Below are 51,599 nucleotides of genomic sequence, written 5' to 3'. Positions count from 1 at the left end.
TTTCAATTGGTGTATATTTGCAAACATAAGCTATCATAAAAGTAAGCCCCCTACTTGATGCTTTCGAAAAATGCTTCAAGACGAGTTTTTATCTGACCATGATTGTTATTTTTCTTATTGACACAATCAACGTCTATAAAGGTAAACGGAATATCAAGCTTTTTAAACTCCTCTTTAAACAGCATGCTGCATCCTATCGACTGCTTGCAACCCATCTGACAGACCTGAATTACAGCATCGGGTGAGGTTAAAGAAATTAGCTTCTTTATGTGTTCAATTCTTTTCTCAAAATCACTATTGTACGGATTTTTCAAAAGCTTTATAGAAAGCGCTTCAATTGGGTCGCCTGTCGGCAACTTTTCTAAAAAATCATAGTTCAAATCCATACCAATGATAGTCAAATCCTTGTTAAAATTAAAAAGATTTTTAAAATTCTCCTCAAACATAGGAAGAGTATGTATAAAAAACACTCCCTTTTTATCTCTCGCTTTTGCATTTCTCAAGTCCTCTACAAGCATCTTGTAAAACTTCAGCGTTTCTTCCTTGCCAATAAATGTATGAGATGTATAAAGCATAAACATCTCAAATGTTAGGGTGGTAGGTATCTGCTTTTTCCCAAGAAGTTCTAAACACTCTTTCATTTGGCTTCTTACTTGGTTTTCTATTTGGATTATCCTCGACAATCTATGTAAATCAAGCTTGGACCCTGTTTCTTTTTCAACAAAGCTAACCAACTCTTTTAGCTGCAGTTTCAAATAATCTTTTGCCTCTTTAGAGTATTCTCTTGGAACGTCTAAAAAGAAAAATGGAATTTTTAAGTTTTCCGAAATTAATCTAAACGTGTTTAAATTTGCATCACAAATACTTGATGTTGCAACCAAGAATTTTGGCTTTTTTAAAAGGTTTGAAAGTACAGCACCAATAAACACCTTGTGAAAGCTACAAAAGCTCTCGCTTATACCAAAACTCTCTGCCCTTAAAATTAGCTCATCTTCAAGTCCAAGCCCAGACATAAAAGCAGATATTGCTTCAACAAAGATTGGATCCAGATTAAATGCAAGCAAAATTTCAGCTGGTGCAAATAGGTTAACCCAAACACATCTTTTACTTGTCATTCCTTTATATGTCCAGTCAAATGTAATTTGATGTAAATATCTTAGCGATTTTGGCAACCTTTTATCAGGAAAAAACTTTACATAGTTTTTGCCAATGAAGATGCCAAGTTTAATAAGATTATAAGCATTTTTGTTTTTCTTAAGAAAGTTGTTAATAACGGTGCTGTAGATATTTAAATAATTCATTTTGATCATCCTATTCTTCAAAAATCACTTTCATTTATCTTCTTGTCAACTCTAAAGTTTGTTTATGTGATAAAACTACTTCTTTGAAAGATGCCAAAAGTAAGAATAGCAATTGCAGTATACTTCGAAAGTTTATCTTGCCTTGCAGGATGCTTAAGATGATGATGAAAAAGGCTGTATTTAATCTATTTCAAGAACCAAAATCTCTTTTCCTGTCTCTAAGTCTATTATCTGAACTTTCTCATCATCAATAATTCCTATTGAATTAATCTTGTCCTCTCGTTTGCTAAGTGATGTGGAACCCGGATTAATAAGCACACAGTTGCCAATTCTTTTTAACAGCGGAATGTGGGTATGCCCTATTATGAAAAAGTCTAACTTATATTTCTGAGCCAATTTACTAATCTCCTCATCCGAAATATCATGCCCATGTTGGACCATAAATCTCTTACCATTTACTACAGAAAAAACATACGGAGTTAGTATAGGTATATCAAGCATCATTTGATCCACAAAAGCATCGCAGTTACCCTGTGCAACAACTAAAGGAATAGGACAAGTATTTAACGCATTAGAAAGCTCCTTTAGATTATACCCTTCAGGAATTGGATTGCGCGGACCATGGTACAACACATCACCTGCATGAAATATAACCTCGGTATCTTTTAAAAACCTCCAGGCCTTTTCCCAGGATTTATAATCGCCATGAGTATCACTTATAACACCAATTTTCAATTTCATTTTTCCTCCTTTGTTAAAAAATTAACGTTGCATTTTTTAGATTACCTTTCTAAAGCCTCTTGCTACTTATTCCTTACTATTGGCAATAACCTGTTTGCGCCCACTCTTTTTAAGTCTAAGATTTTTAGAGACCCTATAATTTTTATTATACACCACTGCAATAGTTTTGAACTGACTATTTTTTGTCTTGTACCTGTTTCAACTGTCTTCTCAAAGCAACCTGCTTTTTGAAAATTTGTCTAAATAACTTATCTCTTGTTGCCTCTCCAATATTAGCAAATGTATATCTATAGTACGAATATTCATGAGAAGCAGGGTAACTATAAGTAATCCTTCCATTTAAAATCAGTATTTCTCCATCTTCAAATTGTAGTACTAATTTGTAGTAATTCTTCGCGTCAAAAGCATACGCATTTTCGCATACAAATAACACATAATCACCAGAAAGTCTTTTGACCTTAACTGTGATACTTTTCTCATCCTGTGTAATTAAATGTGCTTCTAAGTCCCATAATATTGATACAAAACGTTTTCTCTCAAGAAGTCTAATATTGGAAACAAGATAAGTATTTTCATCCACTGGAAATACATCAACTTCATACTCATATATTGAATTTAGTACTTCCACCACCAAAGAAGCTGAAAGCAAGTTCCACAAATCCTTTGTGTCTTTGACAGCATTAGTAGATTTAAAATAACTTTGATCTTCTTTAAAGTAAAAATATCCATCAAAATTGAATACATCTTCGTAAGTACGTAATGAAAGATTTGCAGGCAAAATTTTTTCACCAGTTGCTTTTAATATGTCCATAGGCAATACAATCCTTTCGTCAATTACTTGCAGTGCTGCTTCTACAACTTCTGGATCAAAGTCTTTTCTGCTACATCTTTTGAGTTCTGCAATTATTTTGTCAACAGAAACATTTTGTTTATAGCTCCTTGGAGAATACAAAACATCTATTACGTCTGCAACTTTAATAATTCTACTTGGAAAAGGAATATCATTACCTTTCAAGCCAGAAGGGTAACCGCTTCCGTCATACATTTCATGATGATGTTTCACCCATAAAGGAATATCAGGGTAAACATCACCAAATAGTTCCTTTGTAATTATATATCCATACTCAGCGTGTTTTTTAATTTCTTTATACTCATCTTCTGTCAACGGTCCTTTTTTATTTACTATACTACTTCTTACCCTTATCTTTCCAATATCATGCAACAAGGCTGCATAATGAAGTTTTTCAAACTCATCTTGTGGAAAATTCAGTTTTTTGGCTATTTCAATAGTCCAGAACGCTACATTGAAACCGTGTAACCTGATAGATGGTTGATTAAATTTTACACTATCTTCAAGCACCATAAGAAGTTTTGAAATTCTTTCAATATCTGTTAATTGACAATATTTTAGAAGTGCATAAGAGTATACCTCAAATAGATTGAATGTAGTAAAAAATGAAGAGAGTATATTAGAAACTTCTTCAGTTTTATTTGCAAACCCAAAGTATACATAAACAATAACATCTTTTGGACTCTCTACTTTTATTGGAATACATATTTCTTCCACAAAACTTTTATTTATTGGAACAATAGGGTCATCACTTTCAACAACATGATATACAGGTTTTAAGTTGTTGTAGGCAACATGAATAACATTGTTCTCCTGCAAATATGAAAGCTGAAAGTCACCAGTTTTACAAAATTTGTAAGCTTCGTATATTTTTTTATTAGCATCAATCACACCAATATTCAGATAATCTATATTAAATTTTGTTTGGAAATCTGAAAGAGCTTTTAGTAATCCTAAATTTACCGGAGTATCGTTCAAAAATGTAAACATTGTAGCCTCTCACCCAGTGTTATCATAAATTTATCATTGAAAGAGTTTTTTAGTTTTGGATAAAAACTATTTGTTTTAAAATAATTAAAGTAACACAACAGCTTTCTATACAGCTAAACAGCAGCGGTTTTTCCCTTTCTTTTTTGCCTGATATAGTGTTTGATCTGCCCTTTCCAATAAGGACTCGACTGAGTCACCGCTTTTTGCTAATGTTATTCCCAAGCTTGCAGTCACTTTCCTATGAGGAAAAGGATATTTTAAATAGCCCTTCGAATTCTCTCTGCAACTGCAATTGCACCTTCTTCATCTGTCCCAGGAAGAATAATCACAAACTCCTCACCACCAAAGCGCCCCGCAATATCTACAGTCCTTATAGAATTCTTTATTATCTCTGCTGTTTTTTGTACCATAACATCGCAAGCCACATGACCAAAGGTGTCGTTGTACGCTTTAAAGTCATCAATGTCAAGGAAAATAACTGCCAAAGGAAGTCTGTATCTAACTGCCCTTTCAAGTTCACTAATCTATATGTTTCGAATGGTCCGTTTATTAAAGAAACCTGTCAAAAAATCTGTTTCAGCTTCTTTCTCTAAGCGGCTTACAATCTTTGCATTAGCCAAGGCTATTGCAGCAAAGTTTATATATATCTGGAGATTTCTGTTGTCATTTTCATCTATTGAGTCAGGTGAAAACATTATGCCCAAGAAGCCTACAGCACCAATAGAGGTCCACAGAGGATAAATCATAATTTTGTTTTCAATATTAATTTCTAATTCAGTAAAACCATCTAAGGCTTTTAATTCATCAATGTGTAAAAGTGATGGTTCTACCGTTGAAAAAATTTTCTCAATCACTGGATGAACCATCGACCACTCCTTCCAACCAAAAGTTGTCCATACTCGCCTTTAGCTTGTGCTATCTTGACTTTGTCGCCCTCTCGTAGACCAATAAACCCCAGTTCAATCTTGTATATTATTATTAAGGAGTTTATTATGAGTTCTTAAACCTTGTCGAGCTCTACAGTGGAAATCATCAGCCGACTAATCTCATAAATACAATTTAGTTCAAGCCTACGCAGCCCTAAAAGGTTCTTTTCAAGAACAGCCTTTAAAACTTCATTTATCGTTTGGTAAATACTATTGGCTTTGGCAACAAAAGCGTTCTCTTCTTCCATATTCGCTCCAGCCAGGTTCCCATTTGGTGTAACAATAAGGAAACCTATCTTTTGAGCATATGTTTCCAATCGATAGGCACAGAGTCTAACTCCATAAGCACAGGTAAATATGCCTTCGTCTTCTATGGAATTCAGTACATCTTTGTAAAAATGAATACACTTTTCGTTACAGACCTTATTCCCTTCGTTTACATCTTTGCATACTTCAACTTGTTGGCTGAATTTAGAAAAAGGATTGGCATTTGCATCAAATATATAAATGTTGGTGTTTGTTGCTTTAGCAAGAGTATCCTGAAAATCCTGCCAATATTTTAATGAAACACTTAGTAAAAGATTTGTTGGCATATATCAGCACCTCATTTCAACATATTTGCCTTATCTAATTTTTCAAGAATGCTTATTCAGTTTGGTGTAATTTCATATTCTCTGAGGTCGCGGCTGTGATTAATTCCACGTGCTTTGAGGATTCCAAGAGCTTTTTTGATATTTGACTCACTTTCGACGTATCTTAGCCCAATTATGTTATCTGCGATAAATGATATTTGAGCTTTAGTAATTACTAATGGCGAAAACAGGTCCTCGTTAAGTACAGTAAATATTGTAGTAATATGCCTCCTTTTGAGTTCCTGTGCTATTGCCCAAAGGTAATCTTTATACTTCTGGATATCAGATACACTGCTTTCAAAAGAAGATATGCTATCAATCACAAACCTCTCAACTCTATCTTTTTCTATCATATCCATTATTTTAAAAGCATGCTTATCTACACCAAGTTCAATTGGAGAAATGAACCTGATATCCAAAAGACCATCTTTCAAATATCTATCCATTTCCCATCCCGAGAAAATGGGCATTACTCTTAAGCTAAGCAAGAGGTTCCTCAAAAGAAAGCAATAATCCCTTCTCGCCTATCTCAGCCCCCTCAAGTAAGAATTTAAGAGCAAGCGTGGTCTTGCCTGTATCAGTCCCACCTGAGATGATAGTAATAGTTCCTTCTGGTAGGCCACCATTTAGCATCTCGTCCAAATCTCTGATTCCAAATCCTTTTTTCTCCGCTTTGACTTCATACTGAAGCTCTTCTCCAGCCGGTTTTATTCTGGGATACACTTTTATCCCTGCAGGAGTAATCTCAAACAAATGCTCGCCCTGTTCAAAAGAAGTCCCCCTCATCTTTAAGATACGCAAATATCTTTTCTGGAACTTCTTTTCCTCCTGTCCATAAAGATGAAAAATCTCATCCGCAATTGCAAATTCACTCAAGACAGTTAATTCTTTTTCTTCATACTCACCTATAAGAAACACAGTAACTTCCCATATTGACAATGCAGCAGCCAGATCAAAAACAAAAGCCTTAAAAGTCTTTTCGTCAGGGAATATGTCCCTTATAGCTTTAAAGCTGTCAATCACAATTATGTTAGGCTTGTACTTTTTTACCATGTCAGTCAAGTACCCTAAAATCTTACTAGGTCCTTGTTTGCGCACAACTTCTCCAAGGTCTGCATAAATAAACTTGTCGCCAAGTAAATTGTCAGAAAAAACTCAAATTCTTGTAAATGTCTTACCATCTTAAATTGTGATTCTGAAATAGTTGTCAAGTATAAACTCTTAAGTCCATTTCTTGCACTGTTAAACACTATATTTTGAACAAATATTGTTTTTCCACTGCCTGGCGCACCAGAAACAATGTTAAACGAATACAACGGTATGCCTCCATCAAGAATACGGTCAAGATTTTTAATACCCCGTTTTCAATCTTTCCATCTTCTTTGCCCTTCCTTGAATCAAAACACACCTCATTCATTTCCTGGCGTAGTATTTCCATGAGCTTACCTGCATTTTCACTACCGATCAACCTACTCAGAATCTCAACGTAACTTGTGATAAACTGCCTAAACATTCCGTCTACAGGATATTCTGGGTTTTTCTTTAAAACTGTTAATATCTCTTTACATGATATTTCATTTTCATCAAAGTAAAGTAATTCTATTTCCTTGTATTCTGCTGAAAGTTCCCATACAACTCTTTCTAATAAAAACTGGACAGAAGTTCTGCCAAGATACTTCTCAGATGCAGTCCACATTTCAATTAACAATTTTTCATATTGTTTGATTTTCTCTTCGACCACATCATACATAACTGCTCCTCCCACCTTAACAAAAGCTTAATAAATCATGACTCCATTGAGCCTTAGAATATATATAGGATACTAATCTACCTGGTAATCCCCAATACAAAGTAGAACCAATAATTAAAGACAATTCTAAAATTGAAGTAAAAACTTTAGGTTAAATCTTTATAAAAAACAATAAAGCTATTGTGAAAAAAACAAATAAAATAAATGAAATCTAACATAAAAAAATTAGCCTTCCACATTGATGGTTAAACGATATTAAAAATTTTTTGTATAAAACAAAAAGCACCTGGCATTAATCTTTACCAGCTGCCTTTTTTTCAAGTCAAATATTGCCTTGAATAGCTTGCATTTGTGCATTTAAGGCTAACAACAAAGCACATAATTATTACTTTTCAAATGTTTGCAGCATGTAGAAAACAAAAACCTCCTTGCCTTCTTTTTCTGCCCTTCACATTTGCCAGAAGGTTAGTTTTTCCATTAAATTCCATATAATGTTTTTTTTTTTTGCCAGGTTTTATTATATGATTATATAATTTCTTTCACCAAACTTCAGGGACCTTTTAAAACAATCTTCAATTTGTAACCCGACTAACAATAAACTCCAAGAAACCAAAAGTACAAAAACAGGATGTGATAAATACTTTTTGCAGAGATATTTTGAAAAGTCGTTTGGGGAAAGGAAATTTATTTTCTAAGCGTCATGCCATATTTTGGAATAATCAAAGCAGATAGTAAGACTGATTTTTATCTACTGAGGATATGCAGAAACATGAGGAGCAATCATAAATAATAGCAATATTCATGTATGTAGAACAGGTGAGAAGAACTTTTTTAAATCATAGCCCTTCCCTTTTTGTATTTTTCTATTTTTATTTACTTTTCAATCTTAGCGTACATAAGGTAGTTAAAACCAAGTGGAGACATGTAGTAATTTTTTACATAATCTCTTAGTAAATACGCCTTTGAATAGAAATAAATTGGTATAATAACACTTTCGTCCATCAAAATTTTCTCTGCTTGCATTAAATATTTCATTCTTTCTTTTGGATTTACCGTTTTTTTGGCTTTATCAATCAATGCATCGTATTTCTTATGACTCCAGTTTGTATCGTTAATATCACTATAGGATATTTGCTGCATCTTAGGCAGTATTTTTTGCAGGATCCAAATATCTTGGCTCAGCACTATTGATATAGGTTAAAACCTGCTTTGCTCCAGCTACTGTTGATTTGTAATAAGAACTAATTAGTAAGCCTGCTACTAAGAATATAATAAGAATAAGTACAGCAACTAAACGCTTCTTCATAAAAATTTCTCTTTTGGTAAAATTTTTATATATTTTTACGTAGCAGTACCACTTTCACTTACTCATCAAGTGGCAAGCTACGCAATGGCAGGCTCTAAAATCTCCCATTTTTGAATCAACTGCATCTTATATGTGCATTTCAAAGCATTTTATCTCACTCCACTTGCGTAATTTGCCAATATTCTGTGTAAATTACAAATTACGCTTTTCAACCAATTTTAGTGGCTGTAAATATCGTCACTTACAGTTTGTTCATTAGATTGAGGAAACGAGTTTTGTATATCATTGGTTTGTGTTCCTGCTGCTGAATTATTCTTTATCGTCTGTGGTTCAGTAATTTCATTTGAAGCTTTACTATTCAACTTGGCTTGTTGAGAAGGTGCAGTGTTGGACTGTTTTATAGCCTCTCCGTTTTTAAATTGCTGGAGAATTGACTGAGTGCCATTCTGTCCTGATGAATTTTGAACTTTTGCTTGGGAAGGTTCTTGCTGGGTTATCTTACTATTCAGGTCCTCCTTTGAATTTGAGTTTATACTGCCAGCAGAAGGTGCAGTAACATTTAAAATTTGTGTACCAGAATTTGAAGGAGAGGTATTAACATTTTGTTTATATGTTCTGGAACTACTTTTATACACATACCCTTTATACCCCACATATGGCTTTGTAAAGTAATGTTTTATTCCTCTTTCACTCACAATCTTATCCATAATTCCTTTAAAAATCTTCACCGCAGGATTTGTTCCATCAAGATAGTCCAAAGGCCTTGGCTCATCTTCTCCTACCCACACACCTAAAACATAATCTGGTGTATAGCCTACAAACCATCTGTCTTTGTTATCATCAGTTGTACCTGTCTTGCCAGCAACTGGATAATTAAAACTTGTACCAATTGTTATACCCGTTTTTACTACACTTTGCAACATATCAGTCAAAAGTTGTGCATTTTTTTCTTCCATCACTCTTTTGCGCTCATAACTATACTCATTAATAGTATTGCCGTATCTATCTTCTATTTTTGTTATAAAATGTGGTTTTATATACACTCCTCCATTTGCAACTGCTGCAAACGCAGCTGTCAGCTCAATTGGTTTTACTCCATAGGTAAAACCACCAATTGCAATGGACAAGTTATTTTTGTCTTCCTCTGTCAAAGTAGTAAATCCAAATTTTTGGAGATTTTCATAAACATTTTGAACACCCAACTTGTATGCAAGCTTTACTGCTGGTACATTGGCCGACCATACAAGAGCCTGTCTTAGGGTCATATAACCTTTGTAGCTACTATAGCCAGTTTTATTTGCATACCAGTTTTTAGGTGCATATCCTCCAATAGAAAAAGGTGCATCTAATATAACACTCCATGGACCATAGCCCCTTTCTAAAGCTAAGGCATAAACAGCAATAGGTTTTATTGCAGAGCCTGGCTGGCGTACAGACATGGTAGCTCTGTTAAAAAGTCGAACCGCATTCATATTCCCTCTTCCGCCCATTATACCTTTTACAGCCCCTGTTCTAAAATCAATCAGCACAGCTGCTGCTTGCGGTTGTGGAACCCCATTTTTGTCATAATACCTCACTGTTGGCATATAATTTGAATCTGAAAAAACCTCTTCCATCACACTTTGAATACTACTGTCCAATGTTGTGTAAATTTTAAGTCCTCCGCCATAGACCAAGTCCTCTGCCTCTTCTTGTGTAATTCCCCTTTGCATTTGAAGTATTCTAATCGCCTCATCTATAACCGAATCCACAAAATAAGGATGTTTGTACGGCAGCAAGTTTCTGTTGCTATTTTTTGCATATACAAGCTTTTGGTTAATTGCTTGATAATACTCTTCTTCGGTGATATACCCCAGCTCTAACATCTTCTTTAGTACAAGCTGTTGTCTTTTTTTCGCATGATCAGGGAACTTAAATGGATTGTAGTAAGAAGGATTTTTCGTTATCCCTGCAATTAGCGCACATTCAGCCAAGGACAGTTTTGAGACATCTTTGCCAAAGTAAGTGTATGCAGCAGCTTGAACCCCATAAGCACCATTTCCAAGGTTTATTGTATTTAAATACTCTTCCAAAATCTGCTGTTTTGTAAGTCTCTTTTCCAGCTGAATTGCTAAATATTGCTCTTGTATCTTTCTCTTAAATGACTTTTCAAACATCAAAAGCTTGTTTCTCACAAGTTGTTGTGTTATTGTGCTTGCACCTTCAGATAAGCTTCTTCTTTGAAGATTATGAATAAAAGCTCCGATAATTCTTTTTATATCAATTCCATTGTGATACCAAAATCTTTCATCCTCAATTGCAATAAAAGCATTTATGAGGTCTTTAGGAATTTGATTATATGAAACTCTAATACCACTTTGTCCCCTGTTTAAAGTAGCTACCTCTCTGCCCATTTCATCAAATATTATTGTAGTGTTATTTATTGTATCTTGTACAATCTCATCCAAAGTTCCAGGGGGAATGGCTTTAATATAAGCTGCAATTGTTCCACCCAAAGCTCCTATAGAGAATACTGTGAGTGCTGCTAAGGTAAGCGCCAAAGATTTGAAAAAAGTTTGTAGAGGTCTTTTTTGCCCTTTCACCCTGCCTTCCCCCTCTCAGTGCAAAGCCACAAGTTGTTATCAATTTTTCTATTGAAAAATTTTAAGATGAGTATCTCAAAATTTCAATCCATAGTTTGAAACAATATAGATTTTATAACTAATTCTGGCATCTAAGTCTTTTACATAAATTTTAAAAACGGCTTGAAAATTTCACTTTCTTAAGGTAGAATATAATACACAATTAAATACTGCTACCTCCTTTTGGTTATGTTAAAAGGGAGTAGCACCGCAAAAGCCTTATCCTCAACATTCGCGAGAAGGTTTTTTCGCCTTCTCTGGGGATAAGGGCCCAAAAAAGGGCGTGCGAGACTTTTAACATGTGATAATTTGCATCACATGTTAAAAGTCTTTTTTATTTGCCTTCTAAAAAGATGATTTTAAAACCAAAATAGTTTTTGATGGGGAACTTCTAAAAACTAAAGACTCTATAAAATACTCATGAGGAGGGGGAATTCAAACTTGAACCAAAACATCTCTAATTTTCACTCAAAGGACATAGAAACAATTTTGGAAAACCTCAAAACCACTCTAAATGGACTTTCATCCGAAGAAGCTGAACAAAGGCTTAAAGTGTACGGAAAAAATATAATTGAAGAAGGAAAAAAGAAATCATTATTTGTTCTTTTCTTGGAGCAATTCAAAAACGTGATGGTACTTGTACTCATTGCTGCTGCAGTCATATCAATCCTTCTTGGCGAGGCAGCAGATGCTGTAATTATTGTAGCCGTCCTGCTTATCAACGCAGTCTTTGGAGTCGCGCAAGAGCTGAAAGCTGAAAAAGCAATAGATGCGCTAAAAAAACTTAATATGCCTTATGCCAAAGTCTACAGAGATGGACATTTGATGCAAATCAGAACCGATGAAATAGTAGTTGGAGATATAATTGAGATTGAAGCGGGGGATATTGTCCCTGCAGATTTAAGACTCATCGAAGGTGTTAATCTTAAAATTGATGAGTCAGCTTTAACTGGAGAATCTGTTCCTGTTGAAAAAGAGGCAAACAATGTTCTTGACGAGTCAACTCCTCTTGCAGAAAGGACTAATATGGCTTTCATGGGAACTATTGTAACATATGGTCGAGGAAAAGGTGTGGTTGTTGCAACAGGAATGAAAACAGAGATAGGCAAAATTGCAAACTTTGTGAATATCCAGTCTACAATTGACACCAAAACTCCTCTTCATGAGAAGTTAGAAGAAATTGGCAAATATCTCACATTTGGAATACTCGCAATTGCCTTTATTGTTTTTGTGACAGGACTTCTTTACGGTCGAGAGACGTTTGAAATGTTTTTAACAGCTGTGTCATTGGCTGTTGCTGCAATTCCTGAAGGTCTTCCTGCTGTGGTAACAATTGTCCTTGCAATTGGTGTTCAAAAAATGGCAAAACGAAATGCTATCATAAGAAGACTGTCTTCGATTGAAACCTTAGGAAGAGTAGAAGTTATTTGTTCTGATAAAACAGGGACACTTACTCAAAATAAGATGAATGTTGTAAAAATTTATTGCAATGATAACCTTGTTGAGAACTTTGAACATGAAGATAATACAACAAAGACTTTGCTTCACATAATGGCACTTTGCAATGATGTAAAGGTAGACTTGATTAATAAACATCCTCATTTTATTGGTGACCCGACTGAAATTGCTTTGGTAAAATTCGCCTTTGAAAAAGGCTTTAACAAGAATGCAATTGAGAAGGTATTAAAGCGAGTTTACGAAATACCTTTTGACTCTGTCAGAAAGATGATGACAACTGTGCATGAAATTAGAAATGATGAGAAACTTTTTGTGTTTTCTAAAGGTGCTGTAGATGTAATAATTAACAAATGCAAGTTTGCAATGGTAAATGATGAAATATTACCTCTTGACGAAAATATGCATTATAGGATCTTGCAGGCAAACAAAGAAATGTCCTCCAATGCCCTTAGAGTTTTAGCTTTTGCATACAAAGAAATTGATAGAACTCAATTAGAGGACAAAAATGCTATTGAAGACAATCTCATCTTCATAGGACTTGTTGGAATGATAGACCCACCACGCCCAGAAGCCTACAATGCAGTTGAGGTATGCTATCAAGCAGGTATCACACCTGTGATGATAACAGGAGACCACAAAGACACAGCTGTAGCAATCGCAAAAGAATTGAAGATAATTGATACAGACAACGACGAACTTTCGCAGGTTCTGACAGGCAGTGAAATTGAAAAATTAGATGATCAGCAATTAAGGGAAAAAGTAAAAGAGGTAAAAGTTTACGCAAGAGTGTCTCCAGAGCACAAATTAAGAATTGTCAAAGCGTGGAAAAGTCATGGTAAAATAGTCGCTATGACAGGTGATGGAGTGAACGATGCACCCGCTTTGAAAGCAGCTGATATTGGAATTGGCATGGGAATAACAGGAACAGATGTAACAAAGAATGTTTCTGATGTTATCTTAGCAGATGATAACTTTGCAACAATTGTTGCAGCTGTTGAAGAAGGAAGAAAGATTTATGACAACATACGAAAGACCATTCAATTTTTGCTTTCGTCAAATATTGGAGAAGTTGTAACACTGTTCTTTGCAACACTTTTAAACTGGGTAGTATTATACCCAATTCATATTCTCTGGGTAAACCTTGTGACTGACACTTTCCCAGCTTTAGCACTCGGTATGGAAAAAGCAGAAAGTGATGTAATGAAAAGAAAGCCGAAGAAAACTCAAGAAAATATATTTGCTGGTGGGCTTGGCTTTTCAATTCTGTATCAAGGTTTTTTAAAAGGCTTGATAACATTGCTAGTATTCTCTATTGGAAACAAATTATATGGTCACAACACTGCCATCACCATGACCTTCATGCTACTGAGCCTCATACAACTTACTCATGCATACAATGTGCGTTCAAACATCAATTCGCTATTTAAAATGGGAGTATTTTCTAACAAATACCTAAACCTTGCTTTTATAGCTTCATTCTTGCTTCAGGTTGTAGTGCTAATAGTTCCACCGCTTAGAGAATTATTCAAACTGACCTCTTTAAACTTTGAGCAGTGGACAATCATAATTTTAGCGTCACTTTCTATAATTCCTATTGTGGAAGTAGTAAAATACTTTACACGTCACTTTCATAAAGAATAAGCTCAAAATATACTTCTGAAAAATTTAGCATTTGCTTTCACTTGACACTTTTTGTATCAAAGTAGTATTCTTATTAAAGTATTAACTTGAAGCATTAACAATAGAAAGGGATGACTAAGGTGGTAATACCATATGTTATAAAGCTGATTTTCTCTTTGTTTATAATACTTTTTGGTTGCACTTTTTTCACAAATGCAGTTGAGTGGTTTGGCAAAAGAATGAACTTAGGACAAGGGGCAGTTGGAAGTATCCTGGCAGCGGTTGGAACTGCCCTTCCTGAGACCATAATACCTATTATTGCAATTCTGTTTGCCAAAGGAGAAAGTTCACATGATGTTGGTATTGGAGCAATTGCCGGCGCCCCTTTTATGCTTGGTACTTTGGCCTTTTTCATAACTGGACTTGCTGTAATAGTCTACACTCTTTTTAGAAAAAGAACATTGAAGATGAATGTTGACTTGAGTGTATTTGAGCGTGACCTTACTTATTTTCTCATTGTATATGGAATTGCAGTTTTGACAACATTTATTCACAATCATAAAGTTATAAGAAAAATAATTGCAATTGGATTGTTTGTAGCTTATCTTATATATGTAAAAAAGACACTTGCAGATGAGAGTGAAGACACTGAAAGAGAAGAATTAGAAGAACTTTATTTTACAAGGTTTTTAAAACTTCCAAACAACCTTTTGTGGATACTTTCTCAGCTTCTTCTTTCACTGGTACTTATCATCTATGGTGCGCATTTGTTTGTTGAGTATGTTCAGAAAGTTGCGATGATGATTGGTGTACCTGCACTAATACTTTCTATAATCATTACACCTATTGCAACAGAGCTACCTGAAAAACTAAACTCTATTATCTGGATTGGAAAGAAAAAAGACACTCTTGCACTCGGAAATATCACAGGTGCAATGGTATTTCAATCCTCTGTTCCAGTTGTATTTGGAATAATATTCACACCATGGAATTTAAAAGGTATAACAATGGTTTCAGCTATCTTAGCATTTATGTCCGCACTTCTAAATCTTATATGGGTTAAGATTAAAAAATCTGTAAACCCATTTGCACTTTTGTTTGGTGGGGTTTTATACTTGATCTTCTTAGGATATATCTTTTTATAATCCTTTGAATAGATTTTTCCAACTAAATGAGTTATAATTATAGTCAAGTCGTATTTTAACTTTCGTGAGGAGATAAAAATGAGTGATAGAGAAATCTTAGAGCTTATCTTACAAAAGGTTGAAACCTTAGACCAAAAGATTGACAGGCTTGAGGCAAGGCTTGACAGACTTGAAGCGAAAGTCGAAAGCCTTGAAAAGAAAGTTGAAAGCCTTGAAAAGAGAGTCGAAAGTCTTGAAAAAAGAGTCGAAAGCCTTGAAAGGAGAGTTGAAAACCTTGAAAAGAGAGTTGATAGTCTCGAAAAGAGAGTTGAAAAATTAGAACTTCAAGTTGCAGAAAATACTCAAATCTTAAAAGCATTAGAACATTTAGCACAGGTAAACAAAGCTGAACACGACAACTTTACTCACCAGCTTGCAAGGATGGAAGGTTTGTTAAATTCTGTAATTTCAAATAACAGTAAAGAACACCAAGCTCTATTTAAACAAACTGAAGAGAATACTCAAAAAATTGTAAAACTCGAAAAGGATATGACAATTATTGAATCTGTATGTGGGAAGAATATGCAAGACATCGCATTTTTAAAGGGTGTGAAAATTTAGAAGATACATAAATCTTAAAGCAATAAAGGCTCTCTGCAGAGAAGCGGAGAGTCTTTTTTGTTGAAAAACTTATATTTGTTCACTCAGATATTCTGAACAAGCCAAATGATTCTCCCCTGTGATTTGAATAGCTTTTACAAATGACCAGTCAAAATGCACATCTCATCTTTGGAATCGTGGTAAATTGCTGCTTTCTCATTGTTCAAGCGTGCACAGCAGCCTGTGATAAGCAAGAATCTTATTAAAGCTTGTATGTGATAGCTAAAAGGAGATATTCAAACGAAACTGAGCAAAAAATAATTTAACAAATTGTTCACACATTATGTTATAGTTTATACTATAATTAAAATTGTACAACTATATACATTGTCAATCTGAGGAGGGATATTTTTGATAAAGGTTGAACACTTAACCAAAAAGTATGGTCAGCACTATGCAATTCACGACATCTCATTTGAAGTGCAAAAGGGGGAAATTGTTGGTTTTCTGGGTCCAAACGGTGCTGGAAAATCTACCACCATGAATATCATAACAGGGTATTTATCGCCTACAGAAGGAACAGCCTACGTTGACGGATTCGACATCTTAGAAGAGCCCGAAGAAGTGAAAAAAAGAATTGGATACCTGCCTGAAAACCCACCGCTTTATATGGACATGACTGTGCAAGAATACCTTGATTTTGTGAGCGACATTAAAAAGGTAGACAAAAAAGAGAAAAAAAGAAGCATGGACAAGATAATGGAAACTGTTGGCATTGCCCATGTGAGAAACAGGCTCATAAAAAATCTTTCAAAAGGTTACAAGCAAAGAGTTGGACTTGCCCAGGCTTTAATTGGCAACCCTCCTGTTTTGATTTTGGACGAGCCAACAATCGGACTTGACCCAAAGCAGATAATTGAGATTAGGTCTGTGATAAAGAATCTTCGAAGTGAGCACACAATAATCTTAAGCTCTCACATTCTGCCAGAGGTCAGTGCTGTTTGTGAAAGAGTTCTGATAATCAACAAAGGAAAGATAGTTGCAAGTGACACGCCTGAGAATCTATCTAAAAGACTTACCCACGGAAGCAAACTTCAGATAAGAGTATTAGGTCAAAGGCAAAAGGTTTATGGAATACTTGAAAAGGTACCGGGTGTAAAATACATAGAATTTATTGGTCCAAAAGAACCAAACACCGTTGAGGTCATTGTTGAATCAGAAAACGATGTAGATATAAGGGCAGATATATTCTATGCGCTGAGCGAGGCAAAACTTCCTATTCTGATGATGAGAGCGGTTGACCTAACGCTTGAGGAGATATTCCTGCAGCTTACAACTGAGGAGAAGGAGGCTGAAGCTGTATGAGTGCAGTTTTGAAAAAAGAGTTAAAGATATACTTTTCAACACCAACAGGTTATATATTCATGGGATTTTTCCTATTGATTTCAGGATTTTTCTTTGCAGTGTCAAACCTGTTTCCAGCAAGCCCGAATTATACATCAGTGCTTGGTAACATAACGTTTATATTCTTAGTTGTTGTGCCAGTGCTTACAATGAGACTATTAAGTGAAGAAGCAAGAACAAAGACAGACCAGCTTCTTTTGACATCGCCGTTGAAACTTACTGAAATTGTGCTTGGTAAGTATTTAGCTGCTGTTACTGTTTTTGTTATCACCATTGCCGTTACCGTATTGTATCCCATAATACTTTCTTTTTACGGTGACATTCCTGTTGCAGAAACCTTGGGTGCATATATAGGATTTTTCCTTCTTGGATGCTCTTTTATCTCAATAGGTCTTTTTATATCCTCGCTGACAGACAACCAGTTCATTGCAGCTGTTGTGACATTTTCTGCTTTGCTTTTGACATGGGTTATAGATTGGCTGGAAAGTGCTCTTCCAACAGATAGAGTTGCAGGATTTGTATTTGTTCTAATCCTTGTAGGTCTGGTTTGCGCGTGGATTTACCTCACTATAAGAAATATAATCATTAGTGTATCAGCAGCAATTATAGGAGCAGGGTCATTTGTTGCAGTATACATCTTAAAACCAGAGTTTTACGACAATGCTATAGTTAGATTTTTCAAATGGTTTTCGCTTTTAAGTAGATATCAAAAATTCACAAACGGACTTCTGGATTTGTCATCAATAGTCTACTATCTATCTTTTATATTTGTTTTCATATTCCTCACAATAAGAGTACTTGAGAAAAGAAGATGGAGCTAAAAAAGGGGGAAGAAATGGTGAAGCTTGATTTAAAGAGTATAAAAAGCTCATTTAAGACAAGAAAGTTCAAATACGGCGGATATGCTGCTATGCTCACTGCATCTGTAATTGCTATTCTGATAGTTCTAAACCTTTTAGTAGGTCAAATTCCAGCAAAGCTTGACCTTACACATAACAGACTGTACTCACTTTCAAAGCCCACGATTGACCTTTTGAAAAATCTAAAAAAAGATGTGACAATTTATGCTCTTTTCCCGACCGGAAATGAAAACCCTGTGATTTCTGAGTTTATCCAGAAATATGCTGAAAAATCCTCGCATGTAAAAATCAAATACATAGACCCTTATAAAAACCCAGGTTTCGTTAAAAAATATGACACAAGTGGTTCAGGAATTGATGAAGGTTCGCTTATTGTTGAAAGCGGCACTAAATTCAGAGTAATAAACAGATACGACATGGTTGACTATTCATACAATGAGCAGACAGGCGAATCAAACGTAACTGGTCTTACAATTGAACAAAAACTGACACCTGCCATCTTGTACGTTACATCTGACAAAAGCCCTGTTTTGTATGAACTAAAAGGTCATGGAGAGGACACACTTGTTGGGCTTGGCATTTCAAGCGAGATTGAAGCTGCAAATTTTGAAATAAAGGATTTAAATCTTCTTACTGAAAAAAGTGTTCCGCAGGATGCAACAGCTGTGATAGTAATCTCTCCAAAGACAGACATCTCAGACATTGAGCTTAAAAAACTAAAAGACTATATAAATGGCGGCGGGCGTGTAATGTTTTTGATTGACCTACTGAAAGATGAGCTCAAAAACTTCAACAGTCTGTTTGAAAGCTTGGGAGTCAGACTCGAACACGGAATTGTCATGGAAGGTGACAACAACTACAACGCAGGAAATCCTGTGTGGATACTTCCAAAGTTTGAATCACACGATATTGTAAACCCAATAGATTTAAACAATATGTATATGCTCTTACCAAGTGCTCAACCAATTGTTGAGACAAAATTTAAAAAAAGAACAATTACTATCGAAAAACTCCTTACAACAACTTCAAATTCGTGGCTCAGAAAGGACTTAAAATCAACATCGCTTAGCAAAGAAAAAGGTGATATAAGCGGACCATTTACCTTAGCTGTTGCAATTACAGATAAAGCTGATGCTCTCAATACCAAGCTCAGACCAAGAGATGCAAAGGTCGTGATAGTTGGCAATGCAATGTTTTTAAATGCTCAGTTTTCTAAAAACGTCCCTGGAAACTTGAACTTTGTGATAAATAGTCTTAACTGGCTACAGGATAAAAAAGAAACCCTGCAAATACAACCAAAAGACCTTACAACTTTCAGGCTCAATATTAGCACAACACAGGCTATGGTCTGGGCAGCAATAACTGTCGTTGGAATACCAATTGTTATTCTTGTATTAGGTTTAACTGTATGGCTGAGGAGGAGACATCTATGAGAAAGAAAAAAAACAGGCTTATTACAATTGTGTCAGTATTTTTGGTTTTGGTTCTTGTAATTGGTGCGTACTTTTATGTAAGCTACTTGAACAAGAAAAAACAAGAGGCTGAAGAAAAAAAGTCCTCTTCAGCCTCTGTTACTGTAACAAATTTTGATAGAAACAAGATTACAAAGATAGATATTAAGCACGATGGCATTCACCTTGTGCTCGAGAAAGTCAAAGACAAGTGGATTGTAAATGGAATTAACAACCCCCTTTATTTTGACCAGGATAAAATTGATGATATAGCCTTTTCGTGCGCTCAGATGACTGCAGAAAAAATTGCTGATAGCAACCCAAAAGACCTTAAAAAATACGGGCTTGACAATCCAAGATCAATTGTTGAGGCAACACTCAGTGACGGTAAAAAAGTTACATTTTATCTTGGGTCAGAGACACCAATAACTTCCACTTATTATTTAATGAAAAAAGGTGACCCAAAAGTTTATGTTGTGTGGACAAACCATGCAGAAAATTTTACCATAAAACCTCAGAAGCTTCTGAGTGTTAAGATACCAGAGATTGATACTCAAAATATTACGTATGTAAAACTTGTAAGAAAAGGACAGCCAACAATTGAAATCAAAAAGGTTGATGAGAAAAATCCTAAAGATAATGAATGGAAGTACTATATTAGACTGTGGAACTTGGTTCAGCCATACAGCCAGCCAGTGGGAGTTGCAAGCGATAAGTTTTCAGAGTTCATTGAAAATGTTCCAAATTTCAGTCCTGAAGATATAGTTGGAGAAGATGTTTACAATCCTAAGTACGGATTGCAGTCTCCACGGATAGAGCTCATTGTAAAGGACAATAAAAATACTCTGCATCTTTTTGTCGGCAACAATGTAAATGACTCGGCTGTTTACTGTAAAATGGCTGACTCCAAAGTTGTATTTACAATGTCAACTTACAAGACAGATTTCATGAATACCATAAAGCCTTTTGACCTCATAGAAAAGTTTGCTTATATTGTAAACATCGATTATGTTGACAAGATTGAAATCTTTACAAAAGAGAAAAAACACACCCTTATACTTGACAAAAAGCTAATCAAAAAAGCAAGAAGCGAAGAAGAAGCTGATGAGTACAAATACAACTTCCAGGCAGACGGTCGAAAGATTGATGAAGATACATTCAAAAAATTCTATCAGGAAATCATTGGTCTTTTAATTGACGGTGAAAATGACAAAAAGCCGACAGGCACACCTGAAGTCACCATGAAGTTCTATCTTGTCAACAAAAAAGTTGATGTGATGCAGTACATACCTTACAACGACGATTTTTACATGGTTGTTCGAAACGGAAAATCTGATTTTGTGATTGCAAAAGAGCAGGTTCAAAAAGTGCTAAAAGATTTAGAAGACCTGGTTGCAGGCAAGTATAAACCACCAGAAAATTAAGAGTTCAAAAAATGGGAGCTGTCACAGAAAAAAGTTGGCAGCTCCTTATTTTTTCTTTTGTTTAATCTTAATATCCTTATATTGTTTTTAGTTTTTTGATATTGTATGTCTACTTGTTGATAAAGTAAAATGAATAATGTACACAAAAACCACAGTAATTTTAAAACATGTGAGGTGGATTTATATGCTTGACAAAAATTACTATCAAAATCCAAAAATTCAGCATATAAACAGAGAAGAGCCAAGAAGTTCTTTTATACCTTTTGACAATCCTCAAAAAGCTTTAGAAAATGAATGGGAACTTTCAAATCATTTCAGGTTACTGAATGGAAAGTGGTATTTTAAACTTTTTGAAAAGCCATGCATGGTGACAGAGGATATAATATTGGCAGATACAAAAAGTTGCAATTTTGACCAGATTATTGTACCCAGCAACTTTCAGATGTTTGGCTATGACATACCAATTTATACAAATACCAGATATCCCATCCCTGTTGACCCACCGTTTGTACCAGATATAAACCCAACAGGTGTCTATAAAAGGGAATTTTATATTTCCAAGCAGGATTTAGACAAAGAAATATTTGTTGTATTTGAAGGGGTAGACTCAGCATTTTATGTATATATTAACGGTAAGTTTGCTGGTTTTTCAAAGGTTTCTCACATGATGCATGAGTTTGACATAACAAGATTTGTCCAAGAAGGAAGAAATACTATCACAGCTATTGTTTTAAAATATTCAGATGGAACTTACTTAGAAGACCAGGACAAATGGCGAATGAGTGGAATATTCAGAGATGTGTATCTTCTTCTGCGACCAAAGGTGTTTGTAAGAGACGTGTATTTAAAACCAACTTTGAGTGATGACCTCAAAGAAGGACTCTTGACTGCTGAGATTGAAATTGAAAACAGAAGCAACGACCAAAAAGAATTCAGTGTAGAGGTACAAGTTTTCTTTGATAAAACTTTAATCAAAAGCTCAAACAAATCGTTAAGACTTTCTGCCTCTGGCAAGCAAGAGATCACTTTTGAATTTCAAATTGAAAATCCAAGACTATGGAGTGCAGAGCTGCCCAACCTTTATACATTAATTGTAGCATTGAAAGATAGCTCCGGCGGCATGTTGGAAATTATTCCTCAAAACTTTGGATTTAGGAAAATCGAAATAAAAGATGGCGTGTTTTACCTAAATAATGTTCCAATTAAACTCAAAGGTGTCAACAGGCATGACATGCACCCGAGAGTTGGATTTGCAGTGACAAGAAAGATGATGCAAGAAGACATAACCTTGATGAAACAGCACAATATAAACTGCGTAAGAACCTCACACTATCCCAACCATCCTTATTTTTTAGAGCTATGCGACAGATTTGGTATTTATGTGATTGATGAAGCTGATTTGGAAACACATGGATTTGGAGCAGTTGGTGACTGGGGACTTTTAGCAAAAGACCCAGTGTGGGAAGATGCGTTTGTTGAAAGGGCAAAGATGATGGTAAAGAGGGACAAAAACCATCCATCAATCATCATGTGGTCGCTTGGAAACGAATCTGGCTATGGCCCAAATCATGATAAAATGGCACAGTGGATAAGGTCATATGATAATAGCCGTCCTATTCATTACGAAAGTGCCCGTGATGCTGAAGTTGTGGATATTGTAAGTGTAATGTACCCTCCAGTAGAAAAACTTGAAGAAGAGGGCAAGAAGCAAGAAAAAAGGCCATTTTTCATGTGTGAGTATGCACATGCAATGGGAAATGGTCCTGGAAACCTCAAAGAGTACTGGGACGTGATATACAAATACCCAAGGCTTTTAGGTGGATGTGTGTGGGAGTGGGCAGACCATGGAATTTTGACAAAGACACCTGATGGGAAAGAGTACTATGCCTACGGCGGGGATTTTGGAGATGAGCCAAACGACGGTAACTTCTGTATAGACGGACTTCTTTTCCCTGACAGAACTCCATCTCCAGCCATGTTCGAGCTCAAGAAAGTTTACGAACCAGTTGTTATTGAGCTTTTAGATAAAAAAAGAGGAATTTTCAAGATCACAAACAGGTATGATTTTATATCTTTGAATCACATTGAAGTTGAATGGGAACTTCTGTCAGGTGGCAGGGTTGTAAAAGAGGGCTTTGTTGATGTGAGCGATGTTCTTCCCCACTGTTCAAAAGAGATCAAGATTGACGAAGTCAAAGAGATTTTGGAAGGCTGCAGCGGAGAAATTTTTATTACCTTTACAGCAAATCTCAAAAATTCCACAGACTGGGCAAAGAGGGGTTTTGTTATAAAAATCTCAGATTGCACTTAGAGAAGACACTCCTCAAGATGCCGTGCAAAAAATTGAGAAGGTAAATGTTATTTTCTCAAAGCAAAACAGGTTTGAAGTGGTAAATTCTCCTGACAAAGTTGAGGTTTTTGCTGGCAGCACAGTAGCAGAGTTTTGCAGATGGACAGGTGATTTGATAAGCTTAAAATACAACGGTCTTGATTTTATAAAATCCTCGCCAAGGTTCAATCTCTGGAGGGCTCCAACAGACAACGATGTGCACATCAAAAATGAATGGATAAAAGCTGGATTTGACAAGCTTCAAAGAAGAATTGTAAATGTCAGCTTTGAAGAGCACAGCGAGTACTTCAAAGTACAAACAACTTCGGTATATGGCGCATATTCAGTAAAACCTGTATTTGAAGTAACCACAAGCTACAAGGTTTTCAAATCGGGAATTGTAGAGACAAATGTGTATGCGCAGGCTTTAAGGCCGCTTCCGCCACTTCCAAAGATAGGACTGCAATTTATGATGCCAAAAGAATTTGAGTATGTCAAATATTACGGAAGAGGCCCTCATGAAAACTATCCCGATATAAAACAGAGCGCAACTGTAGAAATATATGACATGGCTATAAAAGACATGTACGTTCCATATATAATGCCCCAGGAATATGGAAACAGGTGCGACGTTAGATGGGCGTTTGTATACAATATATACGGAATAGGACTTTGTATTAAAGGCATTCCTACATTTAACTTCAGTGCAAGAGAATATACTGATGATGTGCTCACAAAAGCAAAACACACATACGAGCTGACAAAAGCAGATGGAATTGTTGTGAATGTTGACTTTAAGATTGGTGGTATCGGGAGCCAGAGCTGTGGCCCCGGCCCGCTTGAGAAGTACTTAATCAAAGATGAGAAATTTGAATTTTGCTTTTATATGATACCTGTTGATAGCAATAGTTTGGATGTTGAAAAGCTGTGGTGAGAATAAAAAAGGGGTATGCTCTTTTTTGCCTTGTTGCCAAAGAGCATACCCCTACATTTAGCAAATACTTAATTTCCCTCTCACTCGGCAATCAGATTCATTGTATTATTCAGACTCAAAATCTTAGAATAATCTGCTGTATCTTTTGCCCTGCATCTGTAAAACTCTACATTTTCACAATTGTTAAGTTCAAAAGCAACACCTTCCTGTTCCAGCACAGTAACATTCATAAATCTTATATTCCTCACAGTATTTATGACAAACCCTCTTTTTGCCATCGGTTCTAAATAGCTCATCATAGCAGGAAGTTCAGGCTCAGGGTTTTGTGCCATCTCAACTGTGACATTCGAAAATACAACATCTTCAATTGGCATCTCTGTAAGACCATACAAAAATCCAGCTGCTGCTCGCGCCTGCCTTACAATCACATCGCTTATATAAATTCTTCTTACAATTGGAGTTGTACTGTCTACAGGATAAGGAGACTTGTCCCAAACTCTCTTTTCTTTTCCGCCTTTGCCACAGTGATAGTACATATAAAACGCAAATGGACAGATTACATTCTTCATCACAATGTTTGAAACTCTTATATCTTCAACAATCCCACCTCTTCCACGGCGGGTTTTTATTCTTATTCCCCTGTCTGTACCCTCAAAAATGCAGTTTGAAATGACAACATTTCTAACACCACCGCTCATTTCACTGCCAATGACAATTCCACCATGACCATGTGCCATTATGCAGTTTGTAATTGCTATATTCTCACAAGGAATCCTCACCTTGCAATCTTCTGTTCCGGATTTTAAAGTTACACAGTCATCGCCAACATCTATGTAGCAGTTTGAGATTCTAACACCTTCGCAAGACTCAGGATTTATCCCATCTGTGTTAGGAGAATCATAAGGGTTTTGAATCTTGACATTGTGAACTGTGACATTCTCACATTCGATTGGGTTTACCGTCCAGCTTGGTGAATTGACAATCTTTATTCCTTCAATAGTCACATTTTTGCACCTGTAAAAGCAAACTGTCCTTGGTCTTGGATATTTTAGTTCTTTATTTCTGTGAAGTTTCCACCACATTTCACCCTGCCCATCTATTGTGCCAAATCCAACAACTGCAATGTTTTCTGCATTTTCGGCATAAATTAGTGGAGAGTATGCTTCTTGTTCTTCTCCTTCCCATCTTGTATAAACTAAAGGAAAATCATCCAGGTCGTTGGAAAATTTCAATGTAGCCCCACTTTCTATATAGAGGGTTATATTGCTCTTCAGATGAATGGGACCGGTTAGATAAACTCCAGCAGGTACATAAACCGTCCCACCACCTTGCTCCCAACTTGCTTCAATCGCCTTTTTGAATGCTTCTGTATCTTTTACCTGCCCATTTCCCACCGCTCCAAAATCACGAACATTTAAAAACATCAGGGTTGTCCTCCTTTTAAAAATTTTCTGTTCCACAACTTATTTGAATAGTCTTTCAATCCATGCACTTGCCTTTATAAACGCCCCAACACCTTTGAGGTCGTTTGTCTTTATTGGCTCGCTTATATAGTACTCAAAAGAACCATCTCTATACGGATTTCCACCCAAGCCTGCTACCATGCAAACACCATTGAGATTCAAAAGCCCCTCTTCATCCTCTTCAACAAACCTGTAGATTATTCCTTCATACGCTCTTTCAAGTGCTTTTACATAACTGCAGTCCAAATACCCCTTTTCTATACCCTTTGCAAGTGCATATGCAAACATGCAAGAAGCTGATGCTTCTGGATAATTTCCATTTCTGCCTATAAAGTTAACAACTTGGTACCAAACACCTATCTCAGGGTCTTGATACTTGATAACAGCGTCAACGAGCTGCTTGAAGATAGCCAAAATTGTTTCTCTTGACTGATGGTCTTGCGGCAGAAAGTCAAGGACATCTACTGCGGCCATTGCAAACCAGCCCATTGCCCTTCCCCAGAAATTTGGCGAGCAGCCTGTAATCTTGTTTGCCCATCTTTGCTCTCTTCTCTCATCCCAGCCATGGTAGTGGAGACCTGTGACAGGGTCTCTGGTATGTTTTGCACACAAGATTACCTGCTTTGCAACATCGTCATAGATCTCGTCTGCCTCGTCCTGTCCTATTAACGTTGCGTATTCAGCATAAAAAGGTGATGCCATGTAGATACCATCAAGCCACATTTGATGTGGGTAGATTTTTTTGTGCCAAAAACCGCCTTCCACTGTCCTTGGATGGGACCTGAGCTGGTCGCGTAGAAGCTGAGCTGCCTTTTTGTATTTTTCTTCGCCTGTTTTCCTATATAGAAACAGAATTGCTTTTCCATTGTTTATATGGTCTATGTTGTACTCCTCTTTAGAATACTTCTTTATTGACCCATCCTCATTCACAAAGGAGTCTATATTTCTTTTAATGTATTCGTAATACTTCCCATCTTTTGTCATCTCATAAACATATTCCATTCCTTTAAAAACAACACCATAGTCATACTGCCATTTATCAGTAAGGTTCGGAAACTTTTTAATAACACTGTCTGACATCCTAATAGAGTAATTCTTCTTTACAAGCTCCTTTAACTTTTTCAACACTCATCTTCCTTTCTAAAGTTTTCAATCTTGAAATAATCAAAGTCAGCATAATCTGATTGGATAACTCCATTTTTTCCAGAGGTATTTATACAGAAAAGCCCTATTTTTGAACCCACCCAAATAGCCTCTTGTGGTATGAACTCTGTACCGAAATCTGTAAATTTTTTACCATCAAAACTGAATGAAAACTTACAAACGGCTCCTTCTTTAACACTGATTTTTAAAAAAACCTGAGATGTTTCTATTGGCATCTTAGCCACTGTATTCTCAATCACATCTTCTTTCACATCTCCTAAAACTTGTACAAGACTTAACTTCTTTTGTCCCCTTTTTATTCCAATAGAAGAATATCTACTGCCGCTCATTATTATGCCAGCATAAGAACCCTCTTTATTAAAATTAACCTCAAGTTTTACAATTGCTATAAATTCAGGTGCTGGAATTTTTTGTAGTAAAAGATTTGGCATAAAGAATATACTTTTTACTTTATTGTTATTTGTCAGATTCCCAACCGCATATAATCTCAAATAGCTTTTTCTCTTTTCAAGTGAATACCAATTATCTTGAGGATTTGCATGCCACTGCCATTGTAGTGAAATTTGGGGTTTGTCAAAATGGTCTGAACATTCCAAGTAAAAATCATATTCATTTTTGTAGTTTGTGTTTGGCTTTCTATACTCTTCAACAGGCTCTCCAATACCATCCCCATCTACATCAATGCCAATCAGTGGCCAATTATCTTCCCATCTCATGGGCTGAAGATGGACTACCCTTCCATACGGACCTCTGTCTTGAAAATGCACAAACCAGTGCTCACCTTTTTCTGTCTCAACCCATGCACCTTGATGAGGACCATTTATTTTGGTCTTTCCCTGATGAAGCACTATCTTCTCTTCGTACGGCCCATAGATATCCTTCGATCTCAGAACCGTCTGCCACCCAAATTTTACTCCTCCTGCAGGTGCAAATATGTAATAATAACCATTTCTCTTATAAAGTTTAGGTCCTTCAATTGTCGGCTGTGTTTTTGCACCATCGAAGACGATTTTACCCTCATCTAATACTCTTAATCCGTCTGCTGATAACCTTGAGACACAAAGTTTGCTATTAAACCCTATCCTGCTCTTTGCAAAAGCATTTACAAGGTAAGCATTTCCGTCTTCATCCCAAAAAGGACATGGATCAATCCATCCCTTTGCTGCTTTTACCAAGTGGATATCCGACCATTTGCCAAACGGATCATCTGTATAGCATACATATATACCATTATCAGGCATACTAAAATATATGTAAAACTTCTCTTCATGATATCTAATTGCAGGTGCCCATATACCTTTACCTATCTGAGGAGTATCATACTCAGGTGAAGGAAGTCTTTCAACTGCGTAATTTACAATTTTCCAATTGATTAAATCCCTTGAATGAAGTATGGGAAGACCTGGCACGCAGTTGAAACTTGACGCAACTAAAAAATAGTCACTGCCAACCCTGATTACATCAGGATCTGAATAGTCAGCATGTATTATGGGATTTTTATATCTTTCTTCATCTACGTTTGGGTCCCATAAAGTTGAAATCACTAATATTCCACCCCTTGTTTGCTACCTTCTCAAAAATCAAATTTATCGAGGGCTGCCTAAACAACAATTATTGCTCTATATTATGAGACAGCCCTCGAACATCTGGATTGTCACTTAACTATTTCCTTTGCATATACCTGTTATATGCATTTTGATAAATTTTTATCGCTTCATCTATCTTCATTCTTTTTAATGTCTTTACAAACGAATTGTAATTATTGTATTTACCTGTCATCATTTTAAGAAACATTTCATCATAGAAAGTATTAACAGTATTCATAATATTTGCAAGTCTATTTGACTCTTCAGGAGTTAAAAATAGAGTTATTGGTGGCAAAGCAATCTCGTTTGTAACCTTTGACCAGTTCTTAGATGCTTCCTTTTGTTGAGGAAGTAAAAAGGATATCTGCAGACTGTATTCCCTTGACTGAACAAAAGCACCTAATATAGGAACATATTTACCAAGCGCTTCTTTAGGTCCAAGTTTTGGATTATTCATAATCTCGTCAGTATAAAGTGGACGTCCATTTTTAATTACATATGATTTTCCCTGGACTCCAAAATTCATTACTAAATATCCTTCTTTACTATAAGCCCAATCTAAAACCTTACATGCAGCTTCGATATTCTTACAATTTGTGGAAATTGCTGCGCCTCTACCAGTAAACGGATACTCGTTTTGCCCGATTTTTACTTTTTCACCTTTTTTCAGTGATGGATATGGAACTCCTATAAGATCAAACGATGTACCTTTTTTTACTGTCAGATATGTTCCCATTTGTCCACCTATAAGACCAAGCCATGAACCTATCTTGTCAGAAAGCACATTTGCTTCTATTACTTTTCTATCCATTGTCAGTACATCAGGGTCGATTAAACCTTCTTTCCACCATTTTGCCAGCGTGCTCATAAAAGATTTAAATTGAGGTTCTAATGGACCATACTTAACCTTGCCATTTATCTGGAAGAAATCTGTTTTTATTCCCCATGCGCCAACTAAAAAACTAGAGTAATCAAAAGCAGCACGTGGATTTGAAGCTCCTCTTAAAATTGAAAATGGCCTCTCATCGCGCTGACCGTTTCCATTTGGGTCATTCAATTTAAATGCTTTTAACATTTTGTACCATTCATCAACTGTCTCAGGCGGATCAATGTGAAGTTTCTTTAACCAATCCTTCCTCACTTGAGGACCATAATAAGCATCAATTGGAAGTTCCTTCAGTGAAGGGAAACAGTACAAATCCCCATCTACTGTTGATACCATTTTCTTTATATCAGGGTTCTTTTTTAGATAGTTATTCAAATTAGGAGCATACTTTGGAATGTAGTTATTCAATGGAATAATAACCTTATCAAGTAAAGCCTTTTGTGGACCGCCTGGATAACCATTCCAACCCCATTCTATTATATCTGTCATCTGGCGTGAAGCAATCATTAAATTGAACTGATCATTTGCCGCAGAACTGCTGAGTGGTGGATGTTTAAACACAATCTTTATACCTGTTTTCTTTTGTAATATTTGGTAGCAGGGAAGTTCGTTATAGCTTTTGTAATGCAGGGCCTGCTCTGCACCCATAGGTACCCAATAAGTCAATGTAACTTTTGTGGCTGCCTCAGCCTTTGGTGTTAAAAAAGCAGAGTTAAAAATTGTTAAACAGAAAAAGCTAAAGAACAAATAAATTACTGTAACCCTCAAAAATCCTTTTCTTAACATAGTTCCCCTCCCTATTGGCTTATTTCTCTTTTGGATTTGAGCCTATTATAGCACGTTAAATCAAAAATGCTTTCAAGAAAAATTTAAACTTTAAAGGACTAAATTAATATTTTACTAACATATAACTCAATAAATGCTAATTACTTGAGCGGATTTTTTTAATCTAACACGGACTATTTTAAAATTCTAAATTTTAAATTTCATCAAATCAAAAATGTACATAAACCTTAGTATTTTACTAAGGTTTATAATGCATGTGTTTTATATTTTTCCTTTTTTTGTACCAAAAATTCTTCCAAATTCTATTGTCTGAACAGCTAACATTGATAGGATTCATTCTTTTAAAGCATTTGCGCTGCTCATAAGAACATCTGCCAAAAGAGATTTTCGCACAAGATAGTAAAACCCCAAAGGGCAATACTTAAGCCCTTGGGGATAATTATTGAAAGGTTACCTTGCAAGCCAGCCACCATCAACGTTCAAGATACAACCATTTACATAGTCAGAAGCTGATGATGCCAAGAACACAACAGCACCTTGCAAATCTTCTGGGGTACCCCATCTGCCTGCTGGAATTCTGGAAAGAATCTCCGCACTTCTGACAGGGTCCTCGCGAAGCGGTTTTGTATTATCTGTTGCCATATAACCTGGCGCTATTGCATTGACATTTATCTTGTACTTTGCCCACTCATTTGCAAGTGCTTTTGTAATTCCTGCAACACCGCTTTTGCTTGCTGTGTACGATGGAACTCTTATCCCGCCCTGGAATGAAAGCATGGATGCAATGTTTATTATTTTGCCACCTGTTCCTTGTTTTATGAACTGTCTTGCGGCAGCTTGACAGAAGAAGAACACTGTCTTGAGGTTTAGATTTAAAACATCATCCCAATCTTTTTCTGTAAAGTCAATTGCATCGCATCTTCTGATTATTCCCGCATTGTTAACAAGAATGTCAAGCTTACCAAATTCTTGAATGGTCTTTTCAATTATCATATTGATTGGCTCAATTGTTCTCAAATCTGCTTGAATTTCTAAAAATCTTCTACCTAATGCCTCTACTTTCTGTTTCGTCGCTGTACAAGGACCAGAGGCCACCCCAACTATATCTGCACCAGCTTCAGCCAAAGCAATTGCCATACCCTGCCCAAGACCTTTTGATGCGCCTGTCACAATTGCAACCTTACCATCCAGTTTGAACTTATCTAATATCATTCAATGCCACCTCCAAAATTGCCCTTCATCTTAAATCTTTCATAGAAACCGGATTTACATCAGAATATGATTGATTCTCCCCTGCCATTGCCCAGATGAATGTATAGCTCTTTGTACCAACACCTGAGTGTATCGACCAGCTCGGGCTGATTACCGCCTGTTCATTTCTCACAATAATATGTCTTGTCTCACCTGGCTCGCCCATGAAATGGAATACCACAGCATCATCTGGCATGTCAAAATAAAAATATACTTCCATCCTCCTGTCATGAAGATGGCAGGGCATGGTGTTCCATACATTGTTTGGCTCTAAAATGGTCATTCCCATTACAAGCTGGCAGCTTTTCACACCGTCTGGATGGATGTATTTGTAGATTGTCCTTTCATTTGATTCAGAAAGTGAACCAAGATGAGTTGCCTCAGTTTGCTTGATATCAATCTTCTCTGTTGGATACTGCTTGTGGGCAGGCGTTGAAACAAAGTAGAACTTTGCCGGATTTGAAGGGTCATCACTTCCAAATTCAAGCTTTTTGGTGGACATTCCAACATAAAGACCATCTTTCTTGTCAAGTTCGAACTTTTGTCCATCTGCAACAACATACCCTTTGCTGCCTATATTGATTATCCCAATCTCTCTTCTTTCAAGAAAATACTGAGCACCAATCTCTTTTCCATCTTCCAAGACCAAAACCTCCACTGTTGGCACAGCTCCACCAACTATCACCCTGTCAACATGAGTGTAGACCATGTTTATCTTGCCATATTCAAAGAGGTTTTCAATCAAAAACTCTTTCCTTATCTGTTCTGTTGTAAGAGTTTTAAACTGACTTGGATGCATCGCAAATCTAACTTCCATTTTCTTTTAACCTCCCTTTTTTATCTTCTCATCATACCAGAGCCATCTTGTAAAAGTGCCTGTTTTATTTCATCCTCAGTCACAATCAAACTATCGCCTTCAACTGTATGTTTTAGTGCACACATGTACGTTGCAACCTCAAGCATCTGAGTGCTTTCAAGCCCTCTTAAAATGCCATAAAGCACACCTGCCACAAAAGCATCGCCTGCTCCAACTCTGTCGATAACTTCTATCTCGCGCTTTTTAGAAAATACAATGTTGCCATTCTCGTCACTTGTATAGGCAAAAAAGATGTTTTTAGAAGCAGAGAGGCTTCTTCTTGCAGCAAGAACTACTTTGCTTAAGTTTTGGTACTTTGTTTGCAGCTTTTCAAACAAAACCTTTTGACCATCTGGGGTAAGGTCAATGCCTTGAAAATACTTTTCTTCCATATCAATTTTCAAAACTCTTCTCACATGCTCTTCGTTGGTAACCAGGATGTCCACATACGGCATAAGATCTGAAATCACTTCATTTGCTCTATCATAGCTCCACAGCTTTGACCTGTAATTGATGTCAAACGCCACCTTTGCACCTGCATTTTTTGCAGTTTTAAAAGCCATCTTTAGCTCATTTAGCACATTTTGTGATAAAGCAGCTGTAATTCCTGTTGAGAAAAATATCTTTGTTTTTTCCAAAATTTGCTTCCAGTTGATATCTCCAGGCTGTATTTCATTTATGGCAGAGTTTGATCTGTCGTATACAACAGAAGATGCTCTCTGCCCTACGCCTTTTTCAAGAAAATAAATTCCAAGCCTTTTACCTTTTCTTTTTATATAGCTTGTGTCAACTCCATATCTTCTCAAAAAGTTTACCGTAGTATCGCCAAGAGGATTCGGAGGAAGGAGTGTAACATAGCTTGTCTTTACCCCAATGTTTGACAGCGCAACAACAACGTTCGCCTCAGCACCACCAAAGTTGATGTCAAAACTTGTTGCCTGCACAATCCTTTGATATCCTGGTGGAGATAGCCGCAACATTATCTCGCCAAAACTCACAACCTCAAACATCCTACCTATACCTTCCCCTTTGCCATCTTTATTTTCTGGACAAACTGTCTGCAAACATCTTCTACCTTACTATAATCCTCATCCTTTGCATACTTTGTTATATTGCTGCCAACACCAACCGCAAACGCACCTGCTTTTATCCACTCATCAACATTGTCAAGGTCAACGCCGCCTGTTGGCATAAGCCTTGCCTGTGGAATTGGCCCTTTGTATGCTTTTATAATCTTTGGCCCGAAAAGCTCGCCAGGGAAAATCTTTATAACATCTGCGCCGCACTCAAGCGCCTCCACAACCTCTTTTATTGTCATAGCGCCGGGCATTGAAGCTATCCTGTACTTGTTACAAAGTTTTACCATTTCAGGATTGAGATATGGACTTACAACAAACTTTGCACCCGCCAAGATTGCAATTCGTGCTGTTTCGCTGTCAAGAACTGTACCTGCTCCTATTATAATCTCATCTTCCTTGTACGTGCTTGTAAGATACTTTATTATCTCGTCAGCGCCGGGCACGGTAAAGGTTATCTCAATTGCACTAGCACCACCTTTTATACATGCCTCTGTGATCTTGAGAGCCTTCTCTTTCGACTCTGCACGAACAACAACAACAAGTCCATTTTCGTTTATCCTTTGCAGAACCTGTTCCTTTTCCATCCTGTTACATCTCCTTTCCCCTATATTTTTTTCTCCTCCACGTACCCAAGCCTGTAAGAAATCTTCTTTGCAGTATCCACAACCTTTTGCGCATTTTCTTCATCCTTGTGAGGTGGTAGTACACTCGTCGGTGCCGAAATGCTAATAGCAGCAATCATCTCGCCTCTGTAGTCATATATGGGTGCAGCGATACACCTTACACCTTCTTGCAACTCTTCATTGTCAACTGCAAAGCCTCTCTCTCGAACACTTCTTATCTCATCGAGAAGCTTTTCTATATTTGTAATAGTGTTTTGTGTATATGATTGAAGAGAAATTGTAGATAGTATCTTTTCAACTTCTTGGTCTGAAAATTTGCTGAGCATTACTTTCCCCAGTGCTGTACAGTATGCTGGAACTCTTTTGCCAATTGAGGAGTAAAGCCTTATTGAGTTTACCTGCTCAATCTTGTCAATGTACACAACATCGCAACCATCAAGAATTGCTAAGTGCACAGTCACATTTAACATAGCCACAAGCTCACGCAAAAACGGATGTGCTTCGGTTCTGAGCTCAATGTTGTTAAGATAAAGGCTCGAAATCTCAACAAACTTAACACCAAGCTTGTAGCGCAAGGTCTGTGGGTCTTTTTGAACATACCCTCTGTTAAGTAGTGTCTGCAAAATCCTGTGGACGGTAGTCTTGTGAAGTGAAAGTTTTTGAGAAAGCTGAGTAATTGAAAGCCCTTTTGGCTCAACAGCCAAAGCCTCAATTATTTCAAACGCTCTTTCAATTGACTGAACAGAATTTTGTGACATATCAGTCTCTCCTGTTTCGTATTGTGAAATACTGTTTCGTATTGTTCATAAAAATATTATAGCATTATTTTCTGGGCTTTAAAATTATCAATTTCGCTAATTTAAATGCTCCCTGCGGGAATAACCACCTTCCCGCAGGGAAATATTTACCAAAAGGAGATGCTTTATTACTTTTTGTTCAAAACCTCTTTATTGACAAGTGTTCTTGGAACTCTTCCCTCAATGAAATCTACTATATTGTTTGCTGCAAGCATTGCCATGTCAAGTCTTGACTCTTCTGTTGCAGAACCAATATGAGGAAGCATTACAACATTGTCAAGTTCAGCCAGCTCTGGCTCAAAATCGGGTTCTCTCTCATAAACATCAAGCCCTGCAGCATAAATCTTCTTTTCTTTCAGCGCCTTTACAAGCGCTTTTTCATCGACAATTGGCCCGCGTGCTGTGTTAATCAATATTGCCGATGGCTTCATAAGAGAAAGCTCTCTTTCACCAATCATATGTCTTGTTTGTGGTGTGAGAGGCACGTGAATTGATATAAAATCTGCTTCTTTTAAAAGCTCATCCAATGGGACAAACTGAGCGCCTATTTCCTTTTCAAAGTTTTCTTTTCTCTCAAAATCATAGTACAAAATCTTCATGTTAAAACCTTTTGACATCCTTGCAAAAGCCTGGCCAATCCTACCTGCACCAATTACACCAAGTGTCTTGCCTGTTATGCCTTTTCCTAAAAAGAGCATCGGACCCCAGCCTTTGTAATGTCCACCTCTCATGAACTTGTCAGCTTCAACTATTCTTCTTGCCGCAGCAAAGAGCAGCGCCCATGCAAGCTCGGCTGTTGCGTTTGTCAGAACGTCTGGTGTGTTTGTTACATAAACTCCTCTTTTTGTTGCCTCTTCAATATCTATGTTATCATAACCCACCGCATAGTTTGCAACAATCTTGACATTTGGTGCATGGTCAAAAAACTCACTGTCCACTTTATCAACAAGCTGGGTCAAAACTGCGTCTTTATCAGCAATTGCTCTCAATAGTTCTTCTCTTGTCATCGGTCTGTCGTGCGGGTTTACTTCAACCTCACCATATTTTTTCAAAAGCTCAATTGCTGGTTCCATTATTCTTCTTGTTACAAGTATCTTCATATAAATTTTCCCTCCCGCAACTTTAAAAGTATTTCTATTTTTCTATTGAAGCAGAAATTTTTATAGTCTTGCCCATGCTTCGTTCAAAACCCTCTTTGAACTTGCAAGCACAATTTTGGGGTCTTGACCTGGCATAGGTAATACCTCAAAGCTCAAGATAGGTCTTTTTTCTGGATTTAAAAACCCTATCTCTTTCAATACCCTCAAAAATTCAATTACCTCTTCAACATCGTTTTCGCCGCCCTCTATTCCAAACATTGGATGCTTGTCGCCATATGCCGGATGATTTTTGTCCTTCACAACAGCGTTACCTATATGAACATGTGTGAGGTAATCTTTTACAGGCAAGAGCGCCTGCTGTGCTGTTTCTCTTGTAAGTGGCAAATGGCTCAAATCCACAATCAACCCAAAGTTGTTGTATTCTTTTCTTATCTCGGCTGCGAATCTTGCTGCAAGGTCAGCTGGTCCAATCAAGCTCTTTTTGTCAATGTCAAAGTCGAATACCTCAAGTTCTATCATGAGGTTCCCCTTTGACTTTGCATACTCGCAGAGCTCTTTTGTTGTATCAACTAATATCTTGAATGCTTCCTCTTTGCGTGCCTCATCATATTGCCTTGACAAAAATCCAAAACCAACAGCGCCAAGCTCATATGCTTCATCAATGCCTTCTTTCAAAATCTCTATTGCTTTTCTTCTCTTTTCACTGTCGTAGTCGTTTGGATTTAAGCCTGTTCTCAAAAGTCTTGGCTGACCACCATATGCAACTGTGATGTGTGCAGATTTTAGCATGTCTTTGACTCTTCTTCTTACCTCGTTATCCTTTATCCATGTTATCTCTACCGCATTGAAGTAATCATCTTCAAGTATTGACTTTAAAGTCTCTTCAATTGGGCCTTCTCCATCAATTACCTGCGGGTAAGACATGAAATGAATTGTTCCAATTTTGAGATATTTATAAATTGGCTCGTTCATCTAAAGCACCTCCAAATAAGTTTATTTATTATAATTGTTTTTTAAATTATGTCATAGCTTCCAAAAACCTTTAACTTCTTTATGGCTTCCTCTTTGACAATCCTTCTAATTTCATCAAAGATTGCAGGGGTCAAATCACTTGTGGCTTTGACAAACTCAGGAAGTTTTTCATTTACCGCTAAAGTCAGATCAGTGAAAATATTCACCTTGTTAATTCCGTACTCTATACACTTTTTAAAATCATCATCTGAAAGCCCAGAGCCACCGTGCAAAACAAGATAACAATCAACTCTTTTTCTTATTTCCGCAAGTCTTTCAAAATCAAGCATAGGCTCGCCCTTGTAGACACCGTGAACTGTACCAATTGAAACAGCTAAAGCATCAACACCTGTCTCATTTGCAAATACCTCTGCCTCTTCAGGTTTTGTATAAAACTCTGGATTTTTAAAATCCCACTCGCCTCTTCCAACAACGCCAAGTTCTCCCTCAACACTTACACCAACAGAATGCGCTATCTCAACAACTTCCTTGGTTTTCTTTATATTTTCCTCAAATGGCAAGTTTGATCCGTCAAACATGACAGATGTAAACCCGGCCTTTATTGCTCTGATGATATTTTTCAGGCTCTTTGCATGGTCAAGATGCACACACACAGGCACAGATGCCCTTTTTGCAAGGAAAATCATTACCTCTGCAAGCATTTCAAAGTCAAGCCTGTCGATGAATCTGTCTGCAATGCCAATTATAATAGGGGTTTTTAGCTCTTCTGCTGCGTCAATTAAGCCTTGATAAAACTCTGCAGAAAGGCCGTTGAACATCCCCACACCAAATTTTTTTACCTTTGTGTAACCCAAAACATCATTTAAATTTACAAGCAAAACAAAGACCTCCTAACCTTTTAGCTTGAAATCTTGGAAATCTTTGGATATATACTGGACACTGAATTATACAGTTCATTGTAAATTTCATACACCTTGTCATAAACTCGTTGGTTGTTTGGGTTTGGCATATATTCAAAGAGCACCTCGCGTTTTTCTTCAATAAGGCTTTCTCTTGCACCAATTGCCATTGCTGCCAAAAGCATTGCTCCTTTTGACGCAGCCTCTGACACCTTTTCAACAATCACTTTCTTCCCTAAAATATCAGCTTTTATCTTGCTCCACACACTGCTCTTTGCCCCGCCACCCATTGAAACAACACTTTCAACCTTCAAGCCCATACCTTCTAAAATCTCTATGCATGCACGAATCTCATATGATATTCCTTCCAATACACTTCTTGCTATATCTCCTCTTGAATGTGTAAGTGTCAGTCCAAACAATACACCTCTTGCATCAGGATTCCACCTTGTTGCACGTGACCCCATGAAAAATGGCAAAAGCACAATCCCATTTGCTCCAGGGCTTGAATTTTCTGCCTCTTTGTCAATTATCTCATAGGCGTTCTCGCCTTTTTCTTTTTCGCCTCTGTATAGGTTGTCCCGAACCCACCTCAGGATTGTACCGCTTGTTGATATCCCCTGCTCAATCAGGTAATAATCTCTTATTACATGACACGAACAAACAACCCTTGGATCAAGCAGCTCTGGAACCTTGTTTGATGACATTGACACGTTTGTTGCTGTGCCAGTCGACTCCATAACACGCGAACCAATAATGCCTGCACCAACTGCTTCTAAAGGCCTGTCTCCACCACCGCTTATAACAGGAATGCCACTTTTAAGTCCAAGCATCTTTGCAACATCATCTTTTAAGTACCCTATTATCTCATCTGCATAGCATAGCTTCGGAAACTGATTTTGTTTCACACCTACAAATTCAAAGATATCTTGCCACCACTGTCTTTTGTTTATATCAAACATCATTGTCCTGCTTGCCAGCGAATGGTCTGTTGCCGCCTCACCTGTTAGTTTATACCCGATAAACTCTTTTGGTTGCAAGAAAACTGTAGCCTTTTTTAAAACATCTGGCTCATACTTTTTAAACCACAAAAGCTTTGTTGCAGTAAAGGTTGAATCTGGAATAAGTCCTGTGATTTTATGTATAGTTTCTTTCCCAAATTCCTGTGAGATTTGTTCAGCTTCAAGCCGTGAGCGCCTGTCCATCCATGAAATAGCTCTGTACAAAATATTGCCGTCCTTATCAAGTGGAACAACTGTCTCTCTTTGAGATGAAAGACCTATGGCAATAATGCTACTGCCATCTGTCTGCTGAAGACACTCCTTAATCCCATTTACACACTCACTCCACCAATCGTTCGGGTCTTGTTCTGCCCATTCAATCTGGGGTGTGTAAGTGGGATATTCCCTATTTGACTTTGCCAAAATATTACCTTGTAAATCAAAAACTATTACCTTGCATGCTGTTGTACCTATGTCAATTGTAAGAATTTTGCTCATTGAATGTACTTTGCTCCTTTCAGAAAGACTCAAAGGTTATACAATGGTGAGCTTTACACCTTTTTGCCTAAACTTTTCAACAAGTTCACTGTCAATTTCTCCTGAGGTTATAATCTCTGTGACCTTGTTTAAACTGCAAAACGAAACCATAGCATTTTTCGAAAACTTACTACTGTCTGCAACAACTATTACCTCTCTGCTGCTTTCAATCATTGCCTTCTTTACCTCTGCTTCGAATATGTCAGAGGTGGTAAGCCCTTTTTCGAGTGAAATTCCACTTGTTCCAATAAACGCTATATCAGCACTAAATTGCGTAAAACTTTTTTGTGCCTCAGGACCTACTATGGAAAAATTTGAACTCTTTACTTTACCACCAACCAGAAAAAGGTTAATATTGCTGTTTGTTACAAGCTCGTTTATAATATTTACACCATTAGTAATTACAGTTATGTTTTGTGCTGTCTTTAAGTTCCTTGCTATTTGGTAGGTAGTTGTGCCTGTATCTAAGATTATTATCATCCCTTCTTTAATCCTCTTTACAGCTTCTTTTGCTATTTTTTCTTTTTCTTGTATAAATTCTTTTGCTCTTTGAGAAATAGGTGGAACAATTGTAAATCCTTCTTTTAGAATTGCTCCTCCATAATTCTTCTCGATTATTCCTTCCTGCTCAAGTTTTTTGAGGTCACGTCGGATAGTCTCATCTGATACATTGAAGATATTGCACAATTCTGTGACAGTCACACTCTTTTTTTCCATTAAGATTTCCTTTATCTTTTGCCTTCTTGTTGCAGAGAGCATACCTTTCATCACCTATTCTTCTATGTGGATTTGTGTGTCAACTTATATATATTCTACTCAATTTTTTGAGGAATTGCAATATGAAATTCAAAAGAATTACACAAGATTGGTCAAGACAAGTTGCTAAGATTGCAAATAAAAAAAGACTGCTTTCTTCTCTCGCAGCCTATTACAACAACTTCAATATTACTTAGCTCAAATTAGCATCAAAAATGATTTACTTCCTCTCTTTTAAGTCTTCGAAGAGCAACAATCTTGTTTCCTCTCTGATTCTGTTTTACCTTCTCACAAAGAGAAGAAACTATCATAAGTCCTCGTCCGAATTCATACAAATCCTCAATTTTCTCATCTTCCTCATAAGGTGTGTACTCTTTGAACACTTCTTCAATATCAAACCCTTCACCTTCATCTTCTACCACAATATAACTAAGTTTTTTGTCAACAACTCCTATCTTTACTTTCACGCTTTTTGAACTATCACCTTTGTTCCCATGAATAATGGCATTTATCAAAAGCTCATTTACTATAAGTTTGAATTCTAAAAGCTCTTCGGCAGTAATATCTGCCTCTCTCATCAAAAATGAAAGTATTTCCTTTTCAATTGTCTTGACAAGTTGAAGACTGCTACTAAAAACAAGCTGTAAAAACTTATTCTCCATTTCTTCCTCGCAACCTTTCTTCTTCTAAATTTTATTACTGCTTCTTTAAAATTACTTTTTTACACTACAACTACTTTTTTAACTTTTGAAGAATTCCTTCTATTACATATATACCCCTAAAAATTCAGCATTACACAACTTATCTTTTGAATTTCCACCTTTAAATCCTTCTTTTTTCAAAAAAACTCTTTAAAAGGGCTTTGCATTCTTCTTCGCATATTCCGCCTATTACTTCAACTTTATGATTTAGGTTTGGATCTTGAGAAAGCTTAAAACAAGATTCTGCAGCTCCCATTTTAAAGTCCCTTGCACCAAAGTAAAGCCTATCAATCTTACTTAGAACTATCGCACTCATACACATAGGACAAGGCTCTTTTGTCACAACCATCTCGCAGCCTCTTAAGTCCTTTGTAGATAGCTTTGATGTGGCATCAAGTATCGCAAGGATTTCTGCGTGAAATATGGCATTTTTGCTATCATTTTTTTGTATACTAATAATCTCACCATCTCTGAGCACTGCTGCCGCTATGGGAATGTCTTCCATAGAACTTACATAATCTATTAGTTTTTTCATTACATTATATATATACATCAACTTTTCACCCTTTTTCTTTATCAATTTTTAACAAATTTTTTTGAATTTTTTTGTAAGCCAAGTATGCAAAAACATGTTTATCCTACTTATCTTTAGTGATACTATTATTTATAGCAGTAAAAAGCTTATGGAGTGAATCAAGTTGGAAAATGCAAATCAGTTTATAACAAAATATATATACCTTTTTGCAATAACAAGCTTAGTATTTCCAATTTTTATGATGTTTTCTTCGTTTGTCATGACCAAGAACCCATCTAATTTATTTATATCATTTTTGATAATGAATGCATTGTTTTTGTTGATTCCCTATCTTATCAAAAAAAGAAGCACAGGACTGTGGGAAAAGATCTTAAATATCTTGTTCATAATAATAATCCCGCAAGGCTTTGCTTTGATTGTCTTAAAACCTTATGGAATTTTGGAGATGTTCATAGGCCAAATCTTTTGTATGGGCCTTTATATTCACTCCTACTTAGTTTATGAAAAAGAAGAAGTTAACATTTCACTTGGCGCAATTTTAGCTGGGCTTTGGGCTATTATAATTGTCAGTGGACTTTCAACTTTTTTGAACGTCCCAAAAAATATTATAAACCAGTATTCTACCTACTCAATAATCTTTCTTATTGCAAGTGTGTATCTTTCAAATAGGATAAACTTGGAAAATTTAATTAGCCGCAGATACAGACGTACAAACAGCATATCAACAAGTATAAGCTTTATAAATCTTTTTTTGAGTTTAGCATTTATTGTAATTTTACTTCTTTTATTCAAATTCAAAGGCTTTGCGCCCTATGTTGTTGCTTTCATTGTTGAGACAATAAAGTTTATCTTTAAAATAATAAAAAAGATATTAGAATTTCTAAATTCACTTTTTGCAACAACTAAACCTATGTCAAACTCTAACAATGACATTGCAGAACTTCTCAAAAACATGAAACCTGCTAAAAAGAGTTTGATTTCTCAAATACTTGATGTAATCGGCTATCTTTTGGCCCTTGGAATACTTGGTTTTCTCATTTACAAAGCACTTGGATTTATAAAGATTGCTATTGAAGAGATGATAAGAAATTTGCTTTTGTTTTTGGCAAAGGTCACAAATAACATTCAAATGGTAGAAAGAGGTCAAAACTATACTGATATTAAGACGTTTATACTTGCAAAAAAGAGGCCAAAAGCTAAACCGAAGCAGACAAAGATTAAAAAGATAAATCTCAAGAAAATTTCGGATTTGAACTTACGCCTAAGAATCATTTTCAAGCTTACAATGGAGTACTTTTATCAAAAGAAAAACTATAATCTAAAAACCTCTCTCACTCCACTTGAGATGGGAAGACTAATTGCAAGAGGTGAACTTGTAAACAATAGCATTATTGAAGATTTAATTGATGAATATAATAAAGTGAGATACCACAAAAAATATAGCGTTATCTCGACAGAACAATTTGAAGAGTTTGTTAAAAATCTCAAATGACCATTTTTGGTGGTATATCAAAAAATCTGAATGAATAATCTATTATCAGAAACTAAAACTCTTTAAAATTCATGAAATTAAGAAGATATATTCTTATTGTCATCAAGAAAGCAAAGCTAAGTCAATATTTCATTCCTTTACTTGCAATTTTTTGTTTTATTGTGCTTACACTTGTTTACATTTTTTACAATCCAAAACCACAAGCTGTTGAAACCTCGGCACAATCTCAAGCTTATGTAGCGTTGATATTCGAAGATGCAGGAATGGATGAGCAAGAGATTCAAAAACTTTTGGAGATTAATCTTCCATTTGATGTTGCAATCATTCCTTTCTTGCCTTTTTCCAATAAGATTGCTCTTATGTGCAGCAAAAATAATAAAGAGGTTCTGATGCACCTTTCAATGGAACCCGAAGACCAGAATACTGTTTGGCTAACTCCGCGCAGTATAATGAATAATACTCCTGATGATGAGGTGGAGAAAGTATTCAAAGATGCAATGTTAAATCTACCGCACAGCAAAGGCTTTAGTATTCATTTGGGAACACTTGTGTGTACAAATGAGAAAATAGTCAGCCACTTAGTGAACTTGGCAAAGGCAAACAATATGATAATTGTTGACTCAACATCATCACCAAGATCATTATTTCCAAAGATTGGAAAGCAAAAAGGTATTGATGTGATACCCCATGATGTCATACTAGACTCAAAAAATGAGCTAAAGCCTATACAAGACAAATTTAGACTCCTTTTTAACAAAGCAAAGAAAAAAGGTTTTGCAGTGGGAATTGGACATTTGGGGCAGGAAGGTGGCCTTACAACTATTGAGGCATTTAAAGAAGTATTAAAAGATGCTCAAAGAGAAAACATAAAATTTGTATTTGTGTCAGATATTGCTAAATTAATTAAACAAACTGACTAAAATTTTTAATTGAATTTTAGAGAAGCCCAACATATAATTAATATTTGGAAACTACATGCGAAAAAAGAAGGGAGTCGGTAGCAGAAAAGATGACAAAAAGACTTGTAGCATTTGCAGTTATTATCATGTTTATATCAACTTTTTCTACAGCTATATTTGCAACAGGTATACAAAACCTTCCTGAAAAAGCACACTTTTCAATTGAACCAAAAGGAAATGCAGTTGAGATATTAAAAGGAAACCAGGTTGTGGCCAAGATTTTACCACCAGAACTTTTAAATAATACTTCAACAAAAAAATCGGAAGAGATTTTTACAATTGATATTCCTTTTATTGAAAATGGAGCTATCAAATGGAGGATTGAAAAGAGCGAACCTTCGGATATCTCGTTTTTAACAGAGGGCAAAAACAAAGTTTTAAAGCTTGATTTTCACACAATGAATGCCTTTTATAAAATAACTTCGCCTTATATTTCTCTTAAAGATGAATATCAATCTGTGATGCTATCGTTTGACTACAAAGTAGACTACCAAAACCTTATTCACTTTAAAGAAGAGGAAAATGTAAACGTCGAGATAGCAATCTTTGGTGAAAATAAAACAAAGATATTGTCATTGCCTGAAAAGCTAAAATTAACCCCTGGTTGGGGAACGTTTAAGACATCATTTTCTCTGCCAATTGATGCAAGGTATTTATCATTTGAAGTTTCTCAAAATGGCAAGAATGTTAAAACTGTGCAGTTTAGAAATTTCAAAATAGGTTTTGTAAAACCGTCAAAGTACTCCTTTGCGCTAAAGCGCGTTGATAAGTACAATAACTTAATAGAACAGGTGTTTGAAAATGGTTTCCAGAAGATAACCAGAAAAGTTTTTGTATCATCATCAGAGGATGTGATAAGTGTTGAAGAGATTTTGAAATCAAAAGAAGACCACCAGGTTTTTAAGGAATACTCACCTGTTGTGTTTGAGTCAAAACCGCTTTTTATTCTAAAGCGTGATTATTCAATTTCAAAATTTACAAGCCCAATGTATGTAACAGATTCCCTTTCTGACTTTTATCTTAAGCTTGACAACTGTGCAATGGGCTATGCTAATAATTACGATTCTATTGAAACTTATAACTTAAAAAATAAAGCAAATGTATTCTTGTTTTTTTCAAACTCGGATGATATAAAGTATTTCCTAATTGGAAAAAACAAAGAGCATATCTGGACAACAACACAGCTTTTCAAAAAGGGTTTTGAAAAAAGCTTCACTTATTCTATCTTCCCAGCAGACTTCGGTTATGCTATAAAATCACGCGCGCCTGATGGTAGAAAAGGTATTTTAGTATTTTCCAACCATGCTGATTCAAATATGATTTCAATTATAAAAGCTATAATGTTTGGCACAACAGATACAAAAGATAGCTCATATATGAAAAAAGGATTTGAAGGGTATAAAATCCCAATAACATGGGGATTTTTCTACAAATCTATAAAAGGAATACCTGGTTTTGACAATCCTGAGTACAAGAAACTCATTGAATTTCTTGCTCAAAAGGGCATAGAGGTTGTGCTTCACACAGCATCGCCTATTGCAAAAGAAAACACCCCGCAGCTTATCGAAAAGGCATTAAATGCTACAAGTTATTTAAAACTTGATGACTGGATTGACCACAGTTTATCTGATGGTACTCGTTGTGGAGATTTGAAAAGCGAAGGAGCTATAAAAACAAGCAAAAACTACACATTTAATCTTTTTTTAAAGCATGGTTATAAATACTGCTGGTCTTATTTGGATGTGAAGTTAGATGACCTCAATATGCTCGAACCAAACCAGGTAAACAAACATCCACAAATTTTCTTTAAAAATTATAATTTTGGTGAAGGTGATTCTTTATACCAATGGAATTCTGTAAGGTACAGAAATCTTTTGTCAATGCTGACAAAGCCGCGGCTTGAAAAGTTTGTAAACGAAAACGGAGTCTGTATTATACACGATTATTTTGCTCATCCTATGCAGAAAAGAAAATTTTTTATTGTGAAAAACAAGAATGTATATATAAGTCGGCAACTTGACAATAACCTGAAACTCGTAGCAATATTTAGAGACAAAAAACTTTTGTGGGTACCCACCGTAAAGCAGTTTGTCAATTATGAAATCGCACTGAAAAATGTAATAATTACTCCCCTTGACAAATCAGCTTTGCTTGTTGACAACAAAAATGGCTTTGATATAAAGGACTTTACGCTCATTACCATCTTACAAAATGGTCAAGAAAGAAGAATTGTAACAACACTTGTACCAGGAATAAATATAATTTCACTGCCACAATAACAAAAAAGGTTTCTACCTTTCTTTCTGTTACGGGTAGAAACCTTTTCTTTTTAAATCTTTATTCTCCAGCTGAAATAACAGCTTCATATTTTTCAATTACAGCTTTTTGAACCATATCGCGCATCTCTTGGTTTATGGGATGTGCAATGTCTTTGAATTCACCCTCTGGTGTCTTTCTGCTCGGCATTGCAATAAATAATCCATTTTGCCCCTCGATAATCTTAATGTCATGCACAACAAAACAGTTGTCAAATGTCACAGATACAATAGCCTTCATCCTGCCCTCATTTGTAATCTTTCTAATCCTAACATCTGTCACCTGCATAAGCCCATCCTCCATGTTAATTTTACTTTCTGTTTAGTTTATATAATTCTACATTTTTCTATCTTTCCCTTTAGTATTTCCAACAAATTTTCCTTTCAATTTAGTGCATTTTATATAAATTTTATGAAATTACTTGATTATTTATCGAAAATTCAATCTTTTTGTTTTCTGCATCAAGGGTATCTAAAATCAAAAGGCTTTTATAATCTATATCAATGCTTTTTTTATCCTTTGTGGCAATCAAAACCCCAACTCCCACCAATGTAGACTCAAATTCACTGAGCAAGTCTCTCATCCCACGAACAGTACCACCGCCGCGCATAAAATCGTCTATAAAAAGCACCCTTGAGCCTCTTTTTATAGCCTTTTTTGCCATTGTCATTGTCTCAATCTTCCCTGTTGTTCCTGAGATGTATGAGATATTGACTGTTGAGCCTTCTGTAAACTTGCTTCCACTTCGCGCAACAACCAATGGTTTGTTAAAATACTGTGCAACATAAGATGCAAGTGCAATTCCTTTTGCCTCAACAGTGGCAATGTAGTCTATTTCTTTTTCTAAAAAAAGCCTCAAAAAAATCTTTGCAGCCTTTTTAATTATCTCTGGGCTGAATACAATGTCGTTTATATATACAAATCCCCCAGATACAATTCTCTCTGGGTTTTGAAGCTCATTTTTCAAAAAGTTCAAAAATTCTATCTCATCCTCTTTCTTCATAACCGGAATATAATAAACACCGCCAGCAGCACCGCTTATTGTCTCAAGCCTGCCTTGTCCTGTCTCAACAAATACCTTTGATATGAGGTCAATATCTTCACTCAAAGTAGATTTAGCACAGTTCAATTTCTCACAAAAAAAACTTAAACTAAAAATCTTCATTGGATTTTGCGTTAAGATATTAGTAATATATATAAGCCTTTCGGCCTTTCCTGCCTTTTCCATTCTAAACTTTGCACCTCCAAAATAAAAAGCCCCAATATTGAGAATAATTATATCACACTTGCCGAATGATATAAAGAAAAATTAAATTAACGTTCGATAAGTTAAAATTATTTTAACAATTCAAACAAAAAAGAAGTATAATATAAAATGTATGATAGTTTCAATATTGAAAAAATTTCTGTTGTTGGAGGTAAGTTTTTTAATGAATAAATTTTTTTTAATCGGCATTGGTGGAATATCGATGAGTGCAATCGCACTCATTCTTAAAAATCATGGACATATTGTAGAAGGTTCTGATATGCAAGAGAGTATAACCACCAGAATGCTTAGGGAAAAGGGAATTAACGTATATATAGGACATGATGAAAACCACATAAAAGGCGATGAGATAGTAATTTTCACAGCGGCCATTCCAAAAGACAATCCAGAACTTGTAAAGGCAAAAAGGCTGGGACTTAAAGTTTATGAAAGAGCTGAATTTTTAGGAATGCTCATGAAAGATTATAAAAATGTTATAGCGGTTTCTGGCACACATGGAAAAACCACTACTACTTCAATGATAGGATACATTTTAAAAAAAGCTCTTTTAAATCCTACAGTCTTGGTTGGGGCATTTGTAAAACAGCTTGGTGGAAATTTCTGTATTGGTTCCAGTGAGTATTTAGTTGTTGAGGCATGTGAATACGTCGATAGTTTTTTAAATTTCAATCCCAGCATTGGTGTAATTTTGAACATTGACAATGACCATTTGGACTATTTTAAGGATATAGAGTCAATCAAAGACTCCTTCAGAAAGTTTGCTCTCAAAATTCCCCAAAACGGATTTATTGTTGCAAATCTTGACGATGAGAATGTTTATTCAGTTGCAAGTTATTTAAAGCAAAATGTAATATATTTTTCCACCAAAACAAAGGCAGATTTTTGGGCAGACAATATAACTTCATGCAATGGCTATTATGAATTTGATGTTGTTAACAAAGATTTTAAACATCTTTGCCATATTAAACTTAATATCCCTGGATTTCACAATGTGTATAATAGCTTAGCAGCTTTTTCAGTTGCATACACATTGGGAATTGATAAAAATACTATCAAAGAAGCTATTTTTGAATTTTGTGGCGCATCTCGAAGACTCGAGAAATTAGGTAAAATTGACGGCATAGTCCTTTATGATGACTATGCTCACCACCCTACTGAAATAGAAGCAACACTTAGGACGTTGAAAAAATTAGCCAAAGAAAAAGTTATTGTAATCTTTCAGCCACATACATTTAGTAGACTCAAAAGTCTCATGGAAGGGTTTGTAAAAAGTCTTTCTTTAGCAGACAAAGTTATTGTCACTGATGTCTATGCTGCGCGGGAAAAGAACGTGTACGGTGTTAGCTCAAAAGATTTATATGAAAAGCTCAAAAAAGCAGGTGTTGACTGCGAGTATATAGATCAATTTGAAAAAATAGCAGAATATGTATTGAATACTGCTCAAAAGGGTGACATTGTTGCAACAATCGGTGCGGGTGATGTAAACAAGTGTATAGAGTTAATACTTGACAAATCACCTGTGAAATCATAAGAAAAAAGCTGCCTCAAAAACCCAAGAAAGTAAATGACCATGTGAGGCAGCTTTTTTATCTTACTATCAAAAGTTTTTGACCAGGAAAAATTTCAGCATTTTCTAATTGATTAAAACTCATTAGCTTTTCAACTGTTGTTTTATACTTTTTGGCAATTTTCCAGAGGGTATCACCTTTCTGGACCGTATAGATATACATTGAGGCAAGTCTCTCTTCTTCTTTTTCTATCTTTTCGAGCATCTGTACATCACTTATGATCTCCACATTTACAGAGCGTTTTGCCCAAAGTTCAGCCACCAGATGTGCCCTTATTTCAACTTCGTTTGCTGACAAGATAGAAAATGACAGGTTTTCAATATCAATGTCATCATAGACCTTGTCTTGTTCTTCAGTTCCATCCAAGTCAATCTTGATGGAAAATGGGATTTGGGTGGTTGCACTTTTTATAATGTCCTGCTCATCCTTTGAAATATAAATCAAAAAGACAACAAGTACACCTTTTACTTGAGCTGCATTCTTTTCAGCCTTTACCATGTCAATTTCAACTCTACCAGACAACGAAAAAATCTGCTCTGGTTCACTTGGAAGAACTACTACCTCTTTGATTGTGTGTACCTGCCGAGTTTTTCCAACAAACTGTTCTATGTTCAAAAACTTCTTAGACTCTTTTAGTTCATGCATTGTGGAATAAACATCTACAATAGGTTCAATTGTTTCAAGCTGATTGAATGCTATCTCTGCCTCAACCACAATGTCATATTCAATTCTCCTTAGCTCCCCTACCTCATCTGTCTTGGGAGAAACTTTAAAGCTCTTTATATAAAACTTCACAATAGGTTCTAAGTCATCTGGAATATTCGAAAGTTCAACAAAATGTTCAGCAAACATTTCATGTTCAACCGTCTCAAGAGGATTTTGACCTATGTCAGGAGAATAAAGAGTCTTGATATCAATCTTCAAATCAATAGCAAGCTTCTTTCTGTCAAACTTGATATTCTTATCAGATAGTCTTGCAAATGAGCGCAAAATCTCTCTGATTGAAGATTTTCCTTGTGGAATCTCTAAGATTTCCTTTTTAGTAATTTGCTCTGTAAATGTAAGTGGGTTGGAAATAGTAATTCTTTCTTTTAGGAACCTTAACGATTCATCTTCAATATGGTCTAAATACTCAATTGAGGTTGACGATTTGACTAAAAGGCAAATCTCAACTATTGCTTTTGCTGAAAGTTTTCTTTGGCTAAGTGCCGAGCAATAGCTGTATATAAGGTCATCTTTTACCTCATATGCCATACCCGGTCTTACTCCCAACATATCAAACACCTTAGAAAACTCGGCACAGCTTGAAACAAAGGAGATTTTCTTAAGCGGGTCATTTGAAAGGTAAATTATTCTAAAATCCACTTCACCCTGAACCACCACCCTATCATTTAAAACCTCTACGCTTGTGATAAAAACATCTGCATCTGTCTGCAATACTTTTAGGACATCAGGCTTTATCTCAGGAAGTAAAATCTCCCCTTCCACAATAACTTTTTGCGAGTCTGACCCATACACGTTCATGTACTCAATCTTTTCATACCTTTTATCCAATTTTAAAGTTAACCTCCATATAAACTCATCTTTTCTCTAATAAAATATATGCAGGGACGTCCGGATAATATGTAAAATAAAAAAAGAGCTTATTCTCACAACCTCAGAATAAGCTCTTTTTTAAAGTGTTGACAAATTGATATTTTTGGTTATAATTAAAACGTACAAGTAAAATTGATAAAAAGCCGTTTTTTACATAACATTTACCTTTGTATTTGTCCTACAAAGAATTATTTCAACTGTATTTGTTATAAGGTCTGAATAGGTATAGGTCACACACCTGAACTGTTTGCACTCTCTGTCAATCGGGAACTTGACAACAAAGATATTTGAATAAGTGTTCTCCAAGATACCTTCTACTTCAATCATTTTTTTGCGTCCTTTGTTTGCACGCACAAGTACTTTTTCGCCTTTGAGGGCCTCAATGTCCTTTTTGATCTGCTGAAGGTGTAGCTTATCAACCACCTTAACATCACTGCCCCTCTTAAAAAATTATTTAATTTGAAAGCTACATTGACATTATTCACCATTTTGCTACATCTAAAAACATAATTATTATATCACTATTCTTTTTTTTTGTAAATAGAGGGGAATAAATATTATAAAGTGTTTTTTTAAATATGTCAATAAGCCAAATGAGGCAATTTTTCAAAAATACCGGTTAATAACTCACTATTTTAGAGTTTTGACTATTTTTCTTATGAATTCTCTTTAAAAAGCCTTTTAAGCTTTAGAAATAGAATTTGATCTTAGTGTAAAATATTTATAGGATTTGAGATGGCAAAAAGCTCCCTCCTCTTGGCACAATAGAAAGAAAGATGTAAAATATAAGGTTGAAAAAAACAAAAAAGAAAAGGAAAAACAAACCAAAGGAGGGAGCAAAATGACTAAAAATATTGTATCAAAAATAGAAGAACTTTTAAAGACTTTTGAGGACGGATTAGAGAAGATAGTGAGAAGGGAGAAAGATTTAACAGAATATTCAATTGAGCTTAAGAAGCAATTGGACCAGATAGGTAAGGGGATGATAGAGGAGGCATGTAAATTTATAGATGAAGGAGACTTGTCAAGAATTTTGTGTATCCAATTCATAGCGTAAATTGAAGAGTTGTAAGATTTCGTAAGTGTAG

The 51,599-nt window shown here is 35.9% G+C and carries 47 protein-coding genes and 1 pseudogene; 14 read left to right on the top strand and 34 right to left on the bottom strand.

Going from position 1 to position 51,599, the window contains the following annotated elements:
- Positions 1 to 50 precede the first annotated feature (50 nt).
- The 14 genes from H964_RS07285 to H964_RS07250 form a co-directional block, all read right to left on the bottom strand.
- A complete protein-coding gene (locus tag H964_RS07285) occupies positions 51 to 1,301 on the bottom strand; it encodes a 2-hydroxyacyl-CoA dehydratase subunit D (RefSeq protein ID WP_039766184.1) in 1,251 nt (416 codons plus the stop codon).
- Positions 1,302 to 1,481: 180 nt separating this feature from the next.
- Positions 1,482 to 2,036, bottom strand: a complete 555-nt coding sequence (gene yfcE, locus H964_RS07280; RefSeq protein ID WP_039766182.1) for a phosphodiesterase — start codon at positions 2,034 to 2,036, stop codon at positions 1,482 to 1,484.
- A 181-nt stretch (positions 2,037 to 2,217) separates the two neighbouring features.
- Entirely contained in the window at positions 2,218 to 3,882 is a 1,665-nt protein-coding gene (locus H964_RS07275; protein ID WP_039766179.1) for an HD-GYP domain-containing protein, read from the bottom strand.
- Positions 3,883 to 3,987: 105 nt separating this feature from the next.
- On the bottom strand, positions 3,988 to 4,116 hold the full coding sequence (locus H964_RS13535) for a GGDEF domain-containing protein (protein ID WP_083755726.1): 129 nt from the start codon (positions 4,114 to 4,116) through the stop codon (positions 3,988 to 3,990).
- A gap of 23 nt (positions 4,117 to 4,139) precedes the next feature.
- The gene (locus H964_RS13240; protein ID WP_162151437.1) at positions 4,140 to 4,367 is read right to left on the bottom strand and encodes a GGDEF domain-containing protein; all 228 of its coding nucleotides are present in this window, start codon (positions 4,365 to 4,367) and stop codon (positions 4,140 to 4,142) included.
- A gap of 39 nt (positions 4,368 to 4,406) precedes the next feature.
- Entirely contained in the window at positions 4,407 to 4,748 is a 342-nt protein-coding gene (locus H964_RS12690; protein WP_083931476.1) for a hypothetical protein, read from the bottom strand.
- A gap of 134 nt (positions 4,749 to 4,882) precedes the next feature.
- Positions 4,883 to 5,401, bottom strand: coding sequence for a PocR ligand-binding domain-containing protein (locus tag H964_RS12685; RefSeq protein ID WP_083931474.1), 519 nt, complete (start codon positions 5,399 to 5,401; stop codon positions 4,883 to 4,885).
- A gap of 56 nt (positions 5,402 to 5,457) precedes the next feature.
- Positions 5,458 to 5,886 (bottom strand): RAD55 family ATPase, encoded by a 429-nt coding sequence (locus tag H964_RS13235; RefSeq protein ID WP_202804055.1) that lies wholly within the window; start codon positions 5,884 to 5,886, stop codon positions 5,458 to 5,460.
- Between the two features lie 34 nt (positions 5,887 to 5,920).
- Complete coding sequence (locus tag H964_RS13230; RefSeq protein WP_202804054.1) at positions 5,921 to 6,538, bottom strand: ATPase domain-containing protein; 618 nt, start codon at positions 6,536 to 6,538, stop codon at positions 5,921 to 5,923.
- Positions 6,508 to 6,756: an ATPase domain-containing protein gene (locus H964_RS13530; protein ID WP_307189057.1), complete on the bottom strand. Its 249-nt coding sequence runs from the start codon at positions 6,754 to 6,756 to the stop codon at positions 6,508 to 6,510. Before H964_RS13530 ends, H964_RS13230 begins: the two co-directional genes overlap by 31 nt.
- Complete coding sequence (locus tag H964_RS07260; RefSeq protein ID WP_011915967.1) at positions 6,690 to 7,190, bottom strand: hypothetical protein; 501 nt, start codon at positions 7,188 to 7,190, stop codon at positions 6,690 to 6,692. Before H964_RS07260 ends, H964_RS13530 begins: the two co-directional genes overlap by 67 nt.
- Positions 7,191 to 8,063: 873 nt before the next feature.
- Positions 8,064 to 8,330, bottom strand: coding sequence for a hypothetical protein (locus H964_RS07255; RefSeq protein ID WP_228369971.1), 267 nt, complete (start codon positions 8,328 to 8,330; stop codon positions 8,064 to 8,066).
- A gap of 1 nt (position 8,331) precedes the next feature.
- Positions 8,332 to 8,496, bottom strand: a complete 165-nt coding sequence (locus H964_RS12390) for a hypothetical protein (RefSeq protein ID WP_156823674.1) — start codon at positions 8,494 to 8,496, stop codon at positions 8,332 to 8,334.
- A 218-nt stretch (positions 8,497 to 8,714) separates the two neighbouring features.
- The gene (locus H964_RS07250; protein WP_039766173.1) at positions 8,715 to 11,078 is read right to left on the bottom strand and encodes a transglycosylase domain-containing protein; all 2,364 of its coding nucleotides are present in this window, start codon (positions 11,076 to 11,078) and stop codon (positions 8,715 to 8,717) included.
- A 480-nt stretch (positions 11,079 to 11,558) separates the two neighbouring features.
- Between H964_RS07250 and H964_RS07245 the strand changes: the two genes are divergently transcribed.
- The 9 genes from H964_RS07245 (at position 11,559) to H964_RS12975 (ending at position 24,321) form a co-directional block, all read left to right on the top strand.
- A complete protein-coding gene (locus tag H964_RS07245; protein WP_039766170.1) occupies positions 11,559 to 14,216 on the top strand; it encodes a calcium-translocating P-type ATPase, SERCA-type in 2,658 nt (885 codons plus the stop codon).
- Between the two features lie 119 nt (positions 14,217 to 14,335).
- Positions 14,336 to 15,340 (top strand): sodium:calcium antiporter, encoded by a 1,005-nt coding sequence (locus H964_RS07240; protein WP_011915963.1) that lies wholly within the window; start codon positions 14,336 to 14,338, stop codon positions 15,338 to 15,340.
- A gap of 78 nt (positions 15,341 to 15,418) precedes the next feature.
- Entirely contained in the window at positions 15,419 to 15,940 is a 522-nt protein-coding gene (locus H964_RS07235) for a DUF5798 family protein (RefSeq protein ID WP_039766164.1), read from the top strand.
- 390 nt (positions 15,941 to 16,330) lie between these two features.
- Positions 16,331 to 17,284, top strand: a complete 954-nt coding sequence (locus H964_RS07230; protein WP_011915961.1) for an ABC transporter ATP-binding protein — start codon at positions 16,331 to 16,333, stop codon at positions 17,282 to 17,284.
- Complete coding sequence (locus H964_RS07225) at positions 17,281 to 18,144, top strand: ABC transporter permease (protein WP_039766162.1); 864 nt, start codon at positions 17,281 to 17,283, stop codon at positions 18,142 to 18,144. Before H964_RS07230 ends, H964_RS07225 begins: the two co-directional genes overlap by 4 nt.
- Before the next feature lie 14 nt (positions 18,145 to 18,158).
- Entirely contained in the window at positions 18,159 to 19,616 is a 1,458-nt protein-coding gene (locus H964_RS07220; RefSeq protein ID WP_039766191.1) for a GldG family protein, read from the top strand.
- Positions 19,613 to 21,058, top strand: a complete 1,446-nt coding sequence (locus H964_RS07215) for a DUF4340 domain-containing protein (protein ID WP_039766159.1) — start codon at positions 19,613 to 19,615, stop codon at positions 21,056 to 21,058. The genes H964_RS07220 and H964_RS07215 overlap by 4 nt, the downstream gene beginning before the upstream one ends.
- A gap of 184 nt (positions 21,059 to 21,242) precedes the next feature.
- Positions 21,243 to 23,369: a glycoside hydrolase family 2 TIM barrel-domain containing protein gene (locus H964_RS07210; RefSeq protein WP_237738234.1), complete on the top strand. Its 2,127-nt coding sequence runs from the start codon at positions 21,243 to 21,245 to the stop codon at positions 23,367 to 23,369.
- A 22-nt stretch (positions 23,370 to 23,391) separates the two neighbouring features.
- The gene (locus H964_RS12975; RefSeq protein WP_237738233.1) at positions 23,392 to 24,321 is read left to right on the top strand and encodes a beta-galactosidase small subunit; all 930 of its coding nucleotides are present in this window, start codon (positions 23,392 to 23,394) and stop codon (positions 24,319 to 24,321) included.
- A gap of 80 nt (positions 24,322 to 24,401) precedes the next feature.
- On the opposite strand, the gene H964_RS07205 is transcribed toward H964_RS12975, so the two are convergent.
- From H964_RS07205 to H964_RS07130, 16 genes are all read right to left on the bottom strand, one after another.
- Positions 24,402 to 25,745 carry a glycoside hydrolase family 28 protein gene (locus tag H964_RS07205; protein WP_011915956.1) on the bottom strand — a complete coding sequence of 448 codons (1,344 nt, stop codon included), beginning with the start codon at positions 25,743 to 25,745 and terminating at the stop codon, positions 24,402 to 24,404.
- Between the two features lie 39 nt (positions 25,746 to 25,784).
- Positions 25,785 to 26,909: a glycoside hydrolase family 88/105 protein gene (locus H964_RS07200; RefSeq protein WP_011915955.1), complete on the bottom strand. Its 1,125-nt coding sequence runs from the start codon at positions 26,907 to 26,909 to the stop codon at positions 25,785 to 25,787.
- The gene (locus H964_RS07195) at positions 26,906 to 28,492 is read right to left on the bottom strand and encodes a glycoside hydrolase family 43 protein (RefSeq protein ID WP_051109316.1); all 1,587 of its coding nucleotides are present in this window, start codon (positions 28,490 to 28,492) and stop codon (positions 26,906 to 26,908) included. Before H964_RS07195 ends, H964_RS07200 begins: the two co-directional genes overlap by 4 nt.
- Positions 28,493 to 28,610: 118 nt before the next feature.
- Positions 28,611 to 30,206, bottom strand: a complete 1,596-nt coding sequence (locus tag H964_RS07190; protein ID WP_039766152.1) for an extracellular solute-binding protein — start codon at positions 30,204 to 30,206, stop codon at positions 28,611 to 28,613.
- Between the two features lie 450 nt (positions 30,207 to 30,656).
- A complete protein-coding gene (kduD, locus tag H964_RS07185) occupies positions 30,657 to 31,418 on the bottom strand; it encodes a 2-dehydro-3-deoxy-D-gluconate 5-dehydrogenase KduD (protein WP_039766150.1) in 762 nt (253 codons plus the stop codon).
- A 25-nt stretch (positions 31,419 to 31,443) separates the two neighbouring features.
- Positions 31,444 to 32,274 carry a 5-dehydro-4-deoxy-D-glucuronate isomerase gene (gene kduI / locus H964_RS07180; RefSeq protein WP_039766148.1) on the bottom strand — a complete coding sequence of 277 codons (831 nt, stop codon included), beginning with the start codon at positions 32,272 to 32,274 and terminating at the stop codon, positions 31,444 to 31,446.
- Between the two features lie 20 nt (positions 32,275 to 32,294).
- Positions 32,295 to 33,323: a sugar kinase gene (locus H964_RS07175; RefSeq protein WP_039766146.1), complete on the bottom strand. Its 1,029-nt coding sequence runs from the start codon at positions 33,321 to 33,323 to the stop codon at positions 32,295 to 32,297.
- Between the two features lie 5 nt (positions 33,324 to 33,328).
- A complete protein-coding gene (locus H964_RS07170; RefSeq protein WP_039766144.1) occupies positions 33,329 to 33,976 on the bottom strand; it encodes a bifunctional 2-keto-4-hydroxyglutarate aldolase/2-keto-3-deoxy-6-phosphogluconate aldolase in 648 nt (215 codons plus the stop codon).
- Positions 33,977 to 33,996: 20 nt separating this feature from the next.
- A complete protein-coding gene (locus H964_RS07165; RefSeq protein WP_039766141.1) occupies positions 33,997 to 34,773 on the bottom strand; it encodes an IclR family transcriptional regulator in 777 nt (258 codons plus the stop codon).
- A gap of 167 nt (positions 34,774 to 34,940) precedes the next feature.
- The gene (gene gyaR / locus H964_RS07160; protein ID WP_039766138.1) at positions 34,941 to 35,912 is read right to left on the bottom strand and encodes a glyoxylate reductase; all 972 of its coding nucleotides are present in this window, start codon (positions 35,910 to 35,912) and stop codon (positions 34,941 to 34,943) included.
- Positions 35,913 to 35,972: 60 nt separating this feature from the next.
- Positions 35,973 to 36,884 carry a sugar phosphate isomerase/epimerase family protein gene (locus H964_RS07155; RefSeq protein WP_039766135.1) on the bottom strand — a complete coding sequence of 304 codons (912 nt, stop codon included), beginning with the start codon at positions 36,882 to 36,884 and terminating at the stop codon, positions 35,973 to 35,975.
- Between the two features lie 41 nt (positions 36,885 to 36,925).
- Complete coding sequence (locus H964_RS07150; protein ID WP_039766133.1) at positions 36,926 to 37,762, bottom strand: class II fructose-bisphosphate aldolase; 837 nt, start codon at positions 37,760 to 37,762, stop codon at positions 36,926 to 36,928.
- Between the two features lie 20 nt (positions 37,763 to 37,782).
- Positions 37,783 to 39,282, bottom strand: a complete 1,500-nt coding sequence (gene xylB / locus H964_RS07145) for a xylulokinase (RefSeq protein WP_039766130.1) — start codon at positions 39,280 to 39,282, stop codon at positions 37,783 to 37,785.
- A 36-nt stretch (positions 39,283 to 39,318) separates the two neighbouring features.
- Positions 39,319 to 40,080: a DeoR/GlpR family DNA-binding transcription regulator gene (locus tag H964_RS07140; RefSeq protein ID WP_039766188.1), complete on the bottom strand. Its 762-nt coding sequence runs from the start codon at positions 40,078 to 40,080 to the stop codon at positions 39,319 to 39,321.
- A gap of 206 nt (positions 40,081 to 40,286) precedes the next feature.
- Complete coding sequence (locus H964_RS07135) at positions 40,287 to 40,739, bottom strand: ATP-binding protein (protein ID WP_039766128.1); 453 nt, start codon at positions 40,737 to 40,739, stop codon at positions 40,287 to 40,289.
- Between the two features lie 160 nt (positions 40,740 to 40,899).
- Positions 40,900 to 41,331, bottom strand: a complete 432-nt coding sequence (locus H964_RS07130) for a nucleoside deaminase (protein ID WP_039766126.1) — start codon at positions 41,329 to 41,331, stop codon at positions 40,900 to 40,902.
- A 145-nt stretch (positions 41,332 to 41,476) separates the two neighbouring features.
- On the opposite strand from H964_RS07130, the gene H964_RS07125 reads away from it, so the two are divergent.
- The 3 genes from H964_RS07125 (at position 41,477) to H964_RS07115 (ending at position 46,043) form a co-directional block, all read left to right on the top strand.
- Complete coding sequence (locus H964_RS07125) at positions 41,477 to 42,805, top strand: hypothetical protein (protein ID WP_039766124.1); 1,329 nt, start codon at positions 41,477 to 41,479, stop codon at positions 42,803 to 42,805.
- Between the two features lie 71 nt (positions 42,806 to 42,876).
- Complete coding sequence (locus H964_RS07120) at positions 42,877 to 43,725, top strand: divergent polysaccharide deacetylase family protein (RefSeq protein ID WP_039766122.1); 849 nt, start codon at positions 42,877 to 42,879, stop codon at positions 43,723 to 43,725.
- Between the two features lie 89 nt (positions 43,726 to 43,814).
- Positions 43,815 to 46,043, top strand: a complete 2,229-nt coding sequence (locus H964_RS07115; protein WP_039766120.1) for a hypothetical protein — start codon at positions 43,815 to 43,817, stop codon at positions 46,041 to 46,043.
- 58 nt (positions 46,044 to 46,101) lie between these two features.
- On the opposite strand, the gene spoVG is transcribed toward H964_RS07115, so the two are convergent.
- On the bottom strand, positions 46,102 to 46,368 hold the full coding sequence (gene spoVG, locus H964_RS07110; RefSeq protein WP_011915937.1) for a septation regulator SpoVG: 267 nt from the start codon (positions 46,366 to 46,368) through the stop codon (positions 46,102 to 46,104).
- 121 nt (positions 46,369 to 46,489) lie between these two features.
- Positions 46,490 to 47,308 carry a pur operon repressor gene (purR, locus tag H964_RS07105; protein WP_011915936.1) on the bottom strand — a complete coding sequence of 273 codons (819 nt, stop codon included), beginning with the start codon at positions 47,306 to 47,308 and terminating at the stop codon, positions 46,490 to 46,492.
- Positions 47,309 to 47,510: 202 nt separating this feature from the next.
- Here purR and murC point away from each other — a divergent pair, with 202 nt between their 5' ends.
- Positions 47,511 to 48,878: a UDP-N-acetylmuramate--L-alanine ligase gene (gene murC / locus H964_RS07100; RefSeq protein WP_011915935.1), complete on the top strand. Its 1,368-nt coding sequence runs from the start codon at positions 47,511 to 47,513 to the stop codon at positions 48,876 to 48,878.
- A 55-nt stretch (positions 48,879 to 48,933) separates the two neighbouring features.
- Here the strand turns inward: murC and H964_RS07095 are convergent, their stop codons facing one another.
- Both H964_RS07095 and H964_RS07090 read right to left on the bottom strand, forming a co-directional pair.
- Complete coding sequence (locus H964_RS07095; protein ID WP_011915934.1) at positions 48,934 to 50,469, bottom strand: DUF3794 and LysM peptidoglycan-binding domain-containing protein; 1,536 nt, start codon at positions 50,467 to 50,469, stop codon at positions 48,934 to 48,936.
- A gap of 192 nt (positions 50,470 to 50,661) precedes the next feature.
- Complete coding sequence (locus H964_RS07090) at positions 50,662 to 50,934, bottom strand: Veg family protein (protein WP_011915933.1); 273 nt, start codon at positions 50,932 to 50,934, stop codon at positions 50,662 to 50,664.
- Between the two features lie 418 nt (positions 50,935 to 51,352).
- Between H964_RS07090 and H964_RS12385 the strand changes: the two are divergent.
- A pseudogene (locus tag H964_RS12385) lies at positions 51,353 to 51,526 on the top strand (ISLre2 family transposase); the annotation flags it as partial.
- Between the last annotated feature and the right edge of the window lie 73 nt (positions 51,527 to 51,599).

The organism is Caldicellulosiruptor sp. F32, from assembly GCF_000404025.1.
Taxonomy (GTDB): domain Bacteria; phylum Bacillota; class Thermoanaerobacteria; order Caldicellulosiruptorales; family Caldicellulosiruptoraceae; genus Caldicellulosiruptor; species Caldicellulosiruptor saccharolyticus.
This window is presented reverse-complemented; position numbering and strand designations above follow the sequence as displayed.

Coding starts and splice junctions, on each gene's coding strand:
- H964_RS07285 (WP_039766184.1), bottom strand. CDS start 1,301: ATGAATTATTTAAATATCTACAGCACCGTTATTAACAACTTTCTTAAG.
- H964_RS07275 (WP_039766179.1), bottom strand. CDS start 3,882: ATGTTTACATTTTTGAACGATACTCCGGTAAATTTAGGATTACTAAAA.
- H964_RS12690 (WP_083931476.1), bottom strand. CDS start 4,748: ATGGTTCATCCAGTGATTGAGAAAATTTTTTCAACGGTAGAACCATCA.
- H964_RS12685 (WP_083931474.1), bottom strand. CDS start 5,401: ATGCCAACAAATCTTTTACTAAGTGTTTCATTAAAATATTGGCAGGAT.
- H964_RS13235 (WP_202804055.1), bottom strand. CDS start 5,886: ATGGATAGATATTTGAAAGATGGTCTTTTGGATATCAGGTTCATTTCT.
- H964_RS07260 (WP_011915967.1), bottom strand. CDS start 7,190: ATGTATGATGTGGTCGAAGAGAAAATCAAACAATATGAAAAATTGTTA.
- H964_RS07255 (WP_228369971.1), bottom strand. CDS start 8,330: ATGCAGCAAATATCCTATAGTGATATTAACGATACAAACTGGAGTCAT.
- H964_RS12390 (WP_156823674.1), bottom strand. CDS start 8,496: ATGAAGAAGCGTTTAGTTGCTGTACTTATTCTTATTATATTCTTAGTA.
- H964_RS07235 (WP_039766164.1), top strand. CDS start 15,419: ATGAGTGATAGAGAAATCTTAGAGCTTATCTTACAAAAGGTTGAAACC.
- H964_RS07225 (WP_039766162.1), top strand. CDS start 17,281: ATGAGTGCAGTTTTGAAAAAAGAGTTAAAGATATACTTTTCAACACCA.
- H964_RS07220 (WP_039766191.1), top strand. CDS start 18,159: ATGGTGAAGCTTGATTTAAAGAGTATAAAAAGCTCATTTAAGACAAGA.
- H964_RS07215 (WP_039766159.1), top strand. CDS start 19,613: ATGAGAAAGAAAAAAAACAGGCTTATTACAATTGTGTCAGTATTTTTG.
- H964_RS07210 (WP_237738234.1), top strand. CDS start 21,243: ATGCTTGACAAAAATTACTATCAAAATCCAAAAATTCAGCATATAAAC.
- H964_RS07205 (WP_011915956.1), bottom strand. CDS start 25,745: ATGTTTTTAAATGTTCGTGATTTTGGAGCGGTGGGAAATGGGCAGGTA.
- H964_RS07190 (WP_039766152.1), bottom strand. CDS start 30,206: ATGTTAAGAAAAGGATTTTTGAGGGTTACAGTAATTTATTTGTTCTTT.
- kduD (WP_039766150.1), bottom strand. CDS start 31,418: ATGATATTAGATAAGTTCAAACTGGATGGTAAGGTTGCAATTGTGACA.
- kduI (WP_039766148.1), bottom strand. CDS start 32,274: ATGGAAGTTAGATTTGCGATGCATCCAAGTCAGTTTAAAACTCTTACA.
- H964_RS07175 (WP_039766146.1), bottom strand. CDS start 33,323: ATGTTTGAGGTTGTGAGTTTTGGCGAGATAATGTTGCGGCTATCTCCA.
- H964_RS07170 (WP_039766144.1), bottom strand. CDS start 33,976: ATGGAAAAGGAACAGGTTCTGCAAAGGATAAACGAAAATGGACTTGTT.
- H964_RS07165 (WP_039766141.1), bottom strand. CDS start 34,773: ATGTCACAAAATTCTGTTCAGTCAATTGAAAGAGCGTTTGAAATAATT.
- gyaR (WP_039766138.1), bottom strand. CDS start 35,912: ATGAAGATACTTGTAACAAGAAGAATAATGGAACCAGCAATTGAGCTT.
- H964_RS07155 (WP_039766135.1), bottom strand. CDS start 36,884: ATGAACGAGCCAATTTATAAATATCTCAAAATTGGAACAATTCATTTC.
- xylB (WP_039766130.1), bottom strand. CDS start 39,282: ATGAGCAAAATTCTTACAATTGACATAGGTACAACAGCATGCAAGGTA.
- H964_RS07140 (WP_039766188.1), bottom strand. CDS start 40,080: ATGCTCTCTGCAACAAGAAGGCAAAAGATAAAGGAAATCTTAATGGAA.
- H964_RS07135 (WP_039766128.1), bottom strand. CDS start 40,739: ATGGAGAATAAGTTTTTACAGCTTGTTTTTAGTAGCAGTCTTCAACTT.
- H964_RS07130 (WP_039766126.1), bottom strand. CDS start 41,331: ATGTATATATATAATGTAATGAAAAAACTAATAGATTATGTAAGTTCT.
- H964_RS07120 (WP_039766122.1), top strand. CDS start 42,877: ATGAAATTAAGAAGATATATTCTTATTGTCATCAAGAAAGCAAAGCTA.
- H964_RS07115 (WP_039766120.1), top strand. CDS start 43,815: ATGACAAAAAGACTTGTAGCATTTGCAGTTATTATCATGTTTATATCA.
- spoVG (WP_011915937.1), bottom strand. CDS start 46,368: ATGCAGGTGACAGATGTTAGGATTAGAAAGATTACAAATGAGGGCAGG.
- purR (WP_011915936.1), bottom strand. CDS start 47,308: ATGGAAAAGGCAGGAAAGGCCGAAAGGCTTATATATATTACTAATATC.
- murC (WP_011915935.1), top strand. CDS start 47,511: ATGAATAAATTTTTTTTAATCGGCATTGGTGGAATATCGATGAGTGCA.